The 56,151-nt window shown below is 68.8% G+C and carries 51 protein-coding genes and 5 pseudogenes (2 of these 56 only partly in view); 25 read left to right on the top strand and 31 right to left on the bottom strand.

Annotated features, from left to right (window positions below; genetic code table 11):
* Positions 1-208, bottom strand: the beginning of a protein-coding gene (locus tag OG453_RS38910; RefSeq protein WP_266873442.1) for a helix-turn-helix transcriptional regulator. Its footprint begins 599 nt before the window's first position; only the first 208 of its 807 coding nucleotides appear in the window; it begins with the start codon at positions 206-208; its stop codon lies off the left edge, out of view.
* 263 nt (positions 209-471) lie between these two features.
* Here OG453_RS38910 and OG453_RS38905 point away from each other — a divergent pair, with 263 nt between their 5' ends.
* Entirely contained in the window at positions 472-1,350 is an 879-nt protein-coding gene (locus OG453_RS38905; RefSeq protein WP_266873441.1) for a hypothetical protein, read from the top strand.
* Positions 1,351-1,466: 116 nt separating this feature from the next.
* Positions 1,467-1,718, top strand: a complete 252-nt coding sequence (locus tag OG453_RS38900) for a hypothetical protein (RefSeq protein ID WP_266873440.1) — start codon at positions 1,467-1,469, stop codon at positions 1,716-1,718.
* A 78-nt stretch (positions 1,719-1,796) separates the two neighbouring features.
* On the opposite strand, the gene OG453_RS38895 is transcribed toward OG453_RS38900, so the two are convergent.
* Positions 1,797-1,952, bottom strand: coding sequence for a helix-turn-helix domain-containing protein (locus tag OG453_RS38895; RefSeq protein ID WP_323178734.1), 156 nt, complete (start codon positions 1,950-1,952; stop codon positions 1,797-1,799).
* Positions 1,953-1,989: 37 nt separating this feature from the next.
* On the opposite strand from OG453_RS38895, the gene OG453_RS38890 reads away from it, so the two are divergent.
* On the top strand, positions 1,990-2,598 hold the full coding sequence (locus tag OG453_RS38890; protein ID WP_323178732.1) for a helix-turn-helix domain-containing protein: 609 nt from the start codon (positions 1,990-1,992) through the stop codon (positions 2,596-2,598).
* A gap of 116 nt (positions 2,599-2,714) precedes the next feature.
* Here OG453_RS38890 and murJ read toward each other — a convergent pair whose 3' ends face one another.
* Entirely contained in the window at positions 2,715-4,403 is a 1,689-nt protein-coding gene (gene murJ / locus OG453_RS38885) for a murein biosynthesis integral membrane protein MurJ (protein WP_266873438.1), read from the bottom strand.
* A 71-nt stretch (positions 4,404-4,474) separates the two neighbouring features.
* Between murJ and OG453_RS38880 the strand changes: the two genes are divergently transcribed.
* The 3 genes from OG453_RS38880 (at position 4,475) to OG453_RS38870 (ending at position 8,034) form a co-directional block, all read left to right on the top strand.
* Complete coding sequence (locus tag OG453_RS38880; protein WP_323178731.1) at positions 4,475-5,110, top strand: LuxR C-terminal-related transcriptional regulator; 636 nt, start codon at positions 4,475-4,477, stop codon at positions 5,108-5,110.
* Positions 5,111-5,256: 146 nt separating this feature from the next.
* Complete coding sequence (locus OG453_RS38875) at positions 5,257-7,089, top strand: matrixin family metalloprotease (protein ID WP_266873437.1); 1,833 nt, start codon at positions 5,257-5,259, stop codon at positions 7,087-7,089.
* Positions 7,090-7,524: 435 nt separating this feature from the next.
* Positions 7,525-8,034, top strand: a complete 510-nt coding sequence (locus OG453_RS38870) for an RICIN domain-containing protein (protein WP_266873436.1) — start codon at positions 7,525-7,527, stop codon at positions 8,032-8,034.
* Positions 8,035-8,096: 62 nt separating this feature from the next.
* Here OG453_RS38870 and OG453_RS38865 read toward each other — a convergent pair.
* Both OG453_RS38865 and OG453_RS38860 read right to left on the bottom strand, forming a co-directional pair.
* Positions 8,097-8,279, bottom strand: a pseudogene (locus OG453_RS38865) (DNA cytosine methyltransferase); the annotation flags it as partial.
* Positions 8,280-8,329: 50 nt separating this feature from the next.
* On the bottom strand, positions 8,330-8,467 hold the full coding sequence (locus OG453_RS38860) for a hypothetical protein (protein WP_266873435.1): 138 nt from the start codon (positions 8,465-8,467) through the stop codon (positions 8,330-8,332).
* 664 nt (positions 8,468-9,131) lie between these two features.
* Between OG453_RS38860 and OG453_RS45450 the strand changes: the two genes are divergently transcribed.
* From OG453_RS45450 to OG453_RS38845, 4 genes are all read left to right on the top strand, one after another.
* Entirely contained in the window at positions 9,132-9,683 is a 552-nt protein-coding gene (locus OG453_RS45450; RefSeq protein WP_353962313.1) for a sigma factor-like helix-turn-helix DNA-binding protein, read from the top strand.
* Positions 9,684-10,469: 786 nt separating this feature from the next.
* Positions 10,470-11,579 (top strand): serine hydrolase, encoded by a 1,110-nt coding sequence (locus OG453_RS38855; protein ID WP_266873866.1) that lies wholly within the window; start codon positions 10,470-10,472, stop codon positions 11,577-11,579.
* Between the two features lie 73 nt (positions 11,580-11,652).
* On the top strand, positions 11,653-12,225 hold the full coding sequence (locus OG453_RS38850; RefSeq protein ID WP_266873434.1) for a GNAT family N-acetyltransferase: 573 nt from the start codon (positions 11,653-11,655) through the stop codon (positions 12,223-12,225).
* 69 nt (positions 12,226-12,294) lie between these two features.
* Positions 12,295-12,699 carry a RidA family protein gene (locus tag OG453_RS38845; RefSeq protein ID WP_266873433.1) on the top strand — a complete coding sequence of 135 codons (405 nt, stop codon included), beginning with the start codon at positions 12,295-12,297 and terminating at the stop codon, positions 12,697-12,699.
* A 46-nt stretch (positions 12,700-12,745) separates the two neighbouring features.
* On the opposite strand, the gene OG453_RS38840 is transcribed toward OG453_RS38845, so the two are convergent.
* The 4 genes from OG453_RS38840 to OG453_RS38825 all read right to left on the bottom strand — a co-directional run bounded on the left by OG453_RS38840 (position 12,746) and on the right by OG453_RS38825 (position 16,939).
* The gene (locus OG453_RS38840) at positions 12,746-14,128 is read right to left on the bottom strand and encodes an MFS transporter (protein ID WP_266873432.1); all 1,383 of its coding nucleotides are present in this window, start codon (positions 14,126-14,128) and stop codon (positions 12,746-12,748) included.
* Positions 14,121-14,384 (bottom strand): helix-turn-helix transcriptional regulator, encoded by a 264-nt coding sequence (locus tag OG453_RS38835; protein ID WP_266873431.1) that lies wholly within the window; start codon positions 14,382-14,384, stop codon positions 14,121-14,123. The genes OG453_RS38840 and OG453_RS38835 overlap by 8 nt, the downstream gene beginning before the upstream one ends.
* Positions 14,305-15,030, bottom strand: coding sequence for a hypothetical protein (locus OG453_RS38830; RefSeq protein ID WP_266873910.1), 726 nt, complete (start codon positions 15,028-15,030; stop codon positions 14,305-14,307). Before OG453_RS38830 ends, OG453_RS38835 begins: the two co-directional genes overlap by 80 nt.
* A gap of 367 nt (positions 15,031-15,397) precedes the next feature.
* Positions 15,398-16,939 carry a helix-turn-helix domain-containing protein gene (locus OG453_RS38825; RefSeq protein ID WP_266873430.1) on the bottom strand — a complete coding sequence of 514 codons (1,542 nt, stop codon included), beginning with the start codon at positions 16,937-16,939 and terminating at the stop codon, positions 15,398-15,400.
* A 225-nt stretch (positions 16,940-17,164) separates the two neighbouring features.
* Between OG453_RS38825 and OG453_RS38820 the strand changes: the two genes are divergently transcribed.
* Positions 17,165-18,031, top strand: a complete 867-nt coding sequence (locus OG453_RS38820; RefSeq protein ID WP_266873429.1) for an LLM class flavin-dependent oxidoreductase — start codon at positions 17,165-17,167, stop codon at positions 18,029-18,031.
* Between the two features lie 34 nt (positions 18,032-18,065).
* Here the strand turns inward: OG453_RS38820 and OG453_RS38815 are convergent, their stop codons facing one another.
* Both OG453_RS38815 and OG453_RS38810 read right to left on the bottom strand, forming a co-directional pair.
* Complete coding sequence (locus tag OG453_RS38815) at positions 18,066-18,929, bottom strand: hypothetical protein (RefSeq protein WP_266873428.1); 864 nt, start codon at positions 18,927-18,929, stop codon at positions 18,066-18,068.
* 590 nt (positions 18,930-19,519) lie between these two features.
* Entirely contained in the window at positions 19,520-20,083 is a 564-nt protein-coding gene (locus OG453_RS38810) for a CGNR zinc finger domain-containing protein (RefSeq protein ID WP_266873427.1), read from the bottom strand.
* Positions 20,084-20,207: 124 nt separating this feature from the next.
* Between OG453_RS38810 and OG453_RS38805 the strand changes: the two genes are divergently transcribed.
* Positions 20,208-21,491, top strand: coding sequence for an MFS transporter (locus tag OG453_RS38805; protein ID WP_266873426.1), 1,284 nt, complete (start codon positions 20,208-20,210; stop codon positions 21,489-21,491).
* A gap of 125 nt (positions 21,492-21,616) precedes the next feature.
* Here the strand turns inward: OG453_RS38805 and OG453_RS38800 are convergent, their stop codons facing one another.
* The 3 genes from OG453_RS38800 to OG453_RS38790 form a co-directional block, all read right to left on the bottom strand.
* The gene (locus OG453_RS38800) at positions 21,617-22,942 is read right to left on the bottom strand and encodes a phosphatase PAP2 family protein (protein ID WP_266873425.1); all 1,326 of its coding nucleotides are present in this window, start codon (positions 22,940-22,942) and stop codon (positions 21,617-21,619) included.
* A gap of 289 nt (positions 22,943-23,231) precedes the next feature.
* A complete protein-coding gene (locus OG453_RS38795; protein ID WP_266873424.1) occupies positions 23,232-24,422 on the bottom strand; it encodes a cytochrome P450 in 1,191 nt (396 codons plus the stop codon).
* On the bottom strand, positions 24,419-25,111 hold the full coding sequence (locus tag OG453_RS38790) for a tRNA-dependent cyclodipeptide synthase (RefSeq protein ID WP_266873423.1): 693 nt from the start codon (positions 25,109-25,111) through the stop codon (positions 24,419-24,421). The genes OG453_RS38795 and OG453_RS38790 overlap by 4 nt, the downstream gene beginning before the upstream one ends.
* Before the next feature lie 290 nt (positions 25,112-25,401).
* Here OG453_RS38790 and OG453_RS38785 point away from each other — a divergent pair, with 290 nt between their 5' ends.
* Both OG453_RS38785 and OG453_RS38780 read left to right on the top strand, forming a co-directional pair.
* Positions 25,402-25,854, top strand: coding sequence for an SRPBCC family protein (locus OG453_RS38785; protein WP_266873422.1), 453 nt, complete (start codon positions 25,402-25,404; stop codon positions 25,852-25,854).
* A 197-nt stretch (positions 25,855-26,051) separates the two neighbouring features.
* Complete coding sequence (locus OG453_RS38780; protein ID WP_266873421.1) at positions 26,052-27,140, top strand: hypothetical protein; 1,089 nt, start codon at positions 26,052-26,054, stop codon at positions 27,138-27,140.
* 238 nt (positions 27,141-27,378) lie between these two features.
* Here OG453_RS38780 and OG453_RS38775 read toward each other — a convergent pair.
* The 3 genes and pseudogenes from OG453_RS38775 to OG453_RS45445 form a co-directional block, all read right to left on the bottom strand.
* Positions 27,379-27,738 (bottom strand): annotated as a pseudogene (locus OG453_RS38775) (recombinase family protein); the annotation flags it as partial.
* 69 nt (positions 27,739-27,807) lie between these two features.
* Positions 27,808-30,045 (bottom strand): NACHT domain-containing protein, encoded by a 2,238-nt coding sequence (locus OG453_RS38770; RefSeq protein ID WP_353962312.1) that lies wholly within the window; start codon positions 30,043-30,045, stop codon positions 27,808-27,810.
* Positions 29,954-30,886 (bottom strand): Tn3 family transposase, encoded by a 933-nt coding sequence (locus OG453_RS45445; RefSeq protein WP_353962311.1) that lies wholly within the window; start codon positions 30,884-30,886, stop codon positions 29,954-29,956. The genes OG453_RS38770 and OG453_RS45445 overlap by 92 nt, the downstream gene beginning before the upstream one ends.
* Before the next feature lie 497 nt (positions 30,887-31,383).
* Between OG453_RS45445 and OG453_RS45440 the strand changes: the two genes are divergently transcribed.
* A complete protein-coding gene (locus OG453_RS45440) occupies positions 31,384-31,824 on the top strand; it encodes a hypothetical protein (protein WP_353962310.1) in 441 nt (146 codons plus the stop codon).
* Positions 31,825-31,868: 44 nt separating this feature from the next.
* Here OG453_RS45440 and OG453_RS45435 read toward each other — a convergent pair.
* Positions 31,869-32,315: pseudogene (locus OG453_RS45435) on the bottom strand (DUF4158 domain-containing protein); the annotation flags it as partial.
* A 206-nt stretch (positions 32,316-32,521) separates the two neighbouring features.
* On the opposite strand from OG453_RS45435, the pseudogene OG453_RS38760 reads away from it, so the two are divergent.
* Positions 32,522-32,745: pseudogene (locus OG453_RS38760) on the top strand (IS5/IS1182 family transposase); the annotation flags it as partial.
* 185 nt (positions 32,746-32,930) lie between these two features.
* Here OG453_RS38760 and OG453_RS38755 read toward each other — a convergent pair.
* Positions 32,931-33,380, bottom strand: coding sequence for a helix-turn-helix domain-containing protein (locus OG453_RS38755; RefSeq protein ID WP_266873417.1), 450 nt, complete (start codon positions 33,378-33,380; stop codon positions 32,931-32,933).
* A gap of 122 nt (positions 33,381-33,502) precedes the next feature.
* On the opposite strand from OG453_RS38755, the gene OG453_RS38750 reads away from it, so the two are divergent.
* The 4 genes and pseudogenes from OG453_RS38750 to OG453_RS38735 all read left to right on the top strand — a co-directional run bounded on the left by OG453_RS38750 (position 33,503) and on the right by OG453_RS38735 (position 36,629).
* The gene (locus tag OG453_RS38750; RefSeq protein ID WP_266873416.1) at positions 33,503-34,420 is read left to right on the top strand and encodes a zinc-binding dehydrogenase; all 918 of its coding nucleotides are present in this window, start codon (positions 33,503-33,505) and stop codon (positions 34,418-34,420) included.
* A 313-nt stretch (positions 34,421-34,733) separates the two neighbouring features.
* Positions 34,734-35,126 carry a DUF4267 domain-containing protein gene (locus OG453_RS38745; RefSeq protein ID WP_266873415.1) on the top strand — a complete coding sequence of 131 codons (393 nt, stop codon included), beginning with the start codon at positions 34,734-34,736 and terminating at the stop codon, positions 35,124-35,126.
* A gap of 387 nt (positions 35,127-35,513) precedes the next feature.
* A complete protein-coding gene (locus tag OG453_RS38740) occupies positions 35,514-36,176 on the top strand; it encodes a hypothetical protein (protein ID WP_266873414.1) in 663 nt (220 codons plus the stop codon).
* Positions 36,177-36,212: 36 nt separating this feature from the next.
* Positions 36,213-36,629, top strand: a pseudogene (locus tag OG453_RS38735) (nuclear transport factor 2 family protein).
* 544 nt (positions 36,630-37,173) lie between these two features.
* Here the strand turns inward: OG453_RS38735 and OG453_RS38730 are convergent.
* Positions 37,174-40,146 (bottom strand): family 16 glycoside hydrolase, encoded by a 2,973-nt coding sequence (locus tag OG453_RS38730; RefSeq protein WP_353962309.1) that lies wholly within the window; start codon positions 40,144-40,146, stop codon positions 37,174-37,176.
* 460 nt (positions 40,147-40,606) lie between these two features.
* On the opposite strand from OG453_RS38730, the gene OG453_RS38725 reads away from it, so the two are divergent.
* A complete protein-coding gene (locus OG453_RS38725; protein ID WP_266873413.1) occupies positions 40,607-41,152 on the top strand; it encodes a pyridoxamine 5'-phosphate oxidase family protein in 546 nt (181 codons plus the stop codon).
* Between the two features lie 16 nt (positions 41,153-41,168).
* Here the strand turns inward: OG453_RS38725 and OG453_RS38720 are convergent, their stop codons facing one another.
* A complete protein-coding gene (locus OG453_RS38720) occupies positions 41,169-42,047 on the bottom strand; it encodes a sigma-70 family RNA polymerase sigma factor (protein WP_266873412.1) in 879 nt (292 codons plus the stop codon).
* A gap of 82 nt (positions 42,048-42,129) precedes the next feature.
* Here OG453_RS38720 and OG453_RS38715 point away from each other — a divergent pair, with 82 nt between their 5' ends.
* Positions 42,130-42,579 (top strand): carboxymuconolactone decarboxylase family protein, encoded by a 450-nt coding sequence (locus tag OG453_RS38715; protein WP_266873411.1) that lies wholly within the window; start codon positions 42,130-42,132, stop codon positions 42,577-42,579.
* Positions 42,580-42,591: 12 nt separating this feature from the next.
* Here OG453_RS38715 and OG453_RS38710 read toward each other — a convergent pair whose 3' ends face one another.
* The 3 genes from OG453_RS38710 to OG453_RS38700 form a co-directional block, all read right to left on the bottom strand.
* Entirely contained in the window at positions 42,592-43,116 is a 525-nt protein-coding gene (locus OG453_RS38710; protein WP_266873410.1) for an ATP-binding protein, read from the bottom strand.
* A 92-nt stretch (positions 43,117-43,208) separates the two neighbouring features.
* On the bottom strand, positions 43,209-44,894 hold the full coding sequence (locus OG453_RS38705) for an FAD-dependent monooxygenase (RefSeq protein ID WP_266873409.1): 1,686 nt from the start codon (positions 44,892-44,894) through the stop codon (positions 43,209-43,211).
* A gap of 388 nt (positions 44,895-45,282) precedes the next feature.
* Entirely contained in the window at positions 45,283-46,461 is a 1,179-nt protein-coding gene (locus tag OG453_RS38700) for an acyl-CoA dehydrogenase family protein (protein WP_266873408.1), read from the bottom strand.
* A gap of 221 nt (positions 46,462-46,682) precedes the next feature.
* Between OG453_RS38700 and OG453_RS38695 the strand changes: the two genes are divergently transcribed.
* Positions 46,683-47,303 carry an RNA polymerase sigma factor gene (locus OG453_RS38695; protein WP_266873407.1) on the top strand — a complete coding sequence of 207 codons (621 nt, stop codon included), beginning with the start codon at positions 46,683-46,685 and terminating at the stop codon, positions 47,301-47,303.
* A complete protein-coding gene (locus tag OG453_RS38690) occupies positions 47,296-48,282 on the top strand; it encodes a CU044_5270 family protein (RefSeq protein WP_266873406.1) in 987 nt (328 codons plus the stop codon). The genes OG453_RS38695 and OG453_RS38690 overlap by 8 nt, the downstream gene beginning before the upstream one ends.
* A 12-nt stretch (positions 48,283-48,294) precedes the next feature.
* On the opposite strand, the gene OG453_RS38685 is transcribed toward OG453_RS38690, so the two are convergent.
* The 6 genes from OG453_RS38685 to OG453_RS38660 all read right to left on the bottom strand — a co-directional run bounded on the left by OG453_RS38685 (position 48,295) and on the right by OG453_RS38660 (position 54,063).
* The gene (locus tag OG453_RS38685; protein ID WP_266873405.1) at positions 48,295-49,098 is read right to left on the bottom strand and encodes a phosphatidate cytidylyltransferase; all 804 of its coding nucleotides are present in this window, start codon (positions 49,096-49,098) and stop codon (positions 48,295-48,297) included.
* Positions 49,013-50,875: a histidinol-phosphate aminotransferase family protein gene (locus OG453_RS38680; RefSeq protein WP_266873404.1), complete on the bottom strand. Its 1,863-nt coding sequence runs from the start codon at positions 50,873-50,875 to the stop codon at positions 49,013-49,015. Before OG453_RS38680 ends, OG453_RS38685 begins: the two co-directional genes overlap by 86 nt.
* A 237-nt stretch (positions 50,876-51,112) precedes the next feature.
* Complete coding sequence (locus OG453_RS38675) at positions 51,113-51,502, bottom strand: hypothetical protein (protein WP_266873403.1); 390 nt, start codon at positions 51,500-51,502, stop codon at positions 51,113-51,115.
* A gap of 112 nt (positions 51,503-51,614) precedes the next feature.
* Entirely contained in the window at positions 51,615-52,406 is a 792-nt protein-coding gene (locus OG453_RS38670; protein WP_266873402.1) for a hypothetical protein, read from the bottom strand.
* The gene (locus OG453_RS38665) at positions 52,403-52,987 is read right to left on the bottom strand and encodes an RNA polymerase sigma factor (protein ID WP_266873401.1); all 585 of its coding nucleotides are present in this window, start codon (positions 52,985-52,987) and stop codon (positions 52,403-52,405) included. Before OG453_RS38665 ends, OG453_RS38670 begins: the two co-directional genes overlap by 4 nt.
* Before the next feature lie 188 nt (positions 52,988-53,175).
* Positions 53,176-54,063, bottom strand: a complete 888-nt coding sequence (locus tag OG453_RS38660) for a hypothetical protein (protein ID WP_266873400.1) — start codon at positions 54,061-54,063, stop codon at positions 53,176-53,178.
* Between the two features lie 904 nt (positions 54,064-54,967).
* On the opposite strand from OG453_RS38660, the gene OG453_RS38655 reads away from it, so the two are divergent.
* Positions 54,968-55,525 (top strand): dihydrofolate reductase family protein, encoded by a 558-nt coding sequence (locus OG453_RS38655; RefSeq protein WP_266873399.1) that lies wholly within the window; start codon positions 54,968-54,970, stop codon positions 55,523-55,525.
* Between the two features lie 221 nt (positions 55,526-55,746).
* On the opposite strand, the gene OG453_RS38650 is transcribed toward OG453_RS38655, so the two are convergent.
* Positions 55,747-56,151 carry the final stretch of a MalY/PatB family protein gene (locus tag OG453_RS38650; RefSeq protein ID WP_266873398.1) on the bottom strand. Its footprint extends 780 nt past the window's final position, so only the last 405 of its 1,185 coding nucleotides appear in the window; its start codon lies beyond the right edge, outside the window; it ends in the stop codon at positions 55,747-55,749.

Raw genomic sequence — 56,151 nt, 5'->3', positions numbered from 1 at the left:
TCAGCGTGGACCCGTAGAACTGGCGCTCCCCGGCGCCCCCCAAGTGCTCAAGACCGGCCGAGCAGAACTCCAGCGCGCCGTCGATGTCACCGAACACGGCGAGCAGCAGGGCGCCCTCGTAATGGACGACGCTCATGCCCAGCGCATCGCGGGCCGCCTCGATCTGCCGCCACCCCGCGCACCGCGGCCAGCCCTTCCTCCACCTCACCGCACAGCGCCCGCATCGCCCCGAGGTACGGCGCGGTGAACATCACCACGCGCTCATGGCCACACCGCAGGGCCACCTCCCGCGCCTCCTGGAACCGCTCGGGCGCCACCGCCAGATCGCCGGTCCACACCGCGAACACCCCGGTCATGAAGAGACCCCAGGCCTGCGAGCAACGCCCGCTGGCGCGGCCCTTGGTCATCCCCAAACGACGGAATGTTGCTGGAAGTTGACGACCCGTCGCTGAATCGGCAATGCTGTGTCGCATGTCGAAGACGATGCGTAACCGCGTGGCGCTCCCGGTCAGTTCCGCGCGCTGCGACGACGCGCGCAAGTCGACACCGCCCGGCCAACTCGTGGAACAGGCGCGGCGCCTGGTCGACGAGGCGCAGGAGATCTTGAAACTTGCCGTGGTGGCTGAACGGATGCGCGGTACGTCCTGGGACACCATCGGCGCGGCCGACGGCAACTCCACGAAGTCGGCGACACATAAGCGCTACAGCGCACAGGTGACGCAGTGGCAGGACGAGTCCCAGAGGTACAGGATCCAGAACGACAACGACGACCCGTCAATCGATGTCGAGGCGAGCGACTTCGACGTGGCCTACTCCGAACTTGAACAGGCCTGGGGAGACGCAGACGACGTCATGTCGAGTCAGAAATACCTGACTCTGCTGCGAGCGATGAGTGCCGAGGTAACAGCCGCGAAGCCCTCCCCTGACAAGGACGAGGCCGACAGCATCCCCTCGCAGCGCACCATGACGATCGAGGAAGAGGACTTCGCACCTCCCGGAGACGATGACGGCGGCGACGCGGTCGATCACGGGCTCCGGAGAGATACTCAGGACACTCTCACCTTTCGCCACTCGGCTTTCCAATCGCTCGTCAGGAAGGCTGCGTGGAGGCACATCCGGCTTGAAGAGCTGGGGCAGCCGGACTTCATGGCGTGCCACGACGGCAAGCTCTTGATGTACGAGCTCAAGCACCTGCACTCGGAAGACGGCCCCTTGGCGGCGGCGAGCGCATGGCTGGACTACCCCTATGCGAAGCCCAAGCGGGCGTCGGTGGAAGAGCGGTTGACGCGGCTGGAGGAGCTCTTCGGGGCGTACCTCGCCGAGCACGCCGACGACGAGCACGAGGAGTAGCCCGCGCAATAGACCCCGTCGCCCCCGGCCGGGCCGTAGGAAGCAATCGACCGGGAGGCGGCGGTCCCCATCCCACCTGATGCAGGAAGGACGGTGAGGCCATTATGCCTCGCTCAATGTCGGAACCCGAAGGCCGCTACAGACCGCAGTTGATCGCGATCGGTGCACTTGTCGTGCTCGCCGCGTTCTGGGCCGGATATCTGAGCGCGCACGAACCCGTGCGAGACCAGGTGTCCGGCGCGGCCGTGTGGCTGGTCACCGACGGGGCGCTCTGGCTGGCCAAGACGGCCGTCGCCGCCCTGATGGCCGTGGTCGCCACCGTGTGCGTGAACAAGGTACGTCGCTGGTGGAGGCGCTCTCACCAGTAACGCCTGCACCAAGCGGGGTCGGCCAGCCGCACGCTGGTCGACCCCGCCCTTCTGCCGTGACGGGATGACTCACGGGCATCATGCGGTGATCTCCCTGTTGTCCGTGGCCAACAGGGCGGAGCGGCCACCGGCCTGGAGATCGGGCACGTATTTGTAGAGCGTGGTGCGGGAGACGCCGAGGAGCTTCGCGATCGAGGTGATGGTGTTCTCCGGCTGGGCGAGCAAGCAGGGCATCGACACCTCCACCCCCACCGGCCGCCTCGCTTTCCACATGCTTGGCGCCATCGACGAGTTCCAGCGCGAACTGATCGTCGAAGGCACCCACGAGGGCCTGGCCTCCGCCCGCGACCGCGGCCGCACCGGCGGCCGCCGCCCCACCCTCACCGCCACCCAAGTCCGCATGGCACGCCAGATGTACGACAGCGAGCAGTACACCGTGCAGCAGATCGCCGACACCTTCCACACCAGCCGCGCCACCGTCTACCGCGCCCTGACCGACGAGGGAGACTTCGTCTACGTCGTCTACCGCAGCGGCAAGACCAAGACCGACGCCGACGGCCGCACCTACGACGAGACCGGTCAGGGCGACCTGAGCAAGGAACAGTTCGACGCGGACAGCAAGTACTGGCCCCTGGCCGACCACAAGCGCCCGCACGCCAAAGCGATGGTCTACGTCGTCGACGGCATCGTGAAGCGCATCCGTCCCATCAAACCTGACCTCGACGCCTGGAAGCGCCACGGCAACAAATGGGAGATTCCCGTCGGCGACCCCATCCTTGACCCCGCCGAGATCGCCGAGAAGTTCCCCACCCTCGACCTGTCCGTAGGGGACGAGCTACCTGCCCAGCGCGGCAAGCTCCGCGAGCACCTCGCGCTGTAAACACTCTTCGGACGGTCCGGCGAACCTTCAACTTCACCAGGACTCCCCGGGGCAGGTACCAGGAGACCGGCGCCGAGTAGCTGGTGACGAGGACCAGCTACTCGGCGCCGCCGACGTCACCTCAACCCTGGCAGGCTCCGCAGCTCACTGATCTTGAGGACGCGAGCAAGGAGCAGGAACAGGAGTGCCATCGTGGCGCCGCCTGCGGCCAGGGCCAGGGCGGGAGTCCAGGTGGTCGACGCCAGGTTCGTGGAGCAGGTGCGGGCGACGAGCCAGCCGAGGGCGCCGGCGGTGAGTGCGGAGGCCGTCAGTTTGCCGTAGGTACGGCACAGCCGCTTGCCGTCCAGTCGACCTTCGAGGCGTCGTCGCAGCCGCAGGGCCGTGATCAGCAGGCCGATGGCGTAGGAGGCGGCGTACGCGGCGGCCATCCCGGTGACCGCCCAGCGTGCGGGCAGCAGCAGGTGGCAGCCGGTGGCCAGGGCGATGTTGACGGCGCTGATCCATACCGCCATCCAGAACGGCGTGCGGGTGTCCTCGAAGGCGTAGAAGCCGCGCAGCAGCAGATACTGCGCGGAGAAGGGGATCAGGCCGAGCCCGAACGCCTGGATGATATGGCCCAGTGGCTGGGCGGATGCGCCGTTGGCGGCGCCGTGAGCGAACAGCAGTTGTGCTATCTGCGGGCCGAAGGCGATGAAGAAGAAGGCGGCGGGGACGATGACGACGCCGCTGATCCGCAGTGCGCGGGACAGGTCGCCTCGCACATCGTCCAGACGCTGCTCGGCGGCGGCCCGGCTCATCCGGGGCAGCAGGGCGGTGACCAGCGAGACCGTGATGATCGCCTGGGGCAGCATCCAGATCGTCTGCGCGTTGGAGTAGGCGGTGAAGCCCACGCCGCCCTTGGGCAGGGCTTGGTCGGCGGCCGAGGCGTAGCGGGTCACCACGGTGCTGGCGACCAGGTTGGCCAGTACGAACAGCAGCGTCCAGCGGGCCGCACTGATGCTTTTTCGCAGGCCGGTGCCGCGCCAGTCGAAGCGGGGGCGGAAGCGGAAGCCCGCGGCGCGGACGAAGGGGATCAGGGCGAGTGCCTGGATGGCCAGGGCGAGTGTGGTGCCGACGCCCAGGAGCGTCACCTGGGTCTGGGTGATGTCCTGCACGCGGTCCGGGACCGTCATGAGCCCGACGTAGACGCCGAACACCGTGACCAGAACGATGTTGTTGAGGACCGGGGTCCACATCATCGCCCCGAACCGGTTCCGGGCGTTGAGGACTTGGCCCAGGATGCTGAACAGGCCGTAGAAGAAGATCTGCGGCAGCAGGAACCGGGCGAACGTCACCGTCAGCTCGAACGCCGCGTGATTGTCGCGTGTATCGCTCTGATAGAGGCTGATGATCTGCGGCGCCGCCCACACTGCCAGCGCCGTGCCGACGCCAAGCACGCACAAGACGAGGGTGACCAAGCGCTGCTCGAAGGCCCTGCCGCCATCCGGCTGCTCGATTCGGGCCCGTACCAGCTGCGGCACCAGCACGGAGTTCAGCGCCCCGCCGATGAACAGGAAGTACAGGCTGGTCGGCACCGTGTTGGCCTGGTTGTAGGTGGTGGCCAGCAGCCCGGTACCCAGTGCGGCCGCCTGCAAGACCTGTCTGATCAGACCCGTCGCCCGGGACACCACCGTCCCCGCCGCCATCAGCAGGGACGAGCGCAGCAGCCCGCCCCTGACCGCCCCCGATTTCGGGGCAGCGTGCCGCCCCCGCTTCTGTTGTCTCCGTGACTGTGCTGTCGCCTCGCTCGGCGTCCCCTCCGTCATGAGCCCAATCTACGACCCGAAGATCACCACGGAGCAGGCTGCCCCGGGAGACCGGCAACGACGAGGCCCTGGTGTATCAGGCCGTCGTCGCCTTCGACGACGCCTCCACGGCGAGCGCGCGAACAGCCGCAGTCACAGCAGTGGATACGGCACAGCAGTTCGGCTTGGCCGCCTACCACGGGGTCGCACCCGCCTACGCGATCCGAGCACGCACCACGGGTGACCCCGAGGCCGCCTCCTCGGACGCACTGCACGCCCTCGACTTGGTCCGGCGCGCTTCCACGGATCTGGCCCTCGGCTACGTCCTCACGCTCTGCGGGGACATACTCACCGACCTCGGCGACCCTGTCGGCAGATCTCTCCTCGCAGAAGCCCGGTCCATCCTCGCCACCTGCCCCGACCCCGGCGTCGCCGGCCGCTACCTGCAGCGAACCGAATCGCGCCACAGCCTCGCCCACGCAGGAGCAGCACTTCCAGGAGACGAGGCCGGCGGCGCACGAACTCCCGGCCCCACCGAGCAACTGACCGACCGGGAGACCGCGGTCCTGAGATATCTGCCCGCGAACCTGTCGCAGCGCGACATTGCGGCGGAGCTGTACGTATCGCTCAACACCGTAAAAACCCACTGCCACGCCATATACCGCAAACTTGGCGTGAGCGACCGCAAGGCAGCGGTCCAGACGGCACGCGACCTGCACATCCTGTGATCCGACCTCGCACCTGTGAAACCACAGCCGTACGCCGCCATTTCGATAGGGCAGGTGCGCGCAGCAGGCCGGTATTTCTACGCTTTCCCGGGCCTATACCTCCGTCAAGAATGAGAGGAGTGTTCTCGCAACGGAAAGGATGACTCATGACGGCTCAGCGATTCACGCTAGAAGTAAAGGAACTGCACCGCGGTGATGAGCACCAGGAAGTCGGGAAGCTGCAGAAATACCTGACGAAGTATGGGTATTTGACAACCACAGTGGCACCCGGAAAATTGGACGACGCCACGAGTGACGCGCTTCGGATGTTCCAGAACATCGGAGGCATCAGCGAAACAGGTCAGCTGGATCCAAGCACTGTCGACGCGCTTGAGCAGCCGCGATGCGGAGTTCCGGATCTGTCCACCGTAGATGCTGTCCGTCGTGGCACAAGCGCGGAATTCGTTCTGCGCGGATGCAGTTACACCAAGCTGGCCTTCACCTACAGGTTCACCAACGGCACCGACGACATCACCGGTACCGATGAACGCACCGCTGTCCAGCGCGCATTCGCAACATGGGCCGCAGTGCTGCGTGGTGTGAGCTTCCAGCAGGTCAACACGGCGAACGCGGACTTTGCGATCGGCTGGCGCACCGGAGAACACGGGGACGGCTCAGCCTTCGACGGTGTCGGCAACACACTGGCGCACGCCTTCTATCCGCCACCGTGCGGCGGAGGAAATGCCGGCTCACTGCACTATGACGACGCGGAGACATGGAGTCTCACCGGCGCTGCCCAGACATTCGATGCGGAGACTGTCGCGCTCCACGAAATCGGCCACTTGCTCGGCCTCGACCATTCGGCCGTCACAGGTGCTGTCATGTTCCGCAGCTACGGCGGAGTCCGTCGCAGCCTGACACAGGACGACATCGACGGGATCAGGCGCCTCTACCCCGCACTGGAGCGCCGCGGCGACAGTGCCGAACAAGCAGGCTTCGTCGGTGAGATCAGTGCCGCGCGCCACAACGACACCCGCGCCCTGACCGCCGTGCGCACCCAGGCCGGCACGTTGAAGCTCATCGGATGGCGCCTCAACGCAGACGGTTCCGTGAGCCGCACGGCGGACAGCGCCGAGCAGGTCGGTGCGGCCACGTCGATCGACCTCGCCCGCTCCACCACCGGTGACCGATTCGTGACGGCCTGCCGGAGCGGCTCGGGGAACCTCAAGCTGATCAGCTGGTCCGTCAACGATGACGGCACCTCGATCCAGCGGCGGGGGGACAGCGGAAACCAAGCCGGTGCGGCCAGTCTGATCCGGATAGTCCCGGCGAGTTCACTGATCTGGACGACGGCCTGTCGCAACGGCAGCGGCAATCTCTCGGTCATCGCGTGGAGCCTGAAGCCCGACGGCTCCTTCACCCGGCTCGCGGACAGCGGAAACCAGGCCGGCGAGGTCCGCGACGTGGACATGGCCGTCGTCGACACACGACTGGTCCTCACCGCCGTGCGAGACGGATCCGACAACCTCAAGCTGATCCTCTGGCGGGTGACCGACCAGTCCGTGCAACGACTGGGAGACAGTGGAAACCAGGCCGGGAACAGCAGGCTGGTCAAGGTTTTCATGGACCCGTCCGGAGTCGCGGTGACCGCGGTGAAGAGCGCGTCCGACACACTGAAGCTGATCGCCTGGCGGGTCCAGCCCAGCGGCGCGATCCAGCGGCTCGGAGACAGCGGCGAACTTGCCGGGATCACCAACGGCCACGACATCGGTGCGGCGCCCGGCGGACGGCTGGCAACCTCCGTCATCACCGAGACGGGAAACCTCAAGGTCATCCTCTGGCAGGTGACCGGTTCCGGAACGGTGACCAGGTGGGGAGACAGCGACGACCTCGCGGGGGCAGCGTCCCTCCCGGCCCTGGTCCAACCGCAGGGGCAGAACCTTCTCACCGCAGTCCGAACAGCAAGCTCCACTCTCAAGCTCATCACTTGGGGGACCTGACCTCGGACACCTGGGCTGACTGACGCGGACAACAGAAGCCGACGCCCCCTGTCCTAGGGGGCGTCGAGTGAACTACAAGTCAATGTTTCCGCCTTCGCCCATCGAGAACCTATCAAATGGCAGAGGGGACGCAGGGAAAGTGTCTATTGCTGTCGCAAAAGCCTGGCCCTCACAGCCGACTCCAAATCCACAATGACCTCCATCTACACGGGCGACGATCTCTGGGAGATCGGCCCCGGTGGGAATCGGACAATGCTCCTCAAGCGCGTTGCTGAAAACGGGCCTTGCTGTGAGAATCGGGACGCCTGGCCGCCGAACATAGTCGGCGTCTCCAGCAGGCAGCCTCAGGACGCGCGACGCTCGGACCCTTCCTCTGTAGCTACTGGATACCGTTCGGGCTCTCCACCAGTCTTTAGTGAGGAACCGGAGAAGCTCATGTCCACACGACGTAAATTGTTCGCGCTCGTCACCGCGGTGTTAGCGGTGCTGGCCCTTTCCATGGTCGGCACGCCGGCGCAGGCCGCAGGCTTCACCCCAATCAACGTCTGGAACTCGAGCCACTGTCTCGACAACGCCACCGAGAACGCCGCCAAGCTGCATATGTGGTCCTGCGGCAGCAGTTCCGAGAAGAAGTGGCTCGCAGGGTTCAATACCCAGACCGGCCTGTTCACCTTCACCAATCAACGCACGGGGCGGTGCATCACGGCACCGGCTTCAGGGTCGGGAACAGTGACGATGGCCTTCTGCAACGCGGCGGCAACCACCCAGCAGTGGCGCGTCTTCTACGCGGACAACCCCAACGGACCGCCTTCGGGCTGGTACCAGGTCTGGCAGAACGTTTCGAGCGGGCTCTGTCTGTCTACACCCAGCGTAGGAAACGGCACCCTTCTGCAAGCGACGGCCTGCGATCCTTCCCACCAGTACTACAGGTGGCATCAGCAGTAACTGAAAGTTTGGTCCGGTGATTTGTGTTGGGTCCGGATCAGGTTCCGCTCCAGCGAACCATTGGCGTATGTGGGCGGCGGGGGCTCGGCGGTGCGCGTGCGGGAGGCGAGCAGGATCGCGCCGCCTGGTCTGCGGCACGTCGTAGTCCGCCGCGTTCATGATGCATGCAGGTAGCGCATCGGCTCGGCCGCCAGGAGGGAGCGCTCGTCGCGGGAGGAGGACAACAGCCGCTCACGGGTGTCGCGGTCCTGGGCGGGGGCGGCGGGACAGCGGGACGCTGGGGAGCCGGCGCGGACTACCGACCGTCCGCGGCGGGCCCGACGGCCGTGCGCCTGCGCTCGCGGCACGCCGCGCAGAACTCCAGGCACACCCACACGCCCACGGCGGCGACCGTGAGCAGGACAGTGACGCCAACGACAAATGGGATGATCATGCGGTGAGCCTATCTCGGCGTGTCGCATGACCATCGCCCGGCCGCGACCGGGCTCGCTTCGAAGGGCATCGCTTAGGCGCGAGCACTTGTGGTCAATTGCGTTAAGCGGCAGCACCTGGACCGTCACCGGCCCGTTGGTCCTCGCATGACTGATGTCAGCAGAACCGTTTCTGCAACAACCGACGCCGGCCCGTCCCATATCCCCGCCGGGGAGGCGGCGGCCTCCTCGCAGACGCCGATCTACGACGAACTGCTGGCCCAATGGAAAGAGCAGCGCAAGTACACCCCGACGACCTCGCCCCGGAAGAGACCAGAGAACCCCAGGGCCCGCCGGTCGTCCAACACGGACCGGCGGGGCGCTGTGACCGGACGCGTACCCGTGGCCAACGCACCGGGCTACGCCGCCGGTCACGCCAGGAACCTTTCGCAGAGGAGAGGTTGAGACTCCGGGAGGGGAACTTCGATCGCTGTGAACGGGTGAACAAGTCGATGAGCCACTGGACGTCAGACTCCCTTTGTGCCGATACGCCATCGGCTCACCCCTCGCGCCCCACGCTCGTCGAACCGCATGCCCGGGCACACCTGCGTACCGCCACACCACGCCGAGCCGCCCATTCCGCGACCTCTATGAACGCCGCAAACCCACGGGGTTCGCCCCCCCCTCGTGGGAGCACTGCTGCTCTTGCCCGAGCGGCACCGCCTCACTCTCCTGATGTGCGACGGCCTTGGAATGAGCATTTCTCAGGCAGCGGCCGAAACAGCAGCCAGTACCTCGGCCGTCAGGAACCGACTGCGCCACGCCCGCGCCGCCATCAGGGGCCAATTCCCCGAGGTCGACGACGACGGCGAAGCGCTGCGCGAGCGATTCAGAACGCTCGTGAGGCAGAAATCCATCGCAACGGTCCCCGCGGCCAAGTCGGTTCGCGCCGGCAGCGAGCGACGCGTTCGGGCGCTCATGTGCACCGTCGTATGCGCGGTCGCCGTCCTCATCGGCCTCATCGCCGCCTCAATCCTCACGAGTACGGCTGCTGAGCACGACAGGCCAAGCGCACATGGCCGGGCCGCGGCCCATGCCTCCACCACAAGCGGGTGGTGCGAGCACCGTGCGCCTCAGCCGTCGTCGGTGCGCGGCTCTCCGTCGTCCGGCGGGGCCTGGGAACCGCCCGACGAGGTGTGCCGGAGCGGACGCGGGCTCGGGGGAGTGCCGGCTGCGTGAGCGCCTGGGCCGCCCCGGCGAACGCCAGATCGCGGAGGGCGTACGCCAGGACGAAGCGGGGGCTTCGGGAAGTTCTCGTACGCCTCCCGCTGGTTGTCGAGGAATCGGTGCAGAGCCACCTCGGCTTCTTCGTCCTCCGCCGCAGACGGCGGTGGCGGTTCCGCGGGCGAGCGCTTGAGCGCCTCCCGGCGGTCTGTGCGATCGTCGGCTTCGGTACCACTCTGCCCGGCGCGAGGCGTTGCGCTGTCCGCCACGGGGTGTGGCGGACGCCGGCGAGCGGCGGAGCTCTGGTTTTCCAGTACGACCCACAAGTCGCGCCACGGCTGCAGGCGTAGGTCGGTGTGCTCGGGGACCGCGATCTCTTCCCCGTCCTGGTAGGCGAGCAGCAGCTGATCGTAGGTCGTAAGAAGGCGCTCCGCTCGCGCTTGAGCACGGTCAGGGCGGCGCCCAGGCGCTGAAGGGTCTCGCGGCGACGGCCGCTCGCGTCATCGTGTACGTCCACCACGTTGCCCCCTGCCGGCCGCGAGTGACGGAGTCCAGGCCAGGGCGGGCACGGGCCGGGTGACACGGTGACGGAACAACGTGGCGCCTGACCCGCTGGAAACGCCGGGTGCCCGTCGCCCGCGTACCGTTCTCGGCTGGTTGGAGCAGAGCCGCGCGCGGGTTTCTGACCGGCGGGTGAAGCTGGACGTCCCACCGCGCTCACGCTTCAGGAGTCCTCCCGTGCCAGGTCCCAGCACCCCGAAGGTCCGCCTCTCCCTCGTCGCTCTGCTGGCCGCCGCCTGCATGGCCGGTCTCGTGCATGCCCCGGCCCAGGCCGAGGATGTCCCCGCCGACGACCACCGCGCGCTGCGACGGCAGTTGCAGGAACTGACCACCGCGCCCGGCGGGCCGCCCGGAGCGATGGCCGTCCTCAAGCGCGGGTCCCGCACCGAGGTCTACCGGGCGGGCGTTGCCGAGACCGGCAGCGACCGGCCGATCAAGGTCACCGACCACATGCGCATCGCCAGTACGGCCAAGGCGTACAGCGGCGCGGTCTCCCTCCGACTCGTCGACCGCGGGAAGCTGCGTCTGAAGGACACCATCGGCAAGGTGCTTCCCCGGCTGCCGCGTGCATGGCATCGGGTGACGCTGCGGCAGCTCCTGAACCACACCAGCGGACTGCCGGACTTCTCCGATGACCCGGAGTTCCTGGCCCTGGTGACCGAGGACCCGCGCCGCCGCTTCGACTCCCGCCGACTCCTCGACTTCGTGGCCGACGAGCCGTTGGCGTTCCGTCCGGGGGCCCGGTACGCCTACTCCAACTCCGACAACATTGCCGTGGCGCTGATGGCGGAGGCGGTGACGGGCCGCCGCTACGAAGATCTGCTCGCCCAGCTCGTGTACCGCCCGTTGCACCTGCGCCGCACGAGCCTGCCGCAGGGCTACCGGATGCCCGAGCCGTACATGCACGGCTACGACGTCACCCCGCCGAACCCGCCCGAGGACGTCAGCGAAGTACTGAGTGCGTCGGGCGTGTGGGCATCGGGCGGGATCATCTCGACGCCGAAGGACATGACGGCCTTCATCCGCGGCTACGCCGGCGGAAAGCTGATCTCCGACCGGACCCGCCACCAGCAGCTGAACTGGGTGAACGGCGCATCCGAACCCGCGGGCCCCGGCAAGAACAAAGCCGGTCTGGCCATCTTCCGGTACACCACCCGCTGCGGCGTGGTGTACGGCCACACGGGCAACTTCCCCGGCTACACACAGCTGATCGCGGCCACCCGGGACGGCAAGCGGTCGCTGACCGTCTCCCTCACCACCCAGATCAACAAGATGAACAAGCCGGAACTCCTTGAGCGGCTGCGGACCGTGGAGGAGAACTTCGTCTGCGCGCTGTTGCGCAAGCGGTAGGGCAGTAAGGGCAATAGAGGAGAGCACTACGGGTTGACCGGCGTCGCGATGGCTGCCATGACATCGTGACGCCATGACCATCGATGTGCGCCCGGCTTCGGTCTTCGAGGACGTCCGCAGTGTGATCGGCCCGAAGTCGCCGCAGGCCAACGTCTGCTGGTGCCTGAGCTATCGGATCCCCTCCAAGCTCAACAACGAGCTCCGCGGTCCGGACCGCGGTGATTACGTCGCCGGGCTTTGCCGTGCGGACCCGCCTCCCGGCGTGCTCGCCTACGACGGTGACGAGCCGGTCGGCTGGGCCGCCGTGGCACCGCGCTCGGAGACCTCCTTCGCGCACAGCCGTAAGATCCCGCACGTCGACGACCTGCCGGTCTGGTCGCTGTGGTGCATCCGCGTACGCCCCGGTCACCGGAAGCAGGGCATCTCGCACGCCCTGATCACCGGCGCGGTCGAGTTCGCCCGCGCGCACGGCGCACCGGTGCTGGAGGCGTACCCCCTCGACAGCGGTGATGCCAAGGTCGACCTGACGATGGCGTACGCCGGTATCCGCAAGAACTTCGAACGCGCCGGATTCACCCACGCCGCCGACACGACGTCGGTGCTGGCCGGTCACCCCCGGGTCCTGATGCGGCTGGACCTGCGCTGAAGGTCGGCTGCTCGTGTTGGACAGCGGCCGGTGTGGAATGAGCACGCTCGCGCGGACGTTCGAGGAGACATGACGAATGATCAGCGCAGCATCACCAACCCCGCGACTCTCCACGACCCGACACCGTTCGGCTACAGCCACGCCGCCTCGGCGCCCGGCGAACTCGTCTTCATCGGCGGCCAGTACGCCTCCGATTCCACCGGCGCACCCGTACCCGGAGACTTCGCCGCGCAGGTGGAGCTGGCCTTCGACCGGCTGCGATCTGCACTGGAGGGGGTCGGTCTCGGATATGAGCATGTGGTCCGTCTCGGAACCTTCATCGTCGACCACGACCTCGACAAGCTGGAGGCCCTCGGCAAGGCGCTGCACGCCCGCTTCGGCGACCGGCTGCCGGCCCAGACGCTGAGTGGCGTCGCCTCGCTCGCGCTGCCGGGGATGCTGTTCGAGGTGGACGCGGTGGCGGTGCGGCCCTAGCGGATCGCTCCGTCGGGGCTCGGCCACCGGGCACTGGCAAATCTCGTCAGGCTTCCCTGCCGGCGGATTCCTCAACTGCCGCCGGAGCGAAGTCGGTTGGGCCTCGACCCTCTACCCTGCGCAGATTTCGGATCGCCGGTACGGACAGCAGCGCCACCGCCACCACCATCGCCATCACCGCGTTGAACCCCAGCACCTCGCGCACCCCGAAGATCTCCGACGCGGGACCGGCGAGGGCTTGGCCCACGGGCATCATCGCCACCGAACCGGCCACGTCGTAGGCATGGACCCGGCTCCGCACCTCGGTCGGTACCTGGGTCAGGATGCTGGTCGTCCACATCACGCCCCAGAAGGCGTTGGCCGCACCGGCGGCCGCGAGCCCCGCGGCGATCAGCGGCACCGGAAGCCCGAGGGCCACCGACGCCGGCTGCAGCCAGTACAGCAGCAGCGCGGCGGAACCGGCTCGCAGCGGTCGCACCGGCCGCACCCGCATGGCGACGAGCGCACCGGCCACCATGCCGGCGCCCATGGCCGAGTTGACGAGGCCGAGCGTGCTGGGACCGTACTCGGAGACGACCTCGGTCGCGATCAGCGGGACCATCGGCCCCCAGGACGCGATCATGAGGACCATCCAGATCACGATCACGCCCCAGAGCCAGGTACGGGACCTGAACTCCTGCCACCCCTGCACCAGATCGGACCGAAAGGAGTTCTCCTTCGCCACCACGGACTTCGCCGCCACGGACTTTGCCACCACGGACTTCTCGACGACGGACTTCGCCATCGCGGACTTCGACGTCACAGACTGCGCCACCCCGGACCGGTCCGCCGGCGCCGGCAGTCGCAGCAGCGCCAGACAGATGGCACTGGCCAGGTATGTGAAGGCGTACGCGACGAAAACCCCGCCCGGCTCGGTGAGCCCCACCAGCGCACCGGCCACCGCGGGACCCGCCATGGTCATCAGGGACTCGATGGTGCGGATGGCCCCGTTCGCGCCCTGTACGTCCGCGGCGATCCGCGGGATGAGGGTGGGCAGGCCGGGCTGGAAGAGCGCGGCGCAGATTCCGTTGACGGCGGACAGCAGACAGATCTGCCAGACGACGATGTGGCCGGTGAAGAAGAGCCCGGCCATGACGGCTTGCACGACGACGCGTACGAGGTCCGCCCCGATCATCAGCACCCGGTTGTTCACCCGGTCGGCGATCACCCCGCCGAAGATGACGAACCCGGCGAAGCAGGCCGTCATGCTGGCCAGTACGGCCCCCACCACCCCGGCCCCGTATCCGCTCAGCACCAGCCCGGTGGCCAGCGCCACCGGGGCCATCATGTCGCCGAGCCGGGCGACACCGCGGGCGGCGAAGAAGAGCGAGAAGTTGCGGGACCACAGGCCCCCTGGCGCGATGGACATGTCCCCGGGAGCACTAGTCATGGTGGGCGCAGTGTCGCGGCCGCAAGGTGCTCCGGGCAACCGAATTGCTCTGGACCAGGGAAGTCGGCGCTCCGGCGCTGAGCAGATCGGCGCCCAATTGCGTGAGTATGTGCCGGACTTGCTGGCGCTCCCGCACGCTGGCCACAAGACCGGCCCTGCGGAGTACCGCCGCGTGCTCACTCGCCGACGACAGCGACACTCCGGCGTGTTCCGCCAACTCCGTGGTGGTGTGGGGTTCTTGGAGTGTCTGCAGCACCGCCGCGCGGGTGTGCCCAAGGAGGGGCGCCAGCCTGGAGTCCGGCGTGATCGTGTCCGGCAGGAGCGGGCGCGCCGGGTAGACCAGAACGGGCAGCAGCCTGTCGTCCAGGAGGGGCGACCGGCGTACGGCGACAGAAATACGACGGGACGAGCAGCGGTCCGCGCCCGCCCAGATGGACCTCCCTGTCGACCGGGTAGTGGGCGGTCAGCACCGAGGGCTGCCAGTGCAGCATGGGCCCGAAGGTGCGCAGCATCGCCTCTGTCCCGGCGCGGCACTGCACTCCGGTGCGGTGGCGCCGGTCGGCCTCGACGCGCGTGGCGACGTCGCGCCATCTGGGGCCGAGGACGCTCGAGTGGTACTGGTGCAGGGCGCGGCCCAGCCGGCGCAAGGCGTCGACGTCGCCGTCGGCGAGGGAACGTGTCCAGGAGGGCAGTGCGTTGTCCTGTGCCAGCAGGGAGAGTTCGGCGCGCAGCCGCGGCTTCGGAGTGGACAGCACGGCGTCGATCCCACTGTCCAGGCCGTCCGACGCCGCGGCGGGAGTCAGGAAATCCGGAAAGTAGCCGCGAGCCGGCATCAGCGGGGCCAGCGCACTCAGCATCTTCCGCCGATCGGGACGTGTCCGTCCCGCGGCGGCGGCCTGCACGCTCCTTCCTCCTTCCTGGAGTTGATGCATGCTCAGGACGATTTCCCACAACGGGTCAGGCCCGTCGGCCACCCTGGTCCGCGACAGATCTCCTTCAGTGAAGTGCATGCGCAGCACGGCATCCCCCGATAGTCCGCTACAGCGTCGTCCTGCATACGCTGGCTCGCTCTGTTCCTTGCGGCCGGCACCGTTCGGGCAGGTCCGAAACACCGAGGGAGGCAGGTGCGGCCCTTCAGTGCGGTCCGCCGGTCCTGGTCAGGGGCCGGCAGCGTCTGGTGTACGGGCGGTCATGACCACGCTAGAAGCCACCGCGCCCTGCGGCCAGTGTGCACGGTGCTCAACTGAGGGCGCTTGTTGTGCACGATGCTCACAGGGCCCGTGCCGCGGTGATGTCCAGGGCGTGGACGACGTCGTGGGCGCCGGTGCCGGTGGTCAGCAGATCAAGCCCGAGGACGGCCTCTGCGGTGCGCAGGTGGGCCCGTACCGTGTTGCGGCTGATGTCCATGCGGCGGGCGGCCTGTTGGGCGTCCGTGTTGGCGTCGATCCACGCCTGAAGAGTGCGGCGATGCCGCGCGTGCAGGGGGCGCAGGATCGTCTGGGCCCAGGCGGCGGCGGGCTCGTTGCTCAGCAAGTCGGGCAGCGCGGGCGGCAGTTGATGCTGATCGGGTTCGGGGCCCGCGCATGAGTTGCCCAGAGCGATGGCCAAGTGGACGGCGGCGCGGGAGCGGACGTCGGACAGGTCCTGCCCCAGGGCGAGTTCGGCGCGCCGGAGATGCGCGGCGACGGTATTGCGGCTGAGGCCGAGCAGCCGGGCCACACCGGACCGGGGCACGCTCACGGCCAGCCGGGTGATGTCGGCACTGGCCTTCGGGACCGAGTCCAGCGGACGCAGAAGGGCGCGGGCCCAGGCGCGCGCGGGCTGAGCGGGAAGGATGCCCGCCAGCGGCGTCTGACCGTGGTAATGGGCCACACGGCCGGGAGTGGTACGGGCGGCGGCCAGCGCGTGCGCGGCCTGGCTGTAGGCCTCGGCCGTCGCGCCGAGGGGCTGCGCGCCGCTGACCCCCAGCGCATAGCGCGGATCGTCGCGTACGAGCAGACGCAGCGTCTCTCCAAGGCCGCGCGCCGGCCCGCCGGAGCCGCGGGAGCTGCCAGAGCGGCCCTGGCTGCCGGCGCCGCCGGATCCCCCGGGCGTGCCGTCGTCGTCGGCGATGAGGCAGATCAAGTGCTCTTTGAACACGGGGCAGTGCACCATCAGAGCCTGCCCGTGGTAGCCGTACGGATCCTGGTGAACCCGAGCGATCCGGTCACGGTCGGCCGACGGGCAGCGCAGCAGGTGCACGCGCAGCCGATCGGCGTCCAGCAGCGGCGGAACGGCACCGGTCGTCATCCGCCGGGCCAGCAAGGGACCCCCCGTCAACAGCCCGTGCAGTACGGCGAACCGCAACTGGCGTGCCTTGTCGTGATAGTCCCGCCGAGCCCGGTCCACGCCGTCAGCGCGGCGCAGCAAGGCGAGCACCTGGCCGGCGTGCGAGGTGAGCGCGACGGTCTCCGGACTCGGCGCGGAGCGCCCGACCACCACAAGCACCGGACGCGGCTCGTACGGCCCGAGGGCTTCACAACGCACGTGCAGCCCTTCGGCCTGGGCCGCCGCCGCGGCCAACTGCCCACCGGACAAGCGCCCGAGCAGCCCGGCGAGCGAGCCCAACACGTCCCGCGGAAACCCTGCCGTGGACGACTCCACCGTCATCGCGTCGTCGGCGACCACCGCGGCATCGACGCCGGTCTGCTGATGCAGCCAGTCGAGAATCCTGCCCGCGTCGGCCCCGGCCCCGCACGACGCCTGACGTCTCACCTCACGCAGCAGCCCGCCCAGCCGGCCGTCCTGCCACTGCTCTCCCGCGTCCCCCACGGCTCTCTGTCCCTCTGCCGACATCCCGTTCTCTCCGCGCGCTGCCCAACGACCCAGCCACCCACGGGCGACGCGCCTGCTCCAACCGCCCGAGGAGTCCGCTCCCAGCGTCTCACCGGGCCGGTGGGCGGGGGAGTCCTGACGCCGGACGGGCCGCTGTGGTGTGGCGGTTCGGCGGTTCGCTAACCGGTTGCCGCACCCGATGCCGTGCAGCAGGATGCGGGAATGCGCTTCTCGGTCAACATCCCAAACTTTGGTGACTTCGCCGACCCCAAGGCCGTGGCGAAGGTGGCCGCAGCGGCGGAACAAGCAAGCTGGGACGGCCTGTTCGTCTGGGACCACGTGCTGCATCGCAAGCACGCGGGCCTGCCCTTCGGGGACCCGTGGATGCTGCTGACTGCCGCGGCGTTGGCGACCTCCCGGATCAGGCTGGGCACGCTGGTCACGCCGGTCGCCCGGCGGCGCCCGCAGCAACTCGCCCGCCAGGTGGCGACCTTGGATGCGGTGAGCGGTGGTCGGGTCACCTTCGCTACGGGGCTTGGCGGGCCCGTCGAGGACGAGTACGAGAGTTTCGGTGACGCCACGGACCCGAAGGTCCTGGCCGAGCGACTGGACGAGGGCCTGGACCTGCTGCAGCGCTACTGGTCGGGCGAGCCGGTGAACCACGACGGACGGCACTACCGGGTACGGGACGTGACCTTGCTGCCCGCCACGGTGCAACGCCCTCGGCCCCCGGTCTGGGTCGCCGGCTTCTGGCCGAACCGCCCGCCGATGCGCCGGGCCGCCCGCTGGGACGGCGCGGTCCCGCTGTTCACCGATGCCAGGCACGGCCACGTGCCGCCCGCCGACCAGGTCCGCGACCTGGTTGCGTACGTGCACAAGCAGCGCGAGGACCGCTCCGACACCCCCTTCGAGATCGTCCTCGGAGGCGCCACGCCGGGCGGCGACACCGCCAAGACCCGTGACCTGCTCGCCCCGTTGGCCGAGGCGGGAGCCACCTGGTGGGACGAGCGACAGCTCCAGACCACCGAAGCCCTCCACCGGCTCACCTCGGTGCTGCGCCGCATTGAGCAGGGGCCGCCGGTCTTGTAATGCACAAGGCCGCAGTACACCAGGCGAAACGGGGTCAGTTCCTGTTCAGGGTGCGCGTGATCCCGGCGAGTACCGCCGTCGTCAGGATCCATCCCGCAGCGATGAGGGTGTAGGACAGCCAGGAAGGTGCCCCTCCCTGCCAGTACCAGGAGGTGCGCTGGCCGAGACCGCCGATGGGGATCAGGAGGTCGAGGGTGTAGACGAAGGCGTTGAACGGGGGCACCTGGCCGGGTTCGGTCGGCCGGGGTGAGTGGGCGCTGAAGACCGTGGTGCCGAGCAGGATGAGCGCCGCGATCCACACGCCCGCAAGCCAGGGGCGGTAGCCGTAGCCGACGGCGGCGTCCAGGAGGTGTCCCCACAGCCGGGCGGGCAGGCCCAGCGTCTTCCTGCGGTGGCACTGTTTGACCAGCAGGACGCGCCGGGCGTCGTCGTCATGGCCGATCTGCCGGTACCAGGCGGCCAATTGCTCGTACGGCTGGGCGGCGTAGCCCGGATGCCGCCGAATCCACGCCACGCGGCGCTCCACGGAGCGCTCCTGGACTTCGCCGTTCTCGTGGAGAGAGCCGTAGGTGAAGCCCTGCAGGCGTACGGTGTCCGGCCACACATCTTCTCGGTCACGGATGGTCGCGGCCCGCGCGTCCTGCAGGTCCATCAGCCCCGACGGGGGCTCCACCGGGGTGAAGACGAAGACTCCTGCCTGCATGCGCGCGCAGTCCAGCGCCGTGCCGTCGGCCCGTACAACGGCGCCGTCGAGGGTGAGTTGGTCCGCTATCTGCGCGCCGCGGAGGCTGACGGTCCCTTCGGCCGTGAAGCCCTCGGACAGCGCCATGGTGCTCGCCACCGCATGGTCGGCGAGGAGCGCGACGCCATCTGGATGGTGCAGCTGTGCCTGCTCCATGTGCAAGCCGCCGGGCAGTTGCGCACCCAGGAGACGTATCCCGCCGTGGACGGTGGTTCTACGGCAGAACAGGCCGCCTTCCATGACGAGTCCGCCGGCAACGACAGCCCAGGCGCCGAGGGCCTGCCGTTGAGAACCGTGCGGCGAAAGGCGACCCTTCCCTCTACCCGGGCCATGGTCAGGTCGAGTCCCGGAAGCCTGCTGCCCTTGATCTCGATCGTCCGGGTGGCCGCTCCGTAGAGCCTGACGCCCTGCTCGAACCAGCACCCGTCGAACCACATGCCGTGCCCGATCTCGGCCTCGCTGAGATCGAGGGTGCCGCTGATCCGGGCGCCCGCGAGCCGCAGCGCCGGGACACTCCCCGGCTGGCCCGGGTTCCCCCCGAGGAGCAGGGCTCCCACGACACTGGCCCTGACCGTCCGCGCGTCGCCCCATCCATCCCCGTGCTCGGGGTCATCCTCTGGACCACCCGTACGGAAGTCCACTGAACCGCCCGTGGGGTAGGCATCCCACAACTGGCGCTCTGCTGACGTGAGTTCCTCGTACGCATGCACGCCGGAAGACTAACGGGCGGCGACTACAGATGATCACTACGCCCCCTGCCGCTGCCGTGACGCGTACGACCGGCTCTTGTTGCGGTTGCCGCACACCTTCATCGAGCACCAGCGGCGGCTGCGGTTCTTCGACACGTCCCAGAACGCCCAGCCACAAGTGTGCTCCGCGCAACGCTTGAGCCGGGCGGCGTCCCCGGTCGTGACCAGCTCACTCCATGCGATCGCCAGCGCGGCCAGCGGCCTGCGCTCGGTGGGCAGTTCCGTCATGGGGGTCAGGAAGCCGCGTGCCGTGACCCGCACGGGGTGCTGGGCCAGTACCTGGTCCGCGGCGGCGAGCAGGGCCGGGTCGGGGGTGTCGCCGACGTGGCCGCCCAGTTCCTCGCGGATGCCTGCGCGCAGGGCCAGATAGCTCGCGTGTACGTCGGCGGGGATGCCGACAGGGACGTCGACGGGGACGTCGCCATGCGCGTCGAGCAGGCCGCGGCCCGTGAGCCACTGGGACAGCCCGGCCGGGGTGGCGATCTCGTCGCTCGCCTCTTCCACGTCGACGGTGTTGGCGAATGCCTCCACCAGGACGGCTGAGGCCGGCGGCTCCAGCATGGCGCGTCACCTCCTGCGGGTTCCCGCCATTCTACCGCCTAAGCGTTTTACCGGTTGCGTGATGGCGGGGAGGTGCGCCAGAGTGGCCTAACCGGTTAATGCGTTAGACGGTTAGGGGAGGGTCATGGTCACGGCAGTGCCCGAGCGGACGGAGACCGGCAACGGCCTCGGTGGTGTGACGCTGGAAGGTCGCCCTCCAACAGACACTGGCCGGCGCAACACCGCAGTTCTGGTCGGCTTCACCGCCGTGACCAACCTCGCCGACGGCGTGATGAAGATGGCCCTGCCCCTGCTCGCGGCCCAGCTCACCGGCTCGCCCGCCCAGGTCACCGCCGTATCGATGACCCTCACGCTGCCCTGGCTGCTCGTCGCCCTGCACATCGGCGTGCTCGTCGACCGCTTCGACCGGCGGCGGCTGCTCTGGGGCGCGAACGGGATGCGGCTCGCGGCGATGGGCTGGCTGACCGGGTCCGCCGTGACCGGTGGCATCACGCTCGTTCAGCTCTTCAGCGCCGGGGTGATCCTCGGTGTCGCCGACGTGCTCGCCTCGACCTCCGCATCCGCGCTGGTCCCGGCCGCGGTGCCGGCGGCGGGGCGGGAGCGCGCCAACGCCTGGATGGTGGGGGCCGAGACCGTGGGGCAGGAGTTCGCCGGGCCTTTCGTCGGCGGGCTGCTCCTTGCCGCGGGGACCGGCCTCGCGCTCGGCCTGATCGGAGCCTCGTACGCGATCGCCGCCCTCGCCCTGCTCCTGCTGGTGGGCCGCTTCCAGGCCGCCCGGCCCGCCGCGGACGCCGCTCCCGTCTCGGTCAACAGCCGCATCGCCGAAGGGCTGCGGTTCCTCTGGGGCGACCCGGTGCTGCGCACGCTCTCGCTGGTCGTCGCCGTACTCGCCGCCGTCTGGGGCGCCTGGCTGGCCCTCATGCCGCTCTACGCACAGCAGGCCATGGAGCTGGGGCCGCAGGAGTACGGCATCGTCCTCAGCGCCCTGGGGGTCGGTGGTGTGGCCGGCACGGTGGCCGTGACCTGGGTGAACCGGCTGCTCGGCGCTCGCTGGGCGATGTTCGCCGACCTGGTCGGCACCACCGCGATGGTGGCGCTGCCCGCCCTCACCACCAACATCGCGGCCGTGGCGGTGGGAGCCTTCCTCGGCGGCATGGGCGGCACCCTCTGGACGGTCAACGCCCGCACCATCACCCAGCGCATGGTCCCCGACGCGATGCTCGGCCGCTACGGCGCGGCGGCCCGGCTCTTCAGCTTCGGCGCCATGCCGCTGGGCGCGGCCCTGGTGGGCCTGCTGGCCGAGCTGGGCGGCATGCGGCCGGCCTTCGGAGTGTTCGCCGTGGCCACGGCGGCGACACCGGTGCTGTTCCTCAGGAACGTCACACGGCAGGCCCTCGCGTCCCGATAGCACCCGGCCGAACGGGATGCGGGGGAGGGCCGGGAAGCCTGTGCCAGGCAGTTCTTCGCCCGCACACGTTCAGCTTCCCGACCCCACCCGGTAAGCGCCCGGCCCACCACCTGCCGCAACCTGAATCACACGAGTTCGGGTTGCGGTTCCGTTTCGGATCGCTGCGCTGGTACGGCCGCCTTCGGCTCCCACAGCTTGCTGGTCCGCATATAGCCGTAGACCACCGAGGCCATCGCGAGAATAAGAAGCGGTCCAAACACCCACGGATATTCGGACATCTCCACCGGCAGGTAGCGATACGACACCAGGAACAGAGCGAAGACCGTTACGCCGTAGGCGACCAGCTGGATTCCGTGCCGGTCCCAGCCGCGGTCGTGCGCGCGCAGCGCCGCGTCGATCGTGAACGCGAACACCACGCCGGCAACGATATCCACGCCGTAGTGATAGCCGAATCCCAGCGTTGCGCCGAGGGTGGCGATCAGCCAGAACGTGCCTGCGTAGCGCAGAATGCGTGGCCCCTTGCGGGAATGAATGAAGATCGCGGTGGCCCACGCGGTGTGCAGGCTGGGCATGCAATTGCGAGGGGTGAGCTCGTCGAACGGCATCGGTTGCGGATTACCGATCGGCGGCGGCGTGTCCGGCCACAGATTGGCCACCGCCAAGTGCTCGGCGCCGGTACCGAAGGCGCCGGTGCCGTAGGCGAAGATCGGTCCGACCACCGGGAAGATCATGTAGATCGCCGGCCCGAGCAGGCCGATGACCAGGAACGTACGCACCAGATGGTGGCCCGGGAAGCGGCGCTCGGCGGCCACGTTGCGCAGCTGGTACACCGTGACGACGACCGCGGCCACCGCGAGCTGAATGTAGACGTAGTCGAGAACATGGGCGCCGATCGAGCCGGTGGCCTCGACGATCCGGCCCGCCACCCACGACGGATTGCCCAACGCGTGATCGGCGCTGGCCAGGTACTGGTCGAGCACCAGCGGGCGGGTCTTGGAGGTGATGAGGAGCCAGGTGTCGCCCGTCTTGCGGCCGGCCACCAGCAGCAGGCCGAGACCCACGCCCTTCAGCAGCAGAATCCGTTCCGAGCCGGTGCGGCGCGTGACGGCGATGACCCCATAGGCCAGAAGCACCCACAACGCACCGTTGCCGAACATCATCTTGGCGTCGAGCACCCAGCGAACCAGCAGGAAGACGAGGTCGATGCCGATCGCGAAACCGACCGCGATGAACCGCTGACGCCAGGTGAGGACCACCATCATCAACGCCATGCCGGCGTACAACAACGGCCCCGATTTGGGTGCGAATATCACCTCTCGCACCTGGTTGGCCATCGGCCCCGGTACGCCGTAGTGACGCGCGGCGATCTCCAGCACGATGAGGAATCCGAGGCCCACAACGGCCGCCGTGGTCCACAGTATCGCCCGCGGCTGACGCCACGCGGCGAACACTTTTCTGCAGTTTCTCCGCGAAAATATTCGCGATGCTATAGATATCAATGTTTGGCCGATTTGTTAGTTGTGGTTAATTGGCTCACTCTTCGTGCTAGATAGCATGGTTTTCTGGTGAAGTACGGGCGATCAGGGCACTCCTGGTGAGTTCGATCATGTTAGCGGAGTGGTTCAGACGGGTTTCGTCGGCCATCGGTGTCGCGAATGCCACCGTGAACCGGCACGACAGTGCCCCCGGCCAGACGGAGGAAGGCCGAGGGCGCTGCCGTGTGCTGTCACACGGTGAAGGTCACCAGGTGATCGGCAGCCGCTCGGGGATGCGCTTCATGAACCCGGTGCGCCACACCAGTTGCTCGACCGGCACGGCCAGGTCCAGGGCGGGCATCCGGTCCAGCAGAACCGAGATCGCGGTCTGGGCGTGAGCTTTGCCCAGCGCGGTCGCCGGGCAGTAGTGCTGCCCTCCGCCGAACGACAGATGCGCGCCCGCATTGGGCCGGTCCAGGCGCACGGTGTGCGGGTCGGCGAACTCGTCCGGGTCGTGGTTGGCGGCCTCGACCAGGACCAGCACCAGCTCACCCTTGCGCACCGTGATGTCACCCAGCTCGACGTCCCCTGTCGCGATGCGGGGCAGCCCGTCGGCAATGGAGAGGTTGATGCGCAGCAGCTCGTCCACGGCGGCAGGGATCAGGCCCGGGTCGGCGGCCAGGTGCTCCTTCAGCTCGGGGTGCTGGATCAGCGACACGACCGCCATCGTCAAGAACCCCATGACGGAGATGACTCCGGCGCCGAACATCGTCACCCCGACCGTGGCCAGCATCTCGTCACTGACGTCGGCGTAGTCCGGCGTCCCGCGCAGCGCGGCCAGGTCGCCCATCAGCCCGCCGTCCGCGTCGTCCAGCCGGTCCGTCATGTAGGCGATGTCACGGTCCCAGTTCATCCGGGCACCGGGGATCTCCCGGGGGCTGTTCATGAACGCGATGTGCAGCGACCGGTACAGCAGACCGGCGTCTGCCGGCGGGATGCCCAGGATGCGGCAGTGCAGCCCCGTCGAATAGGGCACGGTGAACCCTCGGCGGAGATCGGCCGGCGCTCCCTCCGTCATGAGCTGGTCGACGAGCCGTTCGGCATGGCCGCGCATCCAGTCGCCCAGGCCAGCAGCCTTGGGGTTCAGGGCTTTCATCACGGCCTTGCGCAGCCCGGCCCCCGTGATGTTGCCCATGTTGTTGACGACCTCCGGCGGGATGGTCAGCGCGTACTGGCGCGGCACCCCCGCAGCGGACGTGTCCTTGAGGGAGAACCGGGCGTCGTCCAGCACTTGTTTGCACAGGGCGTACGACGACACCAGCCAGGCCGTATCCCCGGCGATGGTGCGGACCCGCTTGATCGGCTCACGGCGCAGCAGGGTTTCGATCTCGGGCGGGAGCTGGTCACCGCGTGGGGAGAACGGGAAGTCGAGCAGATGTGTGGTGCCCGTGGTCATACGAGTTCCCCTTGGGTGGCGTCGGCGGGGGTGACGATGGCATGCCCCTGGTTGCGGGACGCCCGCAGGCCGTGCCCCCTCGCGTACAGCAGGTCGGCCATCGGCAGGGCCTGGTGGTAGCAGTTGAGCGAGGACGGGACATCGAGGATCGCCGGAGTGTCCAGGAACAAGGGAGCTTCGGCGATGACGTAGGCGCGGCACGCGTCGCGCTGCCGATCGGTGGGAGCTTGGCCGCCCAGCACCTTGTTGGTGAGGAACTCGTCCACCAACTGGTCGCACACCGTGCGGAACTCCCGGTCGGTGGCCAGCAGGTCGTCCAGGTGGGTGCGAAGCTGCCGGTAGGCGGGCAGGTCGAGCAGCGCGGACATGGGCCTGCCCCGCAGGCGCTTGCCGTCCGGGTCCAGGCTGGCGACGGCGGCGTTCGCCTTGGCGCGCACTCCGCGCAGCTGCTTGACCGCCTTACGGCGCGCGTCGTCGAGCGGATAGCCCAGGGCTTCGTACATATCGGCGACGTGCAGGTCGGTCCAGATCAGATCCACTTGCTCGAACTGGTCGAGCCCCCAGGCGGCCAGTTCGGCGATCCGCCGGTGCGTGAAGTAGCTGTTGCCGGGCGAGATGCCGATCACGGCGTGTGCGCCGTCGTCGTGGATGACCTGGCAGTGAGGTGTGTACGGACGAGCCTTGATCATGTCAGTCGTGGTGGTGGTCAAGGAGTGTGTCCCCTACGGCGCGCTAGTCCCTGCGGGGCCCCGTGCCCCCGGTGTGGCGACGCCGTCATGAAACTAACCGAACAGGGGTGCGCGCAGGGGGGTAACCAGGCAGTAACTCTCTGGCATTTCAGCAGGTTGAAAGCTGGATCATCCGCACTCTCGCGCACCTCGGCGTCGCCGCATTTCGTGACGATGGCGACTTTCCGCCCGTCATGGGATTATTTGTGTGAAGTGACAACGGGTACGAAGAAGGCAATAAAGAGGGCAAAATGTCCACCATCAAGGAATCCATCGACATTTCCCGCAGCCCCGAGGAGGTCTTCTCCTACGTGACCGACCCGACCCACCTGCCCGACTGGCAGGAGAGCGCCGTCTCGGTCCGCCTCCTGGGTGACGCGCCGATCACCGCCGGCTCGAAGGTCGCCGTGACGCGACGGATGGGGCGTCGGGAGATGGTCACCACAATGCAGGTCATCGACCTTGATCCGCCGAGGAGTTGGCACATCCACGGTATCGACGGCCCGGTGCGCGGCGATGTCCAGGGCACGATCGAGCCGATCGACAACGGCGAGCATTCACGTCTGACGCTCGCCCTCGACTTCGAGGGCCACGGCATCGGCAAGGCGCTGGTCCCCCTCGTGGTGCGCCCGCACGTACGCAAGGAGATGCCCAGGGACGAGCGGACCCTGAAGGGCATTCTGGAGGCGGGAGCACCCCGGTGAGGCCTCGCCCTGAGGCCGTTCGAGGTATCGAACACGGCTCTGGGGCAGATGCACCCGCCGGGCGTCCAGGTTTCCGATGCCAACCATCTGCAGCTTTACGTCTGCCCGGAGTTGGACTTGACCAGCTGAGCACCGACGCGAACGGCGCCGATTGAGGGGGCAGGGGACTGTCGGTGGCTGGTGGCAGGATCACCGGCATGGTCTTCGTACGTACGACTCCGCCGCGGCCTGTAGATGTGAGCGCGGTCTTTTCTGAGCTGGCTTCTTTGGCGCGTCCTGCGATTCGGCTGCATCCTCGCCCAGGGTCGCCTTCGGTCAGGGAGAGTTCGGTCGGCGGGCCGTTGCTGTGGCCGGCCGAGGAGCCGTGGCCGCACTGCGAAAGCTCGCACCTGCACCGTGACAGTGGGTTCCGCCGGTCGCCGGCCATAGTGCGGCTTGAGAGACGCATGCAGGCCCGGTGGCGCCCTGATTCCGGTGACTTCGAGCTGACGCCCGAGGAGGAGGCGCTCAAGGAACGGAGCGCCGCGAGGCTCGCGGAGCGACTCGACGCCAGCCCTCCGTGGCCGGCGGACTGCCCGGTCCCCATGCTGCCCGTGGCTCAGCTGTATCTGCGCGACATACCCCTGTTGCGGCCGCCCGGCCAGGCCGATCTGCTCCAGATTCTCTGGTGCCCCTACGACCATGAACCGGATTACAAGCCGTCGACCGCGCTGTTCTGGCGGTCCGCCGCCGCGGTCGTCGACATCCTCGCCACACCGCCGGAACCGTACGAGGCGAACTATCCGGGCTATGTGCCGGAGCCGTGCGTGCTGGCACCAGAAGCGATCACCGAGTACCCCGACAGCCTCGATCTGAGCCCGGAGATGCGGCTGATGGTGGAGGACCGGAGCAGGTGGCAGGCAGCCGGCGTCGGCGTGGACAGCGCCTATGTGGACAGCACCTATGGGGACTATCCGCGGGACTTCTATGACTGCGAGCTGGCTGACGCTCCCGGCTGGAAGGTCGGCGGCTGGCCCCCGTGGGGCCGCACCGACCCGTATCGCCGATACTGCACTGTCTGCGATGTGCAGATGGTCCCGCTGCTGACCATCGCTTCCTTCGAATGGGACGGTGGTGAGGGACGCAGCTGGGCGCCGTCCGAAGACCAGGCCGCCGCCTACGCCGCCCATTACGCCGGCCAAGACCCCTCGCAGCCGACTGCGGTCGAAGTGGGCAGCACCGACAACATGCAGCTCTACGTCTGCCCGACCTCCCCCGAGCATCCGCACACCGACCTCATCCAATGAGCCATCGGGCCTGTCATGCACCCTCCGTAGCCAGCGACATGAATGCTGCCGCATGAGAGTGCGTGACAAGCCGCTTGCCTCGCTTGTGCCGACCAGGCAGCTTCGACCGACCCCACTCACCCCGTCATCCGGCTACGCCGGTGCCGACTACTGGACCTCGGCACAGCGGCATGATGCTGGTCGTGGGTGCTGATCTGTCGAAGCGTCAGAATGCTGTCTCCGGCGCAAACGGCGGTGATCAGTCCTTGGACCTGGTGGGTTGGGGCAGTTCCGGCGTGCTCGTCGCCTCAGCGAGTGCGAGGCGACCGCCCTTCAGTTCGGGCACGTAGTTGTAGATCGTGTTCCTGGAGACGCCGAGAAGCTTCGCGATTGAGGTGACGGTGTTCTCCGGGCGGGCAAGCAGTCGCGGGCGTGACGTACCTGTTCCTCCGTCATCGCCGGCGGGCGGCCGAGCCGGGCGCCGTGGGCTCGAGCGGCGTCCATGGCCCTCGTTGGTGCCCTGCACGATGAGTTCGCGGATGAACTCCGCCAGCGCCGCGAACACGTGGAAGACCAAGCGCCCGCCGGGCGTGGTCGTGTCAAGCGCCTCGTGCAGCGCATCCATAGGCTTCCCCGCTCAGCCCTCGACGAGAAGCGCTCAACCTTCGCTGCGACAGAACAGCTGGGCTCATCCGCCCGTCGTCGGAGGTTCACCGACCTGAGGGGACCCGAGCCGTGTCGTTGGATTGCGTGTGCTGGGTAGGTGGACATGTCCTACGGCGAGATGCTGCTGCAGGCGTGCGTGACGAAACTGGTAGACAGGACCTACCTGGCGCAAGACTCCCAGTCGGTGGGCATCGGCGAGGAAGGACTGCAGCCGCCACGGCAGGCGGTCGCCTGCGGCCAGCAGGCCCCGCGCGGCGGTGTAGTGGGGCCATGCATGGGCCGCCAGAGCCGCCGCCAGAGCAAGAGGGCCGTACCACGGCAGCATGATGTCCACCGGATACCAGACATCCCAGAAAAGGCCGTTGAGCGCTTGATGCACCAGAACGCCGCAGCACACGGCCGTTGCACCGCTGACCAACGTGATGAGCCGGTCGGCCCGAACTGACGATCCCGCAGTGATGATGTCCTGGTCGGTCGTACTGCGCCGTACCCACTGCAGCATGGCTTGCGCCGCGCCAAGCAGAGCTCCGAGCGCGAGCCCGGCCTGCCCTGCGGCCAGAAGGCTCTGCCAGGTCACAGGCGAGCTGAAGTCGCTGATGACCAGTGCGTAGAGGGTCAGGACCGCAACGCCGAGGACAGCGGCACCAAGAACTGTTGCAGCGGCGCGGAGCAGGCGCCGACGCCAGTGGCCCAGAGTCAGGGTTCCCCGGCTGGGCAGGCGCGGAGGCGCGGGCAGGCCAGCACTCAGCGCAATCACGAGGAACATGAGCCACAGCCCGAGGGCTTCGGCGCCTTGAACGCTGAACCATGGCTCATGGTCTTTCAGGTCGCACACGCCGCCCGCCGTCACCCCAGCCAACCCGGCGCAGGCAGCAATGAGCCCGGCCGCAGTGATCGGCCGGGCCGCGCTCCAGCCACGGCTCGCTGTCCAAGCACCGGCGCACTGGAAGGAGAGCAGGGCCACCCCCCAGGTCACCAGCTCCGAAACCCCTGGCCAAGGGCCGCTCAGAGCGCACAGCGCCACCACGGGAAGAGCCCAGATAACGGCACGGATCGACGGGCGGGCGAGAACCGGGACCCAACGATATGTCTGCCACCAGGACAGGTCATACGTGCCGTGCCGATGGAGGCGGGAGGCCAGATAGGTCAGGTACCGGTGGGCGCGTGGAGGATCCCAGCGCCTGGTGGGGTCCTGCCGCTGGGCACGTGCGTAGAGGGCCGGAACGACGCTGTCCAGGAGGTGGTGCTCCACTGCGGCACCGGTAGAAAAGCGGCGTGCGTCGGCCAGTTCGGCCGGGTCTCCGGGAGCATCCGCGTAGACGGAGCGAGCCAGCGCCACGGTCAGGGGACTCGCCAGAGCCTGCGCGGCCGCGCCCTGAGGCTCGCGCGCCAGATGCTCGGACACCGTGTTCCAGGCGTCTTGGCGCGGGCCGGGCGGGGTGGCCAGACGCAGCAGGGCGAGGGCATCGTCGGCGCGGACGGGGGCGGGGGTGATGGCTGCGGCGCCGGACAGAACGCCGGCCTGGGCCGCAGCCGTGGCGTAGTCGGTGGTGCGACAGGTGAGCACCAGGGGAGTGTGCGGGTCCAGGGCATCGTTGAGCGCACTTAGGACGACGGCGCGGCTGGAACAGGGGCGCTCGTCGAGAGCGTCGAGCACGGGCAGGATCCGGCCTTCGGCGAGCAGGTCCTCGATTGCGCTGGGCCCGAAGTTGTCGGTGTCGGCCAGAGCCGGGTAGTCCGCGGCGATCCGGCGCCGCAGCCATACGGGCACGCTGTCGCGTGACGGGTCGAACGTGGCCAGAGACAGCAGTGCAGGTACGGGCTCGTCCGTATCGCGGTCGTTGAGCAGAGCGAGGGTGAGTAGCACCGCGAAGGTGGTCTTGCCCGATCCGGCCGCCCCCAGGACGACCAGTCGGCGCCGTGGAAGGGCACGGAAGGCGGCCGCCAGTTCCTGCGGTGCGTCGGCCCGGCAGGCGACCGGGTCACCGATCAGCTGTCGGTGGTCGCTGATGTCACGAAGTGAGCAGTCGGTCCACAGTACGGGCAGCGGCGCCGGGTCGAACAGCTGCCGCAGCACCGCCTCGTCCTGCCACTGTCGGCGCACCAGCCGCGCTAGCACCATCGCGGCCTCCGCTACCTGTCCGGAAGTCGAGCGGCCGTGCCGTGGGTTACGGCGCCATGCCCACACCGCCATCACACCGAACAGGCCGACCACGGCCGCCACCACGGAGGCAGCGTTCCCGATGTCCTCGGGGCTCACTCTCCACACGATGAGCAGGCCCGCGGTCACGGCGACACACAGCAGCCACGTCACCATCCACCGTTGCCGCACCTTTACCCCTAACCTGCCGCAATGCTGCCCCCACCCAACGTCCGTTCGTAGACACCCGCCGGTATCCGCGGCCCGGGTACGGTGACGGCAGGCGCCGGCCGGCGGGCGTGAGGAGGTCGACCCACTCCGATTCGCCGAGGATGTCCTGGAGCATCAGGGTGTTCACGTAGACCAGGGCCGATTGCAGAATCCGCAGGCACAGAACGAACATCTCCTGCTCGTCACGCCGGTTGGAGGCGATCTCCCCTTCCTTGCCGTAGGCGATCACAGAGTTGGCGCCGTTGGAGGCCTCCATGACGTTCAGGCCCTCCTCGATCTCCCGTTGAAGGTCCCGCAGCCGCAGGTAGCGGGCCACGAAGATGGTCTTCTGGGCACGGCCGACTTCCAGCATCGCCGCGTAGGTGGGGTGGGAAGCGTTGCGGGTACGGATCGCCGTGGCGTACTTGATCATCTGGTCGTACTGCTGGGCGATGAGTTCCCAGCGGATCGCGCGGGTCAGCGCCGGGGTCAGCTGTGGGTAGGCATCCGGCTCGCCGGCCACGGCCCGGTACAGCTTGACCTTGTTGATCCGCTTGATACGCGGCAGCAGGTCGAAGCTGAGCAGTCTCGTGATGCCGAACCCGATTGCCGACTGGCCATGCGAGTCCGTGTAGTTGGCCTCCACGTCCATCGTGGTTCCGTGCCGCATCGCGCCCTCGATCATCGCGGCGACCTCGGACGCGGTGCAGTTGATCAGCTGGGAGTGGATGGCCAGCGACTTCTTCTCCACGTGCCAGTAGATGAGCACCCCACGGCCGCCGTAGCGCGAGTGCCACCACCCGGCGCCGGCCCCGCTTGTCGGCGCGGTGCACGACCTCCACCCAGTCCCCGCCCATCGCCTTGTGGACCGGCGGCGTCTCGCCCAGCGGGTAGTACGTCGTGTTCCCCGCGTTCGCGTACCGCGCCACCAGCGCCAGGGCCTCGATCACCGGCCGGTGGGCGTGATTGCTGGAACGGAACTCCAGCACGTCCAGCAGCTTGATCAGCCCGCGCCGGTAGTGGTTGGTGTAGGACGCCTTCAGCGTGGTCTGCACCGTGCGCCGGTACACCGGCCCGCGGGTCTTGAACTCGTGCACGAGCCCCCGCAGCGTTGCCTCGCCCCCGGACACCGCCGGGAACACGACCTGGCGGACGTTCCCCTCCGGGGTGCCGAGCGATGTCTTGGCGAGCTTGAAGAGGATGTTCTCCTTACCCGATACGTTCTTGAACGCGTTGATGAGCTGCTCAGTGACCTTCTTCTCCGCCCGCGCCCCGATCCGGTGCACCGTGGAGATCAGCAGCTCCACCAGCGTGTCGGTGATCTCCCGTTCCCGCTCGTGCAGCAGCGCGGCCAGCAAGGTCACCCGCAGCGCCACCGGATGCGTCCGTAGATGGGAAGGCGACTCCACCGCGGCCCGCGCCCGCCAGCCCGCCACCGCCTTCGGCGCGACGTCGATGAACAGATCCCGTGGCAGACCGATCGCCCGCACCGCCAGGAGCTTGTCGATCTCGGTGAGCATCGTCTCCAGGCTCACATTGCCCGGCGCTTCCTTGGCCTTCGTCAGCACCGGCGGCGCGTCCTCGCCCTCCGCACCGCCACCCGCGGGTCCGGCGTCGTCCTGGTCGGCGCCAGTCGCCCGAGCCACGATCCGCTCGATGCTCTCCACGGTCAGCCGCGAGGAGATCTGAGCAGTCAGCGACTCCTCGGCCGCCCGCAGAGCGGCCCCCACGATCCGGTCGCACCGGCCCGACGTGGGCGGCTCGATGCTCTCCGCGCGGCAGCGCGCCAGTGGTTCCACCCGCACCTGCTCGGGTCTGCGTTCCTTGTGCGCGACGTGCTCAGCCACATACGCCGTCAGCTTCGCGTCCGCGACGCTGCACTCACGGAAGCCTAGGTGCCCCCGGATCTGCGCACGGTGGTACTCGACCGTGCGGCCCGTCCAGTCGTAGGACTCCAGCTCCGAGGCAGGGACCTGCACCTGACGGGCGACGAACTCCACGGCCTCACCGGGCAGTTCTGCCCGGTTCCGGGGAAACCGGCCGTACTGCGTATGGAACTTCAGCAGCACGGCGAAGCCCAGTCGCATCGCACCACGCTTGCCGGACACGAGCACCTGCTCGTCCTTCAACAGCGTCCAGTGCTCGACGAGTTCATCCAGGTCCAACGAAGTACGGGCCACGATCGACGATCGTCCCCACAGAGCTTCACCCACCGCAGCCGTACGACCCCGGACTCACCCACACGGGTGACGCCCTCTCAAGATCACCGCCGTTTCAAGCCGCTGATCCTGCGATACCTGCCATCCGTTCGCGGTGCGGGCGACGCCGACGGCGACCGGTCAAGATCCGTGCGGACAAGGCATACTTCTCCGCCGGCCATCTCGCCTGGCTCCGCGGCCGGGGCCTGGTCCCATGCATCGCACGCCCCGGGATCGAGTCCAGCGAGCGGCTCGGCCGCCACGCTGGAAGATCGAACGGTCCATCGCCTGGCCCTTCGGCTTCCGTCGGCTGACCGTCCGATACGAACGAAAGGGCTCGCACTTCCTTGCCTTCCTCGGCCTGGCCGCAGCTCTGACCTGCTATAAGAAGCTCGCCAAATGCACCACGTGAGGCAACCTCCAAGTACCTGTTCCCAATCTGACGCCGGCTGCGATCGATGGTTGGACTGTGAAGTTCATCGGTAAATGACGTGGTTACGCGGCGGCATTCGACGTTGCCGCGGCACCGGTGCGGAATTGATTCACGGAACGCCGTCGAACGCCCGGTTGTGTGGGCTGCAGGTTCACACAGCAGGCTCAGTCTTCGGCTGCCGCGCGGTGGTGTTCCTCGCGGTGGGCGAGTACGTCGCCCATGTGCGCTTCGGCCCAGTCCTTGAGGCCGGCCATGACGCGGTTCAGGGACAGACCGAGGTCGGTCAGTTCGTAGGTGACGGTGACGGGCACGGTGGGTGTGACGGTCCGGGTGACCAGACCGTCGCCTTCGAGGGAGCGCAGGGTCTGGGTGAGCATCTTCTGGCTGGCGCCCGCGAGCCGGCGGGACAGTTCGGAATAGCGCATCGGCCGGGGCCCGTCTTCGTGGTCGACCCCGGGACGGTGCGGGCCGTCGCTGCCGAGCGCCGCGAGGATCAACGCGACCCACTTGTCGGAGATCCGTTCGAGCAGTTGTCGGCTGGGGCAGCCCGCCATGAACGCGTTGTAGCTCGTCTTCTCATCGGCCCGCTGCTGGGCCGCCGTCCGCGTCGACATCGATCGCTCCTTCCGTACCCGACGGGGGCTTACGCACTTTCAAGTGCCTTCTTTCCCAGGGAGGTTAACGAAACCAGCATGGAGCTCGGAATCGATCACCCCACCGCAAGGGAACAAATGCCATGAGTGCTGCCACTTTCCGCACCGCCGTCGTCCGCGTCCCGAACGGGCCGGACTCGATCGAGATCATCGACGTGCCCGTCGCCGAGCCCGGCCCCGGCCAGATCCGCGTCGCCATTGCGGCGGCGACGGTCAACCCCACCGACCTCGGCGTCGCAGCGGGCTTCTTCCACGCGATCGGGCTGGTCCAGCAGCCCGAACACGCCGGCCTGGGCTGGGAGTTCGCCGGCGTCGTGGACGCGGCCGGGCCGGGCGTCGACCTGGCCGTCGGCACCCGGGTCGCCGGCCTGGTGGTCGGCTTCGACCGTGACTACGGCACCTACGCCGAGCAGATCGTGGTCGCGGCGGCCGACGTCGCCCCGGTCCCTGACGGTCTTGACCTGCTGGCCGCGACCACGGTCCCCCTCAACGGGCTGGCCGCCACGCAGGCCATCGACCTGCTCGGCGACGCGCCCGCCGGGGCCGGCCGGCTGCTGGTGACCGGCGCCGCGGGGGCGGTCGGGGCGAACGTCGCCGTACTGGCTCAGGAGCGCGGCTGGCAGGTGACCGGGCTCGCCCGCGCCGGCGACGAGGAGTTCGTCCGAGGCCTCGGCGCCGACTTCACCGCACGCGCCGAGCCGGAATGGGACGCAGTCGTCGACCCCGCACAACTCAATGACCAGGCCCTCAAGCTGGTCCGCGACGGCGGCGCCTACGTCGGGCTGCGGCCCGGCCTCGAACCCCCTACCGAGCGCGGAATCTCGGTCACCTCCGTGGTCACCGCTTCCGACCGCACCCGACTCGCCGACCTCCTCACCCGCGCCGCCACCGGCGAACTCCCGACCCGCGTCCACGCCGCCGTCCCGCTGGACCAGGTCGCCGACGCCCACCGGGCCACCGCCGAGGGCGGCCTCCGCGGCCGCTACATCATCTGCCCCTGACCAGCCCGGCGCCGAGGGCGCCGCCGACCGCGATCACCGGCACCTGCCCGCCGGAAGCCTCGAACGCCAAGGGCCGGTCCCTGCTGCGCAGTTGGCCCTTGGCTCTGCCATGACATCGGAGGCATCGCCGAAACCGGCGAGCTACAGCAGCCCGGGCCGTCACGACGTCGGGACAACGCCGAGACGCCCGGGGCAAGAGACGAAGTCTCAGCCCGCTCCCTGCTGTCAGTGATGCGGTTGCGATGCGTCGCGAGGCGATGCCCGCCGTCGATCCCGTCCTGCCCTGCCGTACGACACCCTCAGGAGATTCGCCATGACCATGAAGCGCCTCGCCACCATCCTCGCCGTCCTCGGCGGCCTGTTCCTCCTCTACATCGGGGCTCTCTTCCTCCTCGCCCCGCAGGCGTCGGCCGAAGGGTTCGGGCTGCCGACCTGGCCGCAGCACCAGGGGGAGGGGATCCTGGCGGCCAAGGGCATGCGCGACACCGGCTTCGGACTGGTGATACTCGCGCTGCTGCTGGCCGGCCAACGCAAGGCGCTCGGGCTGGCGATGGCGGCAATGGCGGTCGTCCCGGCCGGCGACATGCTGATCGTGCTGAACGAAGGAGGCCCGGCAGCGACCGCGTACGGCGTCCACGGGCTGACCGCAGCCGCGGTCGCCGTGACCGCGGGACTGCTGCTGCGCGAGCGGCCGGCAGCCGCCTGAGGTCGGCACGAAAGTGGATCTTGGTTCGGGGTGGTCGTCGTGTGCGACGGGGAATCCTGACTGAGGGTCGACTGGCTGTTCTGGAGCCGTTGTTGTCGGCCGTGCTCGTCGTTGAGCACCCGCCCCTAAGGGCGACCAGGGGCCGGACCATGAGTACCTGTCCCTGGTCGCCAAACGGCCCGGCATGTCTGGCGGGCAGGTGTCGATCGCTCATGGGGATGCGCGAACAAGATCGCTGGGTAGGGCCACGACAGCGACGTCGTGTGTGGGACAGGTGCACATCGAACTCGCGGAGACTGCCCCCACCCACCCGTCGCCTTCATGCGGTCCTGACTGGTGCGGCACAATCGCGGTCAACTGGACAGGCACAACGGTGGGGGTGGGAACGTGGGGCGTTTTGGCTCGCGAAGTCGGCGTAAAGGCATACCGAGCGAGCCGGCGCTACTGGCTGCGGCTGCGGAGAATCCCGGTGGCAGCGTCGCCGAGATCGACCCGACATATATCGACGACCCGAACGGCTACGTACCCCCCGAGGCAATCCGCGGCGCGTGGTTGGTGGACGGCAGCGGGAAACTGACAGGTGAGTACCAGGAGAATCCCCGTCACGGGGTGCCACAGGATGACTTCAGCAAACTCACTGATCCTGATCACTGGCTTGGCTGGCTCGGCGATGATCCCGCGACCGCCGTTCGGAAGGGCATCGAAGACTCGTTGCGCGCACAGGTGGCAGACGCAGTGGTCGAGTGGGTCAAGATCCTTGAAAAGCCTCGGTTTCTCACGGGTGGGCGTCGACATTCTGAGAACGAACAGGCGATGTTGGTCACCCGCGCGGCACTCGCCGCGCCGTTTGCGTTGTCCGTGCGCACAACGCAGCACGGGCGTTCCATCCTGCTGGGAGTGTTCTCCTGGGCGGCGGTGAACCTTGCAACGCCCAAAGGCCGCAAGGATCGGCACTGGTTTGACCTGGGCGTCGGGCTGGACTGGGCCGGTGAACGGCTTCAAGGGCGGATCTACGAGGTTGATGGTGAGGACGGCACCGCCGAGCGGTAGAGCGGCAATGCCACGCCGTAGCGGCAGTCAGAGCGGATACATGCTGTCGAGTTCGTGCGCCGGCTGGACCTCGGGGACCCGAGCTCGGTGGCGGACCTGTTCACGCTGGACGGGATCTGGGCATGGCCCGCCGGCGATCGTCACATAGTGGGCCGCGAGGCTCTTCGTGACTAGTTCGGCAGTCGGCCCGCGGACCGGCTGTCGCCTCGTATGTGCACCAACACCCTGGTCACCGTGATCTCTCCGGAGGCAGCCGCTGCCACCTCCTACTTCACCACGTACCGGGTCGACGGCTACTCCGAGGGCATGGTGCCGCCCCGGCCCCCGGCTCAAGTGGGCCATTACGAAGACGCGTTCCGCAAAGTGGACGGCACCTGGCTGCTCGCCACCCGGACCACCTTCCTGTCCTTCGCCGGTCCCACGGAACGCCTCGAGCACCCTGGCCAGTCGTGACGTCGAGGTGCCGGCCTCCCGGATCTCAACTGGTCGAGGGCCCCAACCCGCAGGCATTCACGGAAGCGCAGGCAGCGTTGAAGGCGATTGCGTGACGCTCATGGTCCGGGTGAGGTCCGGGAAATCCTTCAAGAGGCCCTCGCGGACGTTTCCCCGTATCGGCCGGGAGTCACCGCCGACGTGCCGGCCACCATCGCGCCACACCTGCACAAGGTGCCGGTCACCGCCACCAGCGACTGACGCGCGTGCCGCATCCGCAACCTGCTGTGACTGAGCACTTGATCCGGCGGATGAGTACTGGATCCGGCGGGCGGCGCTGTTGAGTCAGCTGGGCAGGGCAGTGCCTGACGGTGCATGTGCCGGATTTCGCCGTCCTCGCTGATGGTGGCGTGCGGGTGGTGGACGTGCGGCCTGCCGGGCCACGCGCCGCGAACCACGATCATCTCGCGCTCACCGCAGGCTTCGTCCGGTGGTGCTCTCCGGGTCGCGCATTGACGGCCCGGAGAGCACCGGATCGATCGGTCCTCTGGTTCAGTGCTCTGGTTCAGTCGACCGGTTCGATCCAGATATTGCGGAAGCGGACCTTGTTGCCGTGGTCCTGCAGCCGGATCGCGCCGGTTGCCGCGGATTCGGGATCGCCCGCGCCGGTCGGGCCGTCGACGGCCACGTCGTCGTGGACCTTCTTGCCGTTCCACACCACGGTGATCCTGGCGTCGGCGGTCTTCTTTCCGTCGGCGTCGAAGCGTGCGGCGCGGAAGGTGATGTCGTACGCCTGCCAAGTCTCGGGCGCGGTCGAGACGTTGTGGTCGGCGGCCTTCTTGTTGTAGATGGACGCGGCTTCGTTCGCGGCGAGTTTCTCCACTCCGTACGAGTCGAGTATCTGGATCTCGTAGCGTTCCTGGAGGTAGATCCCGCTGTTGCCGCGGTCCTGTCCGGTGACGTCGTCGGGCAGCTTCGGTACGCGGAATTCGGCGTGCAGCTTGAAGTCACCGAAGGCCTGTTTGGTGCGGATGTCCCCGCAGCACACCTCGATCGACTTCTCTGCCGTGTGCGGCCATTCGACGCTGCGGCCGTCGGTGTGCTGCCAGGCGGTGGAGGTGCTGCCGCCGGAGAAGAGGTCGATGCGGGTGCCGGGCCGGCGTACCTCGATCATGTCGAGGTTGACATTGCCGGTGTCTTCGGGCCGGTAGGCGTACGTGATGGTGTTGTGGCCCTTGCGCAGGGCGAGTTGCTCGCTCTTGGTCGACCAGCGCTTCCAGGTCTCGGTCGAGGGGAGGCTGGTCTGGCGTGCTGCCCCGCCGTTGACGCTGACGCCGAGGGTCTTGGTGCCGGCCGAGGGGTGGGGGCCGTTGGCGTAACGCAGGCCCACGGCGTAGGTGCCCTTGGCCGGAGCCTCGACGTCGAAGGTGACGGACGCGCCGGGGTCTTTGATGCCGTCGACGAAGCCGCCGCCGGTGTAGCCGGCGTGCTCGGTGTCGATGTCCGCGCCGCCGGACAGCCGTGCCGACTCGGCGTCGTAGGAGGTGACCGGCTCGTCGTGGCCCGGGCGTGCGTTGAGGGTGTACCAGGCCTCGGTGGACCACAGCTGCTCATTGTCGGCGGAGGAGAAGGGGCGAGGTGAGCGCACGTGCACCACCCGGTCGCTCTTGAGGCCGGGGATGGTCAGGCTGACGGTGCGGCGGTCGTCCGAGACGCGGGCGCCGGTGACGGGCAGGGATTCCTCGTCGACCTTCGGGCCGCCGTAGGCGGGGGTGGGGGCATAGCGCCACTGCTCGACGGAGTAGGCGCCGCTGGTCAGTTTCTCGATGGTCTTGTCCGACAGCGGTTTGGTGTAAGTGAGTTTGAAGCCGTCGCGGGTGGCCCGCATGGTTTTGATGTCGAAGGCGGTCTTGCCGTTCGGGGTGAGCTTTTGCAGGCCGAAGCGGAGTTTGCCTTCCTGGCCCCAGTTGCCGTCGGCGCCGAGCCCGCCGGTGTAGATGGCCCCGTCGGGCCCGGTGGAGATGCGGGTGATGCCGGATTCCAGTCCCTGGGTGTGTCGGAACACCGCGCCCTGGAACTCGCCGTCGACCTTCTCCAGGTCGGCGCGCTGCAGCCCGCCGTAGGTGACGTCACCGAACATCAACTGCCCGGCGAAGGGCCCCTTCTTCACGGTCATGGGAGTGCTGGGGGAGTTGGCGATCTCGTTCTGCGGCAGCCACAGCACCGGCTTGGTGACTCTCTTGTCGTCGAACGGCCCGTCGGGGTTGGTGTAGTGGTTGAAGAACCGGTCCTGCTTGATGTGTACGAGTTTCGAGGCGGGCAGCCAGCCGCCCTGGTTGTCGGTGACGAACAGTTCATTGTCCGGTCCGCGGCCGATGCCGTTGGGGGTGCGCAGACCGCCGGCCAGGTAACTGACCTTCCCGCTCGCCTTGTTGACCTTGATGGTGGTGCCGCGGTTGGCGGCGGGCTGCGGATCGGTCGTCGCGCCGCCGTAGTTGATGGCGACGGACAGATTCAGATAGAAATTCCCGTCTTCGTAGAGCAGCCCGAAGGCGAACTCGTGGAAGTTCCCGCCGTAGGGCCACTCGGCGACCTTCCGCGTCTCGCCCGCGTCGTTGTCCCCGTCGATGTCGCCGAGCTCGGTCAGCTGATGCTTCTCGGACACATACAACTTTCCGTCCACGTACTTGATGCCCATCGGCTCCTTGAGCCCGTCGGCGATCTTCTTGTACGTGACCTTGTCAGGACCGGTGTCGCCGGTGACGTTGTCCAGGACGTACACCTGGCCCTTGGTCTCCTGGCTGCCGCCCCAGGTGGTCACCGCGAGCCGGCCGTCGGGCAGCCAGTCCATCGCGGACACCTGCGGCTCAAATCCCTTGGGGCGCAGGTCGGTCAGGGTGTAGCCGGGGTTGACGGAGTTCAGCGGCAGACCATCACCAGGCGTGTCGTAAGTGCCCTCGCACTCTTTGCGGCCGGGCGCGGTGACCCGCACCACGCCGGCGTCGGTGCTGAGCACGGAGTTCGGTACGAGGGTGAAGGCGTCGGCGCCGGGCGGCTTCCACTGCAGGGTTACCTGCTGGTCGTAGCTGCGGTCGAAGTGGTCGATGCGCAAGGGGTGGTAGCCCGGCGTGAGCGTGATCTCGCCGTCCTTGGGCTCGGCGCCGTGCAGTCCGTCGTGATCGACGACCTTCTTGTCGCCGATGAAGAGACGGGAGCCGTCATCACTGATCAGACGGAAGGTGTACGCGCCGTCGGCGGGGACGTTGATGTTGCCGGTGATCTGCGACACGAAGTTGTCGCTGAACCCGAAGCCTTCGGTGGAGGACCAATCGACGGTCGGGATCAGCTTGTCGACGTTGGGGGTCTGGGCGGGCTTGAGGTCGCAGAGCTTGCTGAGCGGCGACTGGATGTCGAACACCCGCAGGGTGACGCCGGGTTCCTGCGGCGGCAGATCGGCGAAGGGCTTCCGGCCGGTGTCGGCGTCGGTGTCGGCGCCGGCGGTGGTCGGCGAGGTGAGCGCGCCTCCGGCCAGCAGCAACCCGAGGAGGATCCCGGTGGCTCTACGCCGTCTCAGACGCGTACGCCGTCGGATGCGGGATGGGAACGTGGTGCGCGTGGTGCGCGTGGGGTGCTCATGAGGTGGCGTCACTCTGTCTCCTGCTGCGCGCTGCGAGGCGGCCCGGGCCGCCTCGGCCGCCCGCGTCCGCGGAGTGGAGTTCCTGCACATACCGGTGGTGCGGGCAGCGGCATTCGGCCGCGCCTTGCACTGACTTCCGTACGAGAGCGACGCCCAGCGTACGAAGCAGGCCTCGCGTCGTCCATGCTTTGTCCTCAGAAAGGAGAAACTGGCCGGGAGTTGGTGTGCCGACGGCTCCCGCCGTTCCTGTGGTGCGCGGTGACACGACCCGGATGCGCCGTGCTGCGCCCGCCGGGCCTGCGCACCGTCGGGTGCCGGACTCCGTAGCCTTCGTTTCAGGAAGAGGGAAAAGGAGTTCCGCATGACGCCGAAGCAGCCCAGGACCGAGCTCGACGCCCGCTACAGCTCCGCGCTCAACCCGCGCCCGGGCGCGGAGAACGTCACCGCGACCGACTGGGCCGAGGCCCAGCGCGGGCTGCGGGCTGCCGAGGTCTTCTGGATCACCACGGTCCGGCCGGACGGCCGGCTGCACGTCACGCCGCTGATCGCCGCCTGGCACGACGGGGCGCTGCACTTCAGCACCGGGCCGGGCGAGCAGAAGGCGAAGAACCTGGCCGACAATGCCCACTGCGCACTCACCACAGGGAGCAACTCGCTCTCCGAAGGCCTCGACATCGTGGTCGAGGGCACGGCGGAGCGGGTGACGGATCCGGCGCGGCAGGACGAGGTCATCGCCGCGTTCGAGGCGCAGTACGGGGACCACATCACCTCGCCGGAGGGGACCTTCTACGGCTTCGGCGACGGTATCCGCAAGGGCAACGACCTGCTGTTCGCGGTGGCACCCGGCACGGCGTACGGCTTCGGGCACGACGGCCAGGTGTTCAGCCACACCCGCTACACCTTCTAGACCTTCTAGCAGGGATTCACGCCGGATCCGGCAGGTCCATCAGCGCGAGCTTGGCCGGGTCGATCACGACCGTGATGTCGCTGATCCGGCCGTCGGCGACGGTGAACGCGAGGACCGAGAGCGGAGTGCCGTCCTCGTGCCAGGAGATGATCCCCGGGAGGCCGTTGACGAGCACCGCCCGCCCCTGTGCGGCCGCGCCGGCGGACAGTTGCGCGCCGGACGCGACCTTGGTGGCGCCGAGAGCCACGACTACGCCGGAGGGGGTGTCGACGGTCAGTTTCACCTCGGGGTCGAGTACCCGCAGCAGCCCCTCGAAGTCGCCGCGGCGAGCCGCCGCGAGGAACGCCTGGACCACCTCTCGCTGGTCACGCCCGACGCCGGTCGGCCGCTCAAGCGCCCGCACCTTCCTGCGGGCGCGGCTGGCGAGCATCTTGGTGGCGGCGGTGGACTTGCCGAGGATCTGGCCGATCTCGACGAACGGCACCGCGAACAGGTCGTGCAGCACGAACGCAAGGCGTTCGCTCGGCCCGAGCGACTCCAGGACGACGAGCAGCGCGAGCCCGACCGAGTCGGCGAGCACCGCGTCGTCCTCGGGAACAGGACTGTCGTCGAGCGTCACCACGAGCTCGGACAGGCCCTCGTCGTAGGACGCCTCCGGGCGGGCCTGGCGCGATCGCAGGACATCGAGGCTGATCCGCCCGACCACCGTGGTCAGCCAGCCGGCGAGGTTGTGGATGGTCGCCGCGTCCTGGCGGGAGAGGCGCAGCCAGGCCTCCTGGACCACGTCCTCGGCATCCGCGTGCGATCCGAGCATGCGGTGGGCGACCGCGCGCAGCCGGTCGCGCTGGGCCTCGAACGCCTCGGCCATCGGGTCCGTCGGTCTGGTGTCGGACATCTGGTTACCTTCCTCGGCTCTGCTCCGTCGTGGGTATGACGGGCCCGAAGGGGCGCAGGTAACCGATGAAGGAGCAGCACCGATGGAAGCACGCGTGACAAGCCCGGCGAACCCCGACGTGATCACAGCGATCCAGCACCTCTACAAGGCGATTCACGCCGGGGGCGCCGACAAGCACCTGCTGTCGCTGATCCATCTGCGTACCAGCCAGATCAACGGCTGCAGCCCGTGCATTTTCGCCTCGATCGAGGCGGCGAAGAAGGCCGGTGAGACAGACGAGCGGCTGCACAACGTGGTCGCGTGGCGCGAGACGCCCTTCTACACCGAGCGGGAGCGTGCGGCCCTCGCCCTGACCGAGGCCGCCACCCGGCTCCAGGACGGCGCACCGGGCGTGACCGACGAGATCTGGGACGCCGCCGCCGGTCACTTCGGCGAGGAGCAGCTGAACGCGATCATCCTGGAGATCGCGCTGACCAACTTCTTCAACCGGATCAACCGCACGATCGGAGAGCAGGCCGGCAAGACCTGGTGAGCCGGGCGGCCCTCAACTCTTGACGGCCTCTGCGATCTGCTGGGCGGCCTGGGCGGGCGTGAGGTGGGTGGTGTCGACGACCTCGGCCTCACTGTGCAGCCACGTGCGGGCCGCCTCGGCGTAGGGCTCGAGGTATTGGAGGCGGAAGGGGGAGTTGGGGCCGATAACCGTGTCTCCCGCGATGCGCCCGCGGAGGGTGTCCTGGTCGGCGTGGAGGACGAAGTGCCGTACCGGAATGGCATGGTGGGCGAGGCCCGTGCTGATCTCGCGCCAGTACTCCTCGACCAGGACCGTCATGGGCATCACCAGAGTGCCGCCGGTGTAGTCGAGTACGCGGCGGGCGGTCTCGACGACGAGCGGCCGCCACGGCGGCCAGTGCTGGAAGTTGTCCGTCCCGGGCAGCCCCGGCGTGATGTCCATGAGCGTCTCGCCGACCTTCTCGGCGTCGAACACCCGTGAATCCGGGATCAGTTGCCGCACGAGTGCACTGGTCGTCGTCTTGCCTGCGCCGTGGGTGCCGTTGAGCCATACGATCATGGGACCCAACGCTAGCGCTGTGCCGGCCGCGGTTCCGGCGCGCGGTGGGGTTGCTGAACTGACCTGCCAGGTCCTGGGACCGAGCCCTTCGGTCATCCGTGGAGGTGTTCACCCGGCACGGAGGCAGCCGTGAGGTAGTCGGCCAGGGCCGCCGCGGTGTCCGCGAGGGGGAAGCGGGCGCCGAGCTGTCCGTCGGGGCGGACGACGAAACCGGTCGGGCCGTCCGGGCGGTAGAGCCGGGCGAATTCCCCGGCGGCGTCGCGGTATCCGGGAACGGCCAGGGTGTTGGCGACGTTCGGTGCGGACTCGCGGGCGAGGACGGCGACCGTCTGCAGGTCCGCCCCGGCGACGGGGTGCTCAGGTCCACCGCCGTCCGCTGCCGCTCCGGCTGCCTCGGCCACGTCGTCGATGTCGGCGGCGTACAGGAGCAACACGTGCCCGGTGCGGCCACGCAGGATGTCGAGCAGGCGCAACGGATAGGTCGCCAAGGGACCGGTCAGCCCGGTGCAGTCCGGGCCTCGGTCGCCGGGCTGGGGCGCGTCGGCCGGTCCGTACGGGGCGCGGGCCAGCGGGCCGCCCCGATAGCCGACGAGCAGCTGGGCCTCGCGGAGCATCACGGTCCGCGGGTCGTCGGGGTCGGTCTCGATGCCGTGGGTGGCGTGCCGCACGGTCCGGCCGACGACCTCCTCGCCGACCGGGCGACGCTCGGCGTCATAGCTGGTCAGCAGGGCGGGCCCGGCCTCGCCCCGGACCACGAGCGCCAGCTTCCAGGCCAGGTTGCAGGCGTCCTGGATGCCGGTGTTCATGCCCTGGGCGCCGGTGGGCGGATGGATGTGGGCGGCGTCGCCCGCGACGAAGACACGTCCGTCGCCATAGCGGTCGACGATGCGGTGGCTGATGCGGAAGACGGAGGACCAGCGCATCCGGGACAGCCGGGCGGGGCGGGGTGCGAGGCGGTCGACGACGGCCTGGAGGTGGGACAGCTCCGGGGCACGGCCGCCCTCCAGGCCGTGCGCGATGCCGGCATCCTGTGCGGGCCCCCGGTCCGTCGTCCTGGTGGAGAGTTCGGGCGGGACCAGCGCCGACATGCGGTAGCGGCCCGTTCCGGGCAGCGGGATGCAGACCAGCAGGTCATCTGTGGAGCCGTCGTCGGCCTGGTGAGTGGACCGGATGCCGTACTCGTGCGGCAGATCCCAGTCGGCCTCGATGTCGCCCAGCATGTACTCGTCGGGGAAGGCCGCCCCCTCGAACGACAGGCCCAGGCCCTTGCGTACGGTGCTGTGCGCTCCGTCGCAGCCGATCAGATAGCCCGCGCGGAACTCCTCTTCGACGCCGGAGGCGGTGCGCAGCCGGGCGGTGACCCCATCCGGGTCCTGAGCGAACGACAGCAGCTCGGTCTCGCGCTCGATGACCGTGCCGAGGCCGGCGACGTACTCCTCGAGCAGCCGCTCGGTCTCGTACTGCGGCAGCGCGGCGAATCCGTAGGGAACCTCGGGCGGCAGCTCAAGCTCGATCCGCGCCCGTTCCCGGCCGTTGACATAGATCAACTGGCCCCGCATCGGGACGGCGGTCTCCATGACGGCGCGGGCCAGCCCCATCCGATCCCAGATCTCCAGGGTGCGCGGCTGGATACCGACCGCCTTGGCGTAGGGAAGGCGGGCGGGCAAACGGTCGACGAGGCGACAGCGCACCCCATGGCGGCGGAGCTCGGCGGCCGCGCTCAGCCCGACGGGGCCCGCACCCGCGATCAGTACGTCGGTCGTGTGGGTGTGCGCCACGAGATCCTCCAGTACCTGGCCCCAGGGCCGGTCTCGCCTCCATGGTCACCCGGTGACGCGGGCGCGGCGAGCCGGGCACGCGGTGCGGCAGGGACAGCAGAAGCCGGCCCCGGTCATCGGCGCGGCCCGTCCGCGCTGAGGTGGACCTTGCTGGTCCTCGCGCAACGGGACACGCGGACCCGGGCTGCCGGCCGCTAGTGAGGGGATAGTCCACACCTGCCGAACAGCAGTCGGCCACGCCGTCCGCGTCCGCTCGGACTGAGAAGCCGTCGGCCGAGCCGACCGGTCACGAGCCCGGCCGTCCGGCTGTCCGGCTCAAATGAACGGCACGGCGGCGACGGGGACCGGATCCCTGGTGGGGCCGGCCCCGGGGGCGCGGGCCGGATGGTCAGGTCAGGTCGAGGAAGCTCCACCGGGCGTCCGGCTGGGCACCGCTCAGCCACTTGCCGCAGTTCTGGAGCACGACCGGGCTCGACGTGATGTGCTGCGTGCCCGTCCCGAGGTCGCGCAGGAAGCGGTCGACCGGGCCGCGGCGGATCGCCGCCGAGCCGGCCCAGCGGTGTACGGTGCGGCCCACCTCGTACACGGTCGAGGTCGTGTGGTTCAGGACGAGACGGATCAGGGTGTCCTGCTCCGTGCTCGGCAAATCGCCCTGGTCCAGGGTCTGTTCGACGTCCTGCCAGACGTCGTTCACCCAGGCCCGGGCTGCCCGAAGCCTGGCCTCAGCCGTCGCGTACTCGGCGTGGAACTGCGAGGTGTCGACCGCGGCACCCCGCGAACCGGTCCGCGCGGCCGCGACCCGCTTCAGCTCGTCCAGGAGCCGCCGGCCGACGCCGAGGGCCCAGCCCGTGTGCCCGATCGCTGACATGTTGACCAGGCCGAGGCGGTAGACGGCGCCGCCGTTGACCGGGGTGTCCGTGGTCGCGACGTAGGTGTACTCGTGCGGTACGTACACGTCGGTGCAGTGGTAGTCGATGCTGTGTGTCGCGCGCAGTCCGAGTACGTCCCAGTTGCCGTCCAGGGTCACCTGCGACTTCGGCATCGCGAGGACCCGCAGCTCACCGGTGCCCTCGACCTGGATCGCGCTGTGGATGTGGGTGGCGTGCGCCATCCCGGAGGCGAACTGCCACTGGCCGCTGACCCGGTAGCCGCCCTCCACGGGGACGGCCCGGCCGGGGCGTGTGCCGTGCCCGGAGAGCAGCGCGTACTTCCCGTTCGGTACGTCGGGGAACAGTTCGGCCGCCGCGTCCGCGGCGAGGTACGCCGCGGTGGTCCCGGTCATCGTCTGCAGCGCGAACATGGTCCACCCGGCCGCGGCGTCGTTGTAACTCGCCCGCACCGCCGTCTCGATCAGCTGCCGCGGCGCGAACTCGTATCCGCCCAGGCTCAGCGGGAGCTCGGCCCGTACGATCCCCGTGTCCAGCAGCGCCCGCGCCGTGTCCTCCGCCAGCATCCCCAACTCCTCGGCGGCATAGGCCCGTTCATCGAGCATCCCGCCGAGCGCGTCGATCCGCTCCAGCACGCCCACCAGTTCCGCACTGACGTGCAGCCGACCCTTGCCCCCCATGGAATTCCTCTCCTTGTGGCCTGTTTCCCGATCGTCCCACGCACGTCTCACGCACCCGTCCGGAAGCTCCAACTCGCTGAAACCGTCCGGCTGTTGAAGTCGCCGTCGTCTGCCCGGCTCCAGGAGCCTGGAGCCCGAGGGAACTCGCCGGGGGCGAGCGGCGAAGGAGAGATGAAAGCCCAAACCTTCGAAGCATGTTCCCTTGAACGAGAGGAGCCCCGATGACCGTCGAGCCGCCAGGCGTCCGCACGGGGGCGGAGAGTGATGCCTCGGTGATCGCACGGTCCCGGGACGAGCCCGAGGCATTCGCTGTGCTCTTCGACCGATACGCGGAAGCGGTACATCGGTATCTGGCTCGTAGGCTCGGCGGCGAGCCGGCCGACGACCTCATGGCGGAGACCTTCACCACCGCTTTCCAGCATCGGCACCGTTACGACCCCTCGCGAGCCACGGGCGATGGCGCCCGGCCCTGGCTGTTCGGCATAGCGACCAACCTGGTCGGCCGACACCGGCGGGCCGAGGCACGCCGCTTCAAAGCCCTGGCCCGCATCCCGGCTCCGGCCGATCACGAGGAGCCGCTGGCCGACCGTGCTGCGGCCCGGGTAGGGGCGCAGGCCGTGGGCCGCGAGCTGGCAGCGGCACTGGCCGCACTGCCCGCGCGGCACCGGGACGTGCTGCTGCTGGTGGCGTGGGGCGGTCTCGGCTACGAGGAGGTGGCCCAGGCCCTAGGGGTCCCCATCGGCACGGTCAGATCACGGCTGCACCGGGCTCGCGGCAAGCTACGCGAAGCGCTGGGCGGATCCGATCCAACGACACTGCGAGAGGTATCCGGCCATGAGTGACGAACTCGAACTCCTGCGGGACTGGGACGCGGACGCGGCCCCGCTCACCGAACCGGCCCGAGCGAAGGCCCGCCACCGACTGCTGAACACGATGGCGCGCGCGGAGCGGCACACCGACGCCGGCCCCAGCCGCCGCCACGCGCTCCGCCTCGCGACAGCCGCCGTGGCCGCTGTGGCGGTGACGGGAACGGCGGTACTGATCACCGAGGGCGGCGCAGACGAGGGCGGTCGCCCCGACCGTGCCGACCGCCAATCGGGCACGGCGACCCCGCGGATGGGCAACGTCAGCGCCGCAACGGTACTGAACGGGGCAGCAGTGCATACGGGTAAGCACGAGAAGACCGTGGCGCCGCGCGACGACCAGTTCATCTACTCGAAGCGGGTCATCAAGGAGACGGAGCGCAAGACCGGCGCGGTCAAGACCTACGAGGATGTGAACTGGGACTCGGTGGACGGCTCCAAGCGCTCCTTGACCATGGAGCTCGGCCGGGTGATGTGGGAGGAGCCCATGGGGAAGGGCGAGGGCGTGTGGCCGCCTCGGGAGTGGAGCAAGCTGAAGAAACTGCCCACCCACCCGAAGAAGCTCATCCCGAAAATCATCGGCGTCGGAACGTCCAGCAAGCCGATCAGCGACTTCACCACACACGACTGGTACGACGCCTACTTCATGCTCGGCGAGCTCCTGAAGTGGCCGGTGCTGCCCCAGGGACTGCGTCCCGCCGCGTACGAGGCGCTGGCCCTGGTGCCCGGGGTCAAAGCGACTCCGGGGGTGAAGGATTCTGCCGGGCGCACTGGGGTGGGGATTGCTTACCCCAAGAGTCCGTTCGCGAGGGGCAAGTACCTCATCTTCGATCCGGAATCCTATGAATTCCTGGGCTTCCGGGACGAGCGGACTTCGGCGTCGGGCGACAAGACGTACATCCAGTTGTCCCACGTGGTGGACTGGGCGATCGTCGACCGCTTGAAGCAGCGCCCCTAGCCTTTCCCTGGGTCAGCGCAGGAGCAGAAGGACGGCCAGGGCGAGGAGGAGCGAGTCGATTCGGTCGAGCAGGCCCCCGGAGCCGGCCAGCCAGTGAGCGGAGTCCTTCGCCTGCGCTCCCCGCTTGACCATGGATTCGAGGAGGTCCCCCGCGGGGGCGCCGACCGCCACCGCGACTGCCATTTGCCAGCTCAGCGCGGACAGCGCGGCGAGCACGCCGAGGGCGGCCACGGCACCGGAGAGGGTTCCGCTCCACCGCTTGGCCGGGGAGAGCGGTGACAGCCGTGGCCCGCCCAGCCGTTGTCCGGCGAAGTACGCGACGATGTCGCCCACCGAGACAGCGACGAACAGGGCGAGTGCGGTCGCGCCGAGCGGTGCCAGGGCGGCGAGCACGCTCAGCCAGACCAGTCCGAGCAGACCGGTCCCGAGCCGGCGCAGACCGTGGGTGGAGTCACCGGACAGGAGCGGGACCGCGGCGATGGCCAGCGCGCCGACTGCCACCGCCCGCACCTCGTGTCCAGGGGCCAGCCAGGAGGTCAGCACCACGCCGGTGATGGCAGCGGCCAGTACCGCCCTGTCCGGCCGGGACATACCCATCAGCCCGCCGAACTCCATCGCCGCGACCACCCCGACCACGAGCGCGAGGGCCGTCACCCCCGGGCTGCCCCACCAGAACGCACCGGCGACCAGGGGCACGCCGACCGCCCAGCAGCACCAGCGGACCAGCAGTTCACGGCGCCCGGAGAGTGCCGCGGCGATCCCGCCGAGGGCCAGGGCCCCGCCGAGGAAGGGCGCGAGGGAGGTGACGGTGATCACCGGGCGTACCCGGCGGCGGCGTTGACCGGGGTTCGGGGGCCCGCCGCGAGGGGGAGCTGGGCCGCAGCGTCTCCAGCGCGGCTCCGTACGCTGCAATGATGCGCGCGTTCTCCGCCGTGTCCCTGACCGCGATGCGTACGGTACGCCCTTCGTACTGCGGCGAGAGGGGCGACAGGTCGCGCAGGTAGACGTCGTGCCGGCGGCACTCCCGCACCAGGCGGGCAGCGCTCGGTCCGTCGTACGGCAGGGTGATGTTGAGGAAGTTCGCGACGCCCTCCTCGACCACGGCGGTGTTGCCCACCTGGGCGAGATCGGCGGCCAGTTGACGGCGCAGGGTGTGGGTGCGCAGCCAGCAGGCGCGGTAGTACGCGGGGTCCCGCAGGGCAGCCACGGCGGCGAGTTGCGCGGGAAGGCTCACCGCCCAGGGCGGCGTCCACCGGCGCAGCAGCGCCGCGGTGGCGGGTTCGGCCACCAGGAAGGCCGCCCGCACGCCGGACAGCGCGTACATCTTGGACAGCGAGGTGCACACCACGACCCGCGGGTCCACCACGGCCAGTGGGGCGAGCGACTCCGCCAGGTCCACGTAGCCGAGGTAGGCCTCGTCGATCCACCAGCGGGTCCCGGACGGGGCGGCCGCGATCAGGGTGCGCAGTTCGGCGGCGGATGCGTGGCGTCCGGTCGGGTTGTTCGGGTTGACCACGACCACCAGGTCGTAGCGACCCGCCCCGACGACGGAGGCCAGCCGGGCGAAGTCGATCCGCCACCCGTCCCTGCGGTGCAACCGGAAGCGGTCCACCCGGCACCCGATCACGCGCTCGGTGACATGGGCGTATTCGCCGTACCCCGGGTCCAGCAGAAGCACCCTGCTCTCCGGGGTCAGCCACCGGCCGAACGCTCTGAAGATCAGGTCCGACGAGCCGGCCCCGGCCACGAGCGTCTCCATCGGCAGTTCCCGGGCCTTCGCGAGTTCGGACAGCAGGCCATCGGCGCCGGTGGGAGGCGAGGTTCTGGCGGACCAGGCCGGGTCTTCCGTGAGCGCCGCACCTACACCGGGAGCGGGCGGGAACCAGGCGTCCAGCACGTCGGCGGCGACGACCTCGTGGCGCCGGTGCAAGGTGCGAAAGTCCGTTCCAATGGCGGTGAAGGAGGCGCCGCCGTGTTCACAACCGTCCGGCCCGGGCGACCCTTCCATGTCCAACTGCCAGTCGACCAGGGAGCCGAACCGCTCCAGGACGGTGCGGTACCGGCTGGTGGCGACCTGCGTCAGCCCGGCCACCTCGCCCGTCAGTACCTCGAAGGTCACCGCACCGCTGCGAACGGTGCGCCCGAGGGGCCGCAGGCCGACCGCCAGGTACATGTCGAGCAGTTCGGTGCGGCCCATCGCCACCACCGTGCGGCCTCCCCGCGAGGAGATCCAGCGCAGGGCCGCGTACATCAGCAGTGGTGCCACCGCGGTGCTGCGCCAGCGCGGCTCCACGGTGAGGATGCGTACCTCGAAAACTCCCCCCTCGGACAGCAGCGGCAGTTCGTCGCGGGTCAGGTACTTGTCGAGGCCGTAGCGGCCCAGCCACGGCGGGGTCAGGCTGACGAAGCCGATGCGGACCGGTCCCCGGGCCGCGACAAGGTAGACGTTCTCGCCGTCCAGCGCGTCGTACAACCGCCGGTCCGGTTGCGGCGTGTGCTGACCGAGCTCCTGGGCGTACACGCGGTGCCTCAACTCGTGGATCCAGACCAGGTCCTCGGGAGTGGCAGCTCGTATGTGCAGGTCGCGACTCATGCATGTCTCTTTCGGCAAGGGGGGCCTGGGGGCGCGGAGGGAGGAGAAGCCCGGAACGCACCTCGCGCAGGTGGTCATTCGCCGTTTCCTCACCGGAGGTTCGCGCCATAGGTGCATCTTTGGGGGTGCCCTGCGGCCGCACATGAGTACGCGTACTTGAGTACGTGAGCAGCTGTCGTGGCGGTGCGGCCACGGGTGGGGTACGAAGGCCCCTGCGCGGGGGCCTTCGGAACGTGGCTACATGCTGGTTGGGCCGGTCCCGCCGGAGCCGTTGTCGGTCTTCCGCCGGTCGATCATGCGGCGGCCGAGGTCATAGGCCATGCCGAGCGCGGTCAGAGCGATGCACGGCCAGATATAGATCGGCTCGACATTGCCGGTGGCGATGGCCACCGTGAGGCCGGTGCCGCCCGTCACAGCGCTTGCCCCGGAGACGACGGTGGAGCGCGGAAGGGGAAAGCTGAGATCGACTCGGCGCGCGCCGCCAGGGTTCGCCGCCCCGTTGCCTGTCATCGGGGCGGCGGGGGAGTCCACGGTAGTGACGGGGGAGTCCACGGTGGTGGGGTTCTCGTGCTTTCTCGGCTTCGCCATCGCCTCGGCGTCCTGCTTCGTGCGACGCTTGGACGGCATAGCGGTCTCCTTCAACGGCTCGTTCTTGCTGGGCGTGCTCTTGACGGCTTGGCTGCCGGCTTCGCTCGCTGCCCTCGGCGGCCTAGGAACCTTGGGGGCAGCGAGCAGCCTTCTACGACTGCTTCTTCACGTCGTCCTCCTCCGTACGGATGGGCATGGAGAAGTGGGCTCGGGCCGCCCGCGCTTGGCGGTCACTCAGGTGGCGAGCCCGGCTCATCTGGGCACCTCGCCTGCCACGACCCTCCCCGTCCTGCACGGATCGCAGTGTTTCGACGAGCACAAAGACTCTGATGACGACAATCCCGCCGGCCGCGGCGATCCACGTGCCGATCCAAGCGCCGATCCAAGCGCCGATGGACGACCCCTGAAAAAGGATCACTCCCAGGGTGATGCAGGGCACCAGGGCTGCCGCGATGAGGAGAACTGAGCTCAGACCGAGGCGAAGCGTGCCCTTCCAACGGCGCGCCCCGGAGCCTGCGGTGGCGCGGTACGACTCGTCACGGGACTCGGCGGCGCGCTCGGCGGGGCCGGGGACCAGCGCGGAGTCCAGGGCCACAACCGCGGTGCCGCCCCGCGGCCTGGGGGGCTTGTGCTCGGCAGCCGGGGCGGCGAAGGCCTCCTCGAGGGCCTGTGTCTCCTCCCTCCGGGCCCGCAGTTCGGCGCTCCGGTGCAGGACCTCGGTCATGTGCTTCTCGTAGTCGACCTCGGGGAGTTCGTCAGGCCCCGGCTCTTCCCACAGATGCTCCTGGGCCACGGGGTACAGCGTGTCGTCGATCGCGTCGTCGGCAGGTCCGGGGTCGAATGCCTCCTGGGCCGGCGGAGGGGGACTCCTGAAGAGTCGCTTGATGAGTGGGAGTTCAGGGGTGGTGCCGTCCTGACGCGGGAACTCGCTGTCCGATGTCATTCCCCTGCCTCCTTGTGCGTCGTCCTGGGTGCTCGTGGCTCCCTTATCAAGTCCGGGTAGTGGGCGGCGATGATGGTGCGCGCTCGGGCGGTCGCCCTGCGGTAGTGCGACTTCTCGGTGTTGACGGGGATGTCCTTGATGGCCGCTCGTTCCTCGGGGCCGTATCCCCAGGAGCCGAGATACAGGCTCACCCGCTGGGAGTGCGGCAGTCCGGCGAGGACTTCGTACAGCTGCTGCTTCGTCTCGATGAGGGCGAATGAGTCCTCGAAGTCGTGCGGGGGCAGGACACCTTGGTCGCCGTCGTCCTCGACCGTGCGGTGCGGGTTGTCCTTGCCGAGCCTGCGGTTCTCCTGTCGGAGGCGTTCGATGGCTCTGCGGCGCAGCACGGTGTGGAACATCGCTTCCGGGCGATCGATCGTCTGCCAGCCGTCGTGGACCGTCGCCAGAGCGTCGTTCGTGGCCTCTTCCGCATCGGCCCGCCGCAGCCCGAGACGTATCCCGACCGCGATGCCGATCCGAAGGTGCCTGCGGAAGAAGTGGAGGAAGGCGGGATCGTGCTCCGCCCGTGGGTGGCCGGTCACTCGCCCTCGCTCTCTGGTCCGATCATCGCCTTCGCTCCGGGGATCGTCGGGGCGGGCCGCGGGGGCCCCTTCACTGAAGTAGTCGATGCCAGGTGCTTCCAGGGGTGCACCCGAGACGAAAGTTCTTCTCTGCCGCCCCGTGCGGTGCATCCGGTGGCCGAACCGGGCCCTGCCCCGCGCGGGGCGTACTACTCCTGACGCGGAGCGGACGTGTAGTCCTCGGGAACCCGGGGCGCAGCGGAGCCGGCGGCGGAGTACAACGCGACGATGTCGGCGACCAGGTCGCGGTGGTCGCTGAGATCGACCGAGCCGGCGTCGAAGGCGTAGCCGATGAGCCCGAACAACAGGTGGACCAGGTTGGCCTGCTGGACGGCGGTCAGCCGCGTGGGGTCGAAGTCCGAGACGCGGTGCACCGGTCCGGCGGCCCGGTGGGCATCCTCGGCGGCGACGGCCTCGGCGAGCTGGGCGGGCCAGGGCATCTGGACAGGCGCCGGTCGCGGCGTACCGCTCTGATCGGCGTTCCAGGCCGCGCGGGAGTTGACGTCGCCGGCCCTCCCGGAGCGGTCGGCGCGTTGCTGCAGGTCGGGAATGGCGGCCAGGCGGCGGGCGAGCGCGACGATGGCGTCACGGTGCCGGGTCGCCCACAGGCGCTCGGTGAGACGGTCGCGTTGGGCCCGGGCGTACTCCACGCGTTCGTTCTGGGTGAGGCTGTCGCCGCTCGCCTCATCGATGTCGGTGCGGAGTTGGAGGTAGCGGCGCTCGGCAGCCTGGCGGCTCTTCAGCTCCAGCGCGTCGGCCAGACGTTGCCAGGTCACCTGCTTGCGGCGTGCGGCGCCGATGATGCGGCCTTCGTCGGCCAGGAACTTGTCGCGCAGCACGCGGATGACCAGAAGGCTGGCGAGGAGGTCCGTCTCGTCGATCTCGTCGGTCTCGTCCATGGCGTCGAGGCCGATGATCTGTGTGACGGTGTCGTACTTGGCGGCGATCTCGCCCAGGGTCCACCGGGGGGAGAACGCTCCGGGAAGCTGGGCGAGTTCCCCGGCCCAGGCGCCGGGGGCCGGGGCCTGGGGTGTCAAAAGGTGTTGCCATGCATAGCGTCGATTTGATTCGGCCTCCGTGCGCGCCGCACATGTCATCTTCCGGACGACTCGTTTTGTCGTCTGAGTGGCGACATTCCGTTGCGTGGCGACATTCCGTGGGTCAGGCATGGTGTTCTCTCCGAATGGAATTGTCAGGGGATGCCGAATCGTCAAATGCGCTGATCGCAGAGACTTGATCGCGGGGCGGAGCCGGCTCCGCTGTCAGGCCTCGGCCAGATCGTGCAGGCGATCGCGGGCGTGGCCACGCCCGTCCCGTGTACCGGCGAGGCGCACTGGTCGTGCATTCCTGAAGATGTCACTAGATATCGCAGGTCAGCGCGGTGCAAGGGGGTCGGTGTGTGCGCTGGTCTCCCATCGAGGATCGGTGCAGATCGGACACGCTGCTGCCCCGGCCCGAGCAGCCGGGCCGCCCGCGGGGGACGGTCCGGGGCATGGAGTTCCTGGAACCCGGATTCCGCCGGACTGACGTGGCCCGGCATGGCGTCCTGTGGTTCCTGCCCGCCGAACAGTCTTAGGGCAAATGCCCGGCCGTAACGGCCAGTTGACGGCAGCCGCATAAACCGCCACCGTTCGCCACCCCTTCGCCGCCCGATATGCGAGGAATTTCTGATATCAATTCACCCGCACACAAGCGGAATTAACGCCTCTCGCTCCGATTCGGGTATTCACCGCAGCCGGGCACAGGCACCTGCGCGTCGCGCCCAGCACAACACGATGGCCGCGATGACGATCTCCGACCGCTAGTAGGCCACTCGCTTCGCGAATGGGGCATCCGCTGCTCGGAGTTTGTCGGAGAGCTCGATGAGTTCAGGGTCGTGCGGAGGTCACAACCCATGCAGGACCGCCGACAGGCTGGCGCGCACGTACCCGAAGGAGACGCATGGCAAAGCTCATCTACTCGATGATCACCTCGCTCGACGGTTACGCCGAGGCGGCGGAGGGCGACCTCGGCTCCGGGGCCGAAGACCAGGAGGTGCATACCTTCATCAACGACCTCTTCCGCCCCGTCGGCACGTACCTCTACGGCCGACGGATGTACGAGACGATGGTCTACTGGGAGACCGCGCACACCGAGCCCGACCAGCCGCCGCACATCCTGCAGTACGCCCGCGACTGGAAGGCCGCGGAGAAGATCGTGTACTCCACGACGCTTGATTCGGTGTCCAGCGCGAAGACCAGGATCGAGCGGACCTTCGACCCGGACGCGGTGCGGAAGCTCAAGGCCGAGGCCGATCACGACCTCACCGTCGACGGCCCGAACCTCGCGGCCCAGGCGATCGCGGCCGGCCTGGTGGACGAGTACCACCTGTTCATCACCACGAGCGTGGTCGGCGGCGGCAAGCGGTTCTTCCCCGACGGCGTGCGCCTCGATCTCAAGTTGGTCGAGGAGCGTGCCTTCGACAGCGGACTGATCTACGCGCGCTACCGGACCCGCTGAACCGCACCGGTTGGTCTTACCTGCCGGCGGCGGTCGAGCCGGGGGCAGGTGAGACCGAGCCGCAGGCAAGGAGCGGGGCGCCAGCGCGTTAACGGCAGCACCAAGGGCTACATCCTGGCCGCACGGGGGGCCACTTCGGGCAGTCGTCCGGCTCGTTCGTGCAGCAGTCCCTCGGCGGCGGCCCTGCCTGCGAGAGCCTCTTGCGGCGGTGGCGCCCACGCTCAGATGACAGCCGAGGCCATTCGCCGGACCGCCTCGGTGATCACTGCCGGCGAGGCGGCGAGATTGAGACGGACGAAGCCCTCTCCGCCGGTTCCAAAGGCTCTCCCGGAGTTCAGAGCGACGCGGCCGCGCTGGAGGAAGGCCTCGGCCGGGTCGCCATCCAGGACCAGCTTTCGGCAGTCCAGCCAGGCCAGGAAGGTGCCCTGCGCAGGCGTGTAGCCGATGGCGGGCAGGTGCTCGGCCAGCAGAGTGGCGAGCAGCCGACGGTTGTCATCGAGGCCGGAGAGCAGCGCGTCGAGCCAGTCGCCTCCGTCCCGCAGGGCCGCGGTGTGGGCGATGATGCCGAGATGGCTGGGGCCGTGGCTGACCTCTTCGGGGAGACGTGCGAGGTCGTCGGCGGCTTC

The organism is Streptomyces sp. NBC_01381 (assembly GCF_026340305.1).
Lineage (GTDB): Bacteria > Actinomycetota > Actinomycetes > Streptomycetales > Streptomycetaceae > Streptomyces.
The sequence above is the reverse complement of the archived record's forward strand: the minus strand, read 5'-3'. Positions and strand labels throughout refer to the sequence as shown.

Excerpts from the sequence above, each read along its gene's own strand:
- OG453_RS38905 (WP_266873441.1), top strand. The coding sequence starts at position 472 with ATGTCGAAGACGATGCGTAACCGCGTGGCGCTCCCGGTCAGTTCCGCG.
- OG453_RS38900 (WP_266873440.1), top strand. The coding sequence starts at position 1,467 with ATGTCGGAACCCGAAGGCCGCTACAGACCGCAGTTGATCGCGATCGGT.
- OG453_RS38895 (WP_323178734.1), bottom strand. The coding sequence starts at position 1,952 with ATGCCCTGCTTGCTCGCCCAGCCGGAGAACACCATCACCTCGATCGCG.
- OG453_RS38890 (WP_323178732.1), top strand. The coding sequence starts at position 1,990 with ATGCTTGGCGCCATCGACGAGTTCCAGCGCGAACTGATCGTCGAAGGC.
- murJ (WP_266873438.1), bottom strand. The coding sequence starts at position 4,403 with ATGACGGAGGGGACGCCGAGCGAGGCGACAGCACAGTCACGGAGACAA.
- OG453_RS38875 (WP_266873437.1), top strand. The coding sequence starts at position 5,257 with ATGACGGCTCAGCGATTCACGCTAGAAGTAAAGGAACTGCACCGCGGT.
- OG453_RS38870 (WP_266873436.1), top strand. The coding sequence starts at position 7,525 with ATGTCCACACGACGTAAATTGTTCGCGCTCGTCACCGCGGTGTTAGCG.
- OG453_RS38860 (WP_266873435.1), bottom strand. The coding sequence starts at position 8,467 with ATGATCATCCCATTTGTCGTTGGCGTCACTGTCCTGCTCACGGTCGCC.
- OG453_RS38855 (WP_266873866.1), top strand. The coding sequence starts at position 10,470 with ATGGCCGGTCTCGTGCATGCCCCGGCCCAGGCCGAGGATGTCCCCGCC.
- OG453_RS38850 (WP_266873434.1), top strand. The coding sequence starts at position 11,653 with ATGACCATCGATGTGCGCCCGGCTTCGGTCTTCGAGGACGTCCGCAGT.
- OG453_RS38845 (WP_266873433.1), top strand. The coding sequence starts at position 12,295 with ATGACGAATGATCAGCGCAGCATCACCAACCCCGCGACTCTCCACGAC.
- OG453_RS38840 (WP_266873432.1), bottom strand. The coding sequence starts at position 14,128 with ATGACTAGTGCTCCCGGGGACATGTCCATCGCGCCAGGGGGCCTGTGG.
- OG453_RS38820 (WP_266873429.1), top strand. The coding sequence starts at position 17,165 with ATGCGCTTCTCGGTCAACATCCCAAACTTTGGTGACTTCGCCGACCCC.
- OG453_RS38815 (WP_266873428.1), bottom strand. The coding sequence starts at position 18,929 with ATGGAGCAGGCACAGCTGCACCATCCAGATGGCGTCGCGCTCCTCGCC.
- OG453_RS38810 (WP_266873427.1), bottom strand. The coding sequence starts at position 20,083 with ATGCTGGAGCCGCCGGCCTCAGCCGTCCTGGTGGAGGCATTCGCCAAC.
- OG453_RS38805 (WP_266873426.1), top strand. The coding sequence starts at position 20,208 with ATGGTCACGGCAGTGCCCGAGCGGACGGAGACCGGCAACGGCCTCGGT.
- OG453_RS38795 (WP_266873424.1), bottom strand. The coding sequence starts at position 24,422 with ATGACCACGGGCACCACACATCTGCTCGACTTCCCGTTCTCCCCACGC.
- OG453_RS38790 (WP_266873423.1), bottom strand. The coding sequence starts at position 25,111 with ATGATCAAGGCTCGTCCGTACACACCTCACTGCCAGGTCATCCACGAC.
- OG453_RS38785 (WP_266873422.1), top strand. The coding sequence starts at position 25,402 with ATGTCCACCATCAAGGAATCCATCGACATTTCCCGCAGCCCCGAGGAG.
- OG453_RS38780 (WP_266873421.1), top strand. The coding sequence starts at position 26,052 with ATGGTCTTCGTACGTACGACTCCGCCGCGGCCTGTAGATGTGAGCGCG.
- OG453_RS38755 (WP_266873417.1), bottom strand. The coding sequence starts at position 33,380 with ATGTCGACGCGGACGGCGGCCCAGCAGCGGGCCGATGAGAAGACGAGC.
- OG453_RS38750 (WP_266873416.1), top strand. The coding sequence starts at position 33,503 with ATGAGTGCTGCCACTTTCCGCACCGCCGTCGTCCGCGTCCCGAACGGG.
- OG453_RS38745 (WP_266873415.1), top strand. The coding sequence starts at position 34,734 with ATGACCATGAAGCGCCTCGCCACCATCCTCGCCGTCCTCGGCGGCCTG.
- OG453_RS38725 (WP_266873413.1), top strand. The coding sequence starts at position 40,607 with ATGACGCCGAAGCAGCCCAGGACCGAGCTCGACGCCCGCTACAGCTCC.
- OG453_RS38720 (WP_266873412.1), bottom strand. The coding sequence starts at position 42,047 with ATGTCCGACACCAGACCGACGGACCCGATGGCCGAGGCGTTCGAGGCC.
- OG453_RS38715 (WP_266873411.1), top strand. The coding sequence starts at position 42,130 with ATGGAAGCACGCGTGACAAGCCCGGCGAACCCCGACGTGATCACAGCG.
- OG453_RS38710 (WP_266873410.1), bottom strand. The coding sequence starts at position 43,116 with ATGATCGTATGGCTCAACGGCACCCACGGCGCAGGCAAGACGACGACC.
- OG453_RS38700 (WP_266873408.1), bottom strand. The coding sequence starts at position 46,461 with ATGGGGGGCAAGGGTCGGCTGCACGTCAGTGCGGAACTGGTGGGCGTG.
- OG453_RS38695 (WP_266873407.1), top strand. The coding sequence starts at position 46,683 with ATGACCGTCGAGCCGCCAGGCGTCCGCACGGGGGCGGAGAGTGATGCC.
- OG453_RS38690 (WP_266873406.1), top strand. The coding sequence starts at position 47,296 with ATGAGTGACGAACTCGAACTCCTGCGGGACTGGGACGCGGACGCGGCC.
- OG453_RS38680 (WP_266873404.1), bottom strand. The coding sequence starts at position 50,875 with ATGAGTCGCGACCTGCACATACGAGCTGCCACTCCCGAGGACCTGGTC.
- OG453_RS38675 (WP_266873403.1), bottom strand. The coding sequence starts at position 51,502 with ATGCCGTCCAAGCGTCGCACGAAGCAGGACGCCGAGGCGATGGCGAAG.
- OG453_RS38670 (WP_266873402.1), bottom strand. The coding sequence starts at position 52,406 with ATGACATCGGACAGCGAGTTCCCGCGTCAGGACGGCACCACCCCTGAA.
- OG453_RS38655 (WP_266873399.1), top strand. The coding sequence starts at position 54,968 with ATGGCAAAGCTCATCTACTCGATGATCACCTCGCTCGACGGTTACGCC.